Source organism: Vibrio sp. C8, assembly GCF_054051265.1.
On the sequence record NZ_JBPAOE010000033.1, the window covers coordinates 114,929 to 172,599 of the forward strand.

Here is a 57,671-nt window from a genome sequence, read left to right on the forward strand (position 1 = left end):
ACCAGCGGCTTCCCAGAGCTTCATAGTGACTTCTGCCGTCCATGGTGTTTGCTCTGACGGTTTGAACACAACGGTATTACCCGCAAGAAGAGCAGGAACAATGTGCCCATTCGGTAAGTGGCCTGGGAAGTTGTAAGGACCAAACACGGCCATAACACCCAGTGGGCGGTGACGAAGTACAATTTGGTTGCCCGAAGCTTCACGCACGGTTTCACCAGTGCGGTCATGGTACGCACGAATAGAGATAGCAATTTTACCGGCCATCGCTGCCGCTTCAGTGCGAGTTTCCCAAATAGGTTTACCCGTTTCTTTCGCGATCACTTCTGCAATTTGCTCGCTGTTCTCTTTAATTTTTTCAGCAAAAGCGACAACCACTTTTTCACGCTCTGCGTAAGGCAGTTTTTTCCAGCTAACAAATGCATTGCGAGCAGAAACAACGGCTTCTTCTACTTGCTCTTGTGTTGCACTTTGACCTTTCCAAATGACCTCATTGTTATAAGGGCTTAAAGATGAAAGTATTTCACCTTTGCCTTCTAACCATTGTCCTGCGATCCACTGAGTCATGATGTGTTCCTTAAATACTTTTACTGAGCCAAAATTCGAATAAAGTCGCCATTATCTACTTTTAGTGCATTCGCTACTTTTGGAGAGATAATTGCGCTGCCGTTTTCACGGTTGAATGCTGCTTTTGCGGCGGTCGCTCGAAAGTTTTCAAACGATGTATTACAGATTAAAAAGTCTTGCGAGCTTGAGTGTTCAGCAATAATGACTTTCACTCGAACTGAGTTGCGTACTGAATCGATATTGTTGATATCACACTCCACGCTTGGGCCCGCATCAAAGATGTCGACATAATTGCGACAGGTAAACCCTTCCTTCTCCAGTAACTTAAGAGCAGGTCGTGTCTTTTCATGCACCTGACCAATTACTTGCTGTGCTTCTTTGCTGAGCAAGTTGATATATATCGGCAGCTTAGGCATCAAATCGGCAATAAAGCCTTTCTTGCCAATGCCAGTAAGATAATCAGCCATGGTGAAATCAATTGAGAAAAAATGTTCTTGCAGCCATTGCCAAAATGGTGAGTTGCCATCTTCATCCGAGACGCCACGCATCTCAGCAAAAATGGTCTTAGAGAATCGATGTGGGTGTTCAGCCATCATCAAAAATCGGCATTTAGACATTAGTCTGCCGTTGAGACCTTGACGAAATTCAGGGCGCAAAAACAGTGTGCAGATCTCCGAACAACCAGTGTAGTTATTACCAAAAGTCAGTAACTTAACCACATTGTTTACATTCAGCTTTGGTGATGAGTGCACTATGGTGCTGATGTGATAGGAATAAAACGGAACATCCCAACCGACAGCGGCTTCAATTCCTGTTGTGCCAGCCACTTCACCCGTTTCTGAATCAAAACCGACCATCAAGTAACCTTCATCCGATGGTGAAGTAACATCTGGTTTAGTAAAGCTGTATTCAGAGTGTTTTATACGGTTGGTTAACAGTTCTTCGTTAACCGGTAATGAAGTGAAACCATGACCAGATTCAACAGCACAGGTGTGCAACGCGTCGTAATCCGACATAGCAATTGGGCGAACAACTAGCATCAATACTTCCCTCCAGATGCATTTGGGGCCTAATCATTAGGCCCCAGTAGGCTCACAAAATAGAGTGAGCCTAATAGCTTAGTTTTACATAAGTGATGCGATTGCTTTATCCAAACGCGCTAAGCCTTCTTCAATTTCTTCTTTTTCGATAATGAGTGATGGTGTCATACGTACCACGTTTGCACCTGCCATCAGAATCATCAGACCTTCTTTACCAGCGGCAACAAGAATGTCACGCGCACGTCCTTGCCACTCTTCAGTCAGAGCTGCACCAAGCAGTAAACCTTTACCACGGACTTCAGAGAACACATTGTATTTCGCATTGATCTTCTCTAAACCTTCACGGAAAAGAGCTTCACGCTCGATAACACCCGCTAGAGTTTCAGGCTGGCTAATAATGTCTACAACTGCTTCTGCTACTGCGCAAGCCAATGGGTTGCCACCGTAGGTAGAACCGTGTGTACCTGGTTTCAAGTGCTCTGCCAGTTCAGTGGTCGTTAGCATTGCGCCGATAGGAAAACCACCGCCTAGAGACTTAGCAGTGCTCAAAATATCAGGAGTAATGCCTAGTCCTTGATAAGCGAAAAAGTGACCAGTACGACCGTTGCCCGTTTGAACTTCATCGAAAATCAGTAGCGCATTGTGCTTATCACACAATTCACGAACAGTTTGAATGAACTCAGGTGTTGGAGAGACAATACCGCCTTCACCTTGGAGTGGCTCGATCATCACAGCACAAGTACGATCGGAAATGTGTGCACGCAACGCTTCAACGTTGTTGTACTCAAGGTGAGTAATATCACCCGGTTTTGGACCAAAGCCATCAGAGTAAGCCGCTTGGCCACCGACAGTAACGGTAAAGAAAGTACGACCGTGGAAACCTTGTTTAAAGGCGATGATTTCAGATTTTTCAGGGCCGAATTTATCTGCAGCATAACGACGAGCTAGTTTTAGGGCTGCTTCGTTTGCTTCTGCACCAGAGTTTGAAAAGAACACTTTTTCTGCAAAGCTGACTTGTGTCAGTTTCTTTGCCAAACGCAATGCAGGTTCATTTGTCATAACGTTACTTAGGTGCCAAAGCTTGTTGCCTTGCTCAGTCAACGCTTGAACCAACGCAGGATGACAATGACCTAAACAACTCACAGCGATACCACCAGCAAAGTCAATGTACTCTTTACCTTGTTGGTCCCATACTCGTGAGCCTTGTCCCTTAACCGGGATGAATTCCATCGGGTTGTAACAAGGTACCATTACCTCATCAAACAGACCGCGTTCTACATTAATTTCAGTTGTCATTGTTCGTCCCTTATCGATACCGCATGCTTTGTAGATCGTCGACCTAACTACAAAAGTATAAGCTTGAAATTTTGTATTGCATTTCAGTTAATGCAGCATTGTATTTACAAATTATTAACTATTTCAATAGTGATTTATCCTTTACCAGCCTTTTTCTGGCTAATAAATGACATCACCGTTGAGTATTTATGCAACAAGCCATCGCTTTTATGAAGTATTTTCTTTGTTTCGTCACAAAATAATTGCTAGGAACCTATATGAGATAAGGCATTTAACTAAATCAAGATGAAATATCACGAATAAAATTTCATCAGAAATAAATCGTAATTTTGATATTAAGAAAATGAAGAATAGTGATCGAGGTCAGGAAAAGTTTACTTATTTGCTACCAAAAATTTGTACAACAGCAGTAATTGCTCCAGATATAACTATTGCCCAGTAATTAGACCTGAGAAATACCCTCAATCTGCGACAAATAGTTTCACTTGCCAGTATCAGGTTCTAGCGACGCAGGAAATTGGCAAGTAGCTCGTGGCCCTGCTCTGTCTTGATCGATTCAGGATGAAACTGAACTGCATCAATCGGTAAGTGCTTATGCTGATAGCCCATGATTTCATCCAAACTACCGTCAGGTAGCTCAGTCCATGCGGTTAATTCTAAACATTCTGGTAAAGAATCTGTTTTCACGACCAAAGAGTGATAACGAGTAACGGTAAGAGGATTATTCAAACCGGCGAAGACACTTTTACCCGTATGTTTAATCGGGGAGGTTTTCCCATGCATCACTTGACGAGCACGAACCACTTCACCACCAAAAACCTGTGCTATCGCTTGGTGCCCAAGACAAACACCCAGTATCGGTAATTTTCCAGCAAAGTATTCAATCGCTTTTAAAGAGATGCCAGCTTCATTTGGCGTACAAGGCCCTGGAGAGATAACAAGATGGGTAGGTTTCAAAGCTTCAATTTGTTCTAAGGTAATCTCATCATTGCGTACAACTTTCACGTCAGCACCAAGCTCGCAGAAATATTGGTACAAGTTATAGGTAAAAGAGTCGTAGTTATCGATGATGAGTAGCATAAGCCCAGATATCTGTTGCAATGAAAACACCCCGCATTCTACGAATCCATTGCTAAGATTCAATCAATAAGTTTACTCCTGTTACATGAAGAATCGCTCTCTGCGCACACTTTTTGAACAATTCCACTCTCTCTCAATATTAATTAGCTAACATTAAATTAGATAAATCTAATTAAATGAAGGAGCGAGAGCATGAAAAGGACAATAGTTATCGGTGCTGGTTTAGGCGGTATGTCAATCGTGTATGAACTGAGGCAAAAGTTGCCCAAAGACCATGAAGTTATGATCATTAATGAAAGTGAAGAGTTTCACTTTATTCCATCAAACCCTTGGGTTGCGTTAGGCGAAAGAAAAAAAGAACAGGTCGTACTCGATCTCAGACCTTATGTGGATAAATTCAATATCCCATTCAATACCTCTGGGGTTGCAGAGATCTTACCGAAAGTGAAACGCTTAATCACAGGTGACGGTAATGAATACAGCTATGACTATCTGGCTATTTGTACTGGGCCTAAGTTGGCATTCGAAGCCGTAACAGGTGCCGGACCGGACAACGGATTTACTCATTCGATCTGTACTGTCGACCATGCTGTGAAATCACATCAGGCATTAGAAGAGTTGGTTAAAAATCCCGGCCCTGTACTTGTTGGTGCATTACAAGGGGCAAGCTGCTTCGGCCCTGCATACGAATACATTCTTTCATTGGAAACTCATCTGCGTAAGCTCAAAGTCAGAGATCAAATACCCATTACCTTTGTGACCAGCGAACCTTATATTGGTCATATGGGATTGGGTGGTGTCGGTGACTCAAAAGCGCTTATGGAGCATGAGTTCCGTGAACGCGGAATCAAATGGATATGTAACTCTAGGGTCAAAGAATTTGAATCGGGTATGGCACATATCGAAGAACTCAACCGCAAAGGCGAAGTGGATTTCGAGCATAACCTCCCCTTCTCCATGGCGATGTTCTTACCTCCATTTAAAGGTTCTCCAGCTATAGCGGCTGTTCCTGAACTGTGTAATCCGAAAGGTTTCGTTATTACGGATCAATTCCAGCGCAGCCCTGTTTACCCTGAGATATTTGCCGCTGGTGTTTGCGTTGCGATTCCACCATTGGAAGAAACGCCCGTGCCAGTGGGCGCGCCAAAGACCGGTTTTATGATTGAATCGATGACCACAGCCATTGTCGAAAACATTCTTAGCCTAGAACGAGGCGAAGAAATGCATACCAAACCTACGTTGAATGCTCTGTGTTTGGCAGACATGGGCGATAAAGGCGCTGCGTTCATTGCTCTTCCACAGAACCCTCCGCGTAATACCAACTGGACCTCAATGGGACAATGGGTACACATTGCGAAAATTGCTTATGAGAAATACTTCCTCTACAAAGTTAAAAAAGGCACCAGCGAGCCTATTTATGAGAAGTACATTCTCAAAGCCGCCGGAATTACTCGAACTAAAGAGTAATCCAGATACGTCAGATACAACAAAGGCCAGCAAATGCTGGCCTTCTGATATTGAAACCGATTATCGGTGCAACATGAAATTAGTATGGGCGCGCAACGAAACCAACAGCTTCGTAAACTTGCTTCAGCGTTTGTAGTGCACGAGCCGACGCCTTTTCCGCGCCATCACGCATAACACTGTTTAAGTATTCGCGATCGTTACGGATACGTGCATATTCCGACTGCACAGGTTCAAGCATAGCAACCAAAGCTTCGCCGACATCTTTCTTAAACGGACCGTACATTTCAACGCCTGCATACTCTGCTTCAATCTCAGCAAAAGTTTTACCTGTTGCTGCAGAGTACAAGCCCATAAGGTTAGAAATACCCGCTTTGTTCTGCACATCGTGTGCAATACGTGGCGGTGTTTCTGTATCGGTTTGTGCTTTGTTGATCTTCTTGATGATCGACTTAGGGTCTTCCAGCAGAGTAATTACGTTTTTACGGTTATCGTCTGATTTAGACATTTTCTTCGTCGCATCCTGCAAGCTCATCACACGTGCATTGACCGTTGGGATGTAAGGCTCTGGTACTGTGAAGATTGGCGCTTCTGGCGAATAGATGTTGTTAAAACGCGTTGCAATATCACGCGCCAACTCTAAGTGTTGTTTCTGATCACTGCCTACCGGCACTTGATGCGCACCATATAGCAGAATGTCCGCAGCCATAAGCACTGGGTAATTAAATAGACCAGCGTTCACATCGTTAGCGTAACGTGCTGATTTGTCTTTAAACTGAGTCATACGACTCAGCTCACCCATTTGAGTGTAGCAGTTCAATACCCAACCAAGTTGAGCATGCTCCGGTACGTGAGACTGAACAAAAAGCGTGCTCTTCTTCGGATCAACACCAACTGCCAAACAAATCGCCAACGCGTCCAGAGTTGCTTCATGCAGTGCTTTAGGATCTTGGCGAACCGTAATTGCATGTAAATCAACAACGCAGTATTGGCAATCATAGTCATCTTGCATTTGTTGCCATTGACGTAGAGCACCCAAGTAGTTACCGATACTTAGTTCGCCGGATGGCTGAACACCACTCAATACGATGGGTTTGCTCATGGGTATGATTTCCTTGTTACTAATAAGAATAAAGGTCTAACAATCTAATGCGCTGATTCGGTCTATGCCCGATTATTTCAGCGCGATTTAGCAGTGTACTCATTAACGAGTATTTTTCTAGTTTAGAAAATGGTTTTTATGCTGAAACTGCAACGATATCGAGTAATTGTGCAATATCATCAGCGACAAAATCTGGCTTAGCATTCGCAATCGGCTCACCGTGGTTGTAACCGTAAGTTAAACCAAATGAAGCACAGCCCGCGTTTTTCGCCGCTAGAATGTCGTTCTTAGAGTCGCCTACCATCAGCATTTGGCGAGCATCAACTTGGTGCTTTTCCAAAAGCCAGTTTAAAGCCATAGGGTCAGGCTTTTTATTTGGGAAAGTGTCACCGCCTATCACGTCAGTAAAGTACTGAGCAATGTTGTGTTGTTCCAGAACATGAGGAACAAACTTTGATGGTTTATTGGTAACCAACGCCAAAGTGAAACCTGCTTGATGCAAAGACGCCAAAGTCTCTTTTACATTGCTGTAAAGGTGACTTAGCTTGTGCCCTGTTTTTTCGTAAAAATCATCAAATAGCTCACGAGCTTTTGCATGTACATCTTTATCCAATTCAGGATCGATCACTAGGCTGCGGCTCAGAGTTCTGCCGATAAGAATATCAGCTCCGTTGCCAACGTAATCTCTCACTTCAACTTCAGTGACACCAGGGTAACCTAACGCTTGTGCAGCTTGGTCTGCTGCAACGGCTAAATCTGGAACGCTATCTAATAAAGTGCCATCTAAATCAAAAGCTATCAGCTTAATTTGGTTCACTATCTACTTCCCTAACTTTCTCTTTGTATTAATAATTATTTTTCAACACGAGCCAGTTCAGCGCGCATGTCATCAATGACTGCTTTGTAATCTGGTTGGTCAAAAATAGCTGAGCCAGCAACAAACATATCTGCGCCTGCTTCAGCGATTTCACGAATGTTATCCACTTTCACGCCACCATCCACTTCTAGGCGAATGTCACGGCCACTTTCATCAATCAACTTACGCACCGCGCGCAGTTTATCCAAAGTATGAGGAATGAATGACTGGCCGCCAAAACCAGGGTTTACTGACATGAGCAGAATCATATCCACTTTATCCATCAGGTAATCCAAGTGGCTTAACGATGTCGCAGGGTTTAGAACCACGCCCGCTTTACAGCCGTGTTCTTTAATCAGTTGCAGTGTACGGTCAACGTGCTCTGAAGCTTCCACATGAAAAGTAATCATCGATGCGCCCGCTTTAGCAAAATCAGGGATGATGCGGTCGACTGGCTTCACCATCAAATGCACGTCGATTGGCGCGGTAATGCCATAGTCACGCAGAGCTTTACAAATCGGAGCACCAAAAGTCAGGTTAGGTACATAGTGATTATCCATCACATCAAAGTGCACAACGTCAGCACCCGCTGCGAGTGCTTTTTCGACATCTTCTCCCAGACGAGCTAAATCTGCGGAAAGAATGGATGGAGCAATGAGAAAATCGTTCATACCTGACCTCTTAGGCTTATTGAATGGAAGCTGAACACAATGTGTGCGTCATTCTACCTAAGGGAGGCTGGAGATCCTAGCGTTAAGGTTTTTTCGTTTATCGAAGAAGAGATGTATCAGGAAGAGACTTAAGGAAGAATCGTCTAAGGAAATCTTCCCTTGCTTTTAACAGCGAATTACGACCGTTAAGAACCCGCTTTGAACAGAGCCAGCAGCTCGTCCACTTTGTTACGTCCAGAACCGTTGCGGCTAATGGTACGCTTCACTTTAACTACATTTAGCTGGGCACCGTGGTACAAACGGCGAGTCAAAATTGTATCGTGGTTAGAAATCAAGACTGGAATATTACGTTCTGTCGCGGTTTTCTCAGCGATATCCGCCAAAGCAGCCTGGTCATCTAACGTAAAACCGGCACCTGAATAAGAGGTGAAATTCGCCGTGTTTGATAATGGTGCATATGGTGGATCGCAATAAATCACACTGTTGCTAGCAGCTTTACGAAATGTCTCTTCGTAGCCTGCACAGATAAAGGTGGCTCTCTGCGCTTTCTGAGCAAAGAACTCCAGTTCTGATTCAGGGAAATAAGGCTTTTTATATGAACCAAATGGGACGTTGAATCCGCCTTTTTTGTTGTAACGGCAAAGACCGTTAAAACCAAAACGATTCATATATAAGAATGCCAGTGAACGATAAAGAACATCATCAGTACGATTAAACTGTGAACGAACATCGAGATAGAACTCTTTGCGATTATTCTCAGCCACAAACCAACGTTTGGCTTCTGAAATGTAGTACTGTGGATTCTCTTTCAACAGATTGTAGAGATTAACCAAGTCTGGGTTGATATCTGCCAACAGATAGTGCTTATACTCTGTGTTCAAGAATATAGAACCAGCACCAACAAATGGTTCGACCAACTCTTCAGCAGATGGTAAGTGGCGTTGTATGTCTTCGACTAGGCCATATTTACCACCAGCCCATTTCAGAAAGGCACGCTGCTTTTTCATCTACTGCTCTAATTCTTTACCACAAAAATAAGGCTGCGAAATGTAACACATTTTATCAATGAGCTCAGGTTTATTTCGCACGATCTATCTCTCTATGCACTTGGCTTAAAGATTTTGCCCAAGGACCAAGTTGTTGCAAAGGTTTCGACAAGGTTTCCACCGCATCTCTTGCCAACTGGATGGTTGGATAGTTGCTGTAAGTAATGATGTACCATTCCACATCATTTCTTAATGTCGGGTAAACATTGACTTTGCCTTGTAGCTGGTACTGATTGATAAAGCGCTGCGCATCAGGAAGTGAATTTACCGCAGCCAATTGCAAAGTATAGCTACGAGGAGACATCGCTTTGAGCTCTTCACGTGCAAACGAGAAGGTAATTTTCACTTCAGGTGGAATCTCTGCTGCGGGTGCGACTTGAGACTCAGTTGGTTTAGGCTGTTCAATATCCACTGTCTGTGATGGTGTTGCAGCCTCAGTCGCTTGAGAGACAGAAGTTTGAGGAACCGCACTTTCTTCCACCAGATTATCAATCTTAGAGGTATCGACGTTTTCTGGTTTGCCTTCTAACAGCGCATCAACAACGTCAGAAGTAATCACAACACGTTGCTGGTCACTGTCTGACATACCAACGCCTTCTTTTACTTCGACGACATCAGGCGGTAGTGCAGAAGAATCATCGGTAACACCATTGCTTACTTGAGTTAATGTGTTGGGGTCTACCACTGCGTTGCTTGTGTCCGCATTTTGACTATCTTCATTCAGCGTAGGAATAACGGTTTGTTCTTTTGACAGTGTCATTTGCTGCGCTTTGTCGTCTGGAGAAGGTTGTGACAACCACCACCAGTAGCCACCGCCAATCAATAAAATCAGTGCCAGTACCAGCAGCGCCGCTTTCATTGGCGAGCCAATGATTGAACGAATCACAATACGTTTTTCCATTTTTTGTTCTCCCAGCGCCATTATCTCTCCCGGTAAGTTTTTCACTTTTTTATAAGCAGCTCTTACACGGCGTTCATATTCATCATCAACATAACGCATCACTCGTTGTTCAAACAAGCGATCTGCTTCGTCACGGCTTAAAAGTTCAACTTCTAAATCAACAGGTTTGTGTTCCTGTCCGTAGCTTAAACGCGTTAGAACGGCATCTAAACCGGTAGACTGCGCAAACAAGACGACGTTCACTGTCCATAATGGATTGGTTTGAGATTCTAAGATCCACATCCACAATTCAGAAACTAAAGTTTCAGATAACAGGTGAGCATCATCGATCACAACCACGATATCGCATTGCGTCTGATCGAACAGGTGTGAAAAACTTTCGACAAGAGAGTCTTTTGGATTGAACAGAGATTCAGAGCTAAGCTGAGAGAGAATGGTAGTACGGCGTTGTTCGTCGTTTTGATTAGGATGGCACATGAGCAAAGACTGATTCTTGTCATTTGCCCACGCTTCAAGGTAACGCTGCGCCAACCAAGATTTACCTGCACCTTGGTTGCCACAAACATTGATTAAATTTGAGCTAAAACGAGTAAGAAGCTGCAAACGCTCCAGTAACTCGGTCTGAGAATCTAACTCCAATACATGTGCCAAATTCATCGTTCATCCTAAAGGAAACAGCATTACCCTAAAGTAAGCACCCCGCTATAAGGTGCGGCAATAATCGATCGCCTGCTCAATAATGGTTTCCGGCACGCCTTTCACTACGTCAGAACTACCAATGCTGGTTGGTAATACCAAACGTAACTCACCCGCGAGTACTTTCTTATCGCGCATCATATGTTTCATGAAGTCATCGAAAGACATACTTTCTGGGGTTTGTACCGGCAATTTTGCTCTTTTAAATATAGATAAGATTCGTTCAACTTGTTGTTCGGTAATTAAACCTTGTAGTTGGGCAGTTTTCGCCGCCATCATAGTGCCAGCAGAAACTGCCTCGCCATGTAACCAGTTGCCATAACCCAGTTCCGCTTCAATCGCGTGACCGAATGTATGACCTAAATTCAACAATGCACGAATGCCTGACTCTTTTTCATCTTGAGCAACAACTTCTGCTTTAATCTGGCAACAACGAGCAATCGCATACGTCAGAGCTTGCTCATCCAACGCATAGAGTTCATCCATATGTTGTTCTAACCAAACGAAAAAAGCTTCGTCGTAGATGATACCATACTTGATCACTTCAGCCATGCCTGCGGCGAATTCTCGCTCAGGAAGAGTGGCAAGACAGTTTGTATCAATGATGACCGCTTTCGGTTGGTAAAACGCACCGATCATGTTTTTACCCAAAGGATGGTTAACTGCGGTTTTACCACCAACAGAAGAGTCCACTTGAGAAAGCAAGGTAGTCGGTATCTGAATAAAATCGACACCACGCTGGTAACAAGACGCAGCAAAACCAACAAGGTCACCAATAACACCACCACCCAAAGCGATAATAACAACATCTCGGCTGTGATTATGCTCAAGCAGGAAGCTCAAAACCGTATTGAACGTTTCTAAGGTTTTGTATTTTTCACCGTCAGGCAGTTCTAGAACTGAACTGATACAACCTTTCTGGTCAAGTAACGCTGTGATCTTATCCGCATACAATGGCGCCACTGTATGGTTAGTGATGACAACGACTTTTTGTTTTGGGGAAAGAGAAAGAAGAGCCGGATCATTAAATAATCCGGCACCAATTGAGATTGGGTAGCTACGTTCACCTAAGCTGACCGTGATCCGTTCCATGGTCTGCACTCCAATAAAAAGAACAAATTAATGTTCTTCTAGCATTTTTACGATCTGGTTGGCTACCACTTTTGCACTTTGATCATCTGTACGCACGGTAATATCCGCGATTTCTTCATACAGTGGGTTACGATCATCAGCGAGACTTTCTAAAACATCTCGCGGGCTATCCGTTTGCAGCAAGGGACGCTTTTTGTCGCGGTTTGTGCGAGCAAGTTGCTTTTCAATGGTGGTTTCTAAATATACGACAATACCACGTGCAGATAGGCGGTTACGGTTTTCTTTGCTCAATACTGAGCCACCACCCGTCGCTAAAACGATACCTTGTTGTTCGGTGAGATCGTTAATCACAGTTTCTTCGCGCTTGCGGAAACCTTCTTCACCTTCAACATCAAATACCCATGCGATATCCGCACCAGTGCGCTCTTCGATCACTGTATCAGAGTCTAAAAACTCCATATGCAGTTGTTGAGCTAGGTGTCGACCAATTGTACTTTTGCCGGCGCCCATAGGACCGACAAGAAAAATATTGCGTTTCTCAGCCATGTTTAGCAGTAATTTACAACGTTAATTCAATGACATCGCCACAAAATTCGCCGGACATAAGTCAACGATAGGAATGCTTGTGGCACCTATTCCTCACAGATATTTCGTGATAAGACCCGAAATTATCTAGATCTGGTGGCACTAATGCAACTTTAATTTTCTTTGATAATGAATAAAGGCGATAAGTCATTGAATAACGACCTTAGGCGTAACGAATATTAATAGTTCACTTTTCCCCATTTTTTCGTAGCTTCGACGAAATAAAGCACCTAATAGCGGAAGATCACCTAATAAAGGCACTTTCTCTACCGAGTTGGTTAGACTGTGCTGAAAAATACCCCCCAATACGACTGTTTCACCATTGTTGACCAATACCTGAGTACCGATTCTTTGAGTATTTATGGCAACCGCTTCACCTGTACCTGTTTTTACGACATCTCCTACACGGTCTTGAGTCACACTGAGGTCGAGAACTAAACGGTTATCTGGTGTTATTTGTGGCGTCACCATTAAGCTCAACACTGCCTTACGAAACGAAACGGTGGTCGCACCGCTGGAAGAGGCTTCTAAGTAAGGTAATTCCGTTCCCTGTTCGATATATGCAGGCTTCTTATTAGTAGTAATCAGTCTCGGGCTGGAAATAATTTCGGCTTTAGACTCTCTCTGAAGTGCGGAAAGCTCTAAGTCCAACAGAGTGTCAGCTCCTAACTTGGCGACTTGGAAAGCAATACTCGATGCGCCAGCAGCTGTCGCGGCTAAATTCACATTCAGAAAATCGTCTAACGGAACCATACCTTTTCCGCTGTCACCACCTTCACCATCACCAGAATCATACAGATCCGAGACAAACAGGTTACTTTCAATACTGCCTCCAGCAGTATGGCTGCCATTGGTTGAGGTAAACCCCCAACGAACCCCAAGCTCTTCTAGGTCACCTTCATTAACCGTCACTATACGAGCCTCTATCTGAACCTGTTTCACCGGCACATCCAAAGACTTTACAATGTCTCGAATAACCGTAATGTTCTCTGGTAGTTCGCGAATCAACAGCGCATTGGTTCTTTCGTCAATACTGATTGAGCCTCTTTCAGAAAGCATACTTAGCGTCCCTTCGCCATTAATCATTTCTGCAATATCTGACGCTTTGGCAAAGCTGATTTTAATGATGTCGGACTGCAAATCACCCAGCGCTTCTTCCATTCGTGCCTTCTCAAGTTCTTGTTGCTCACGCAAATCAAGCTCGCTCTTTGGGGCAACCAAAATGACGTTACCGTCAATTCGTTTGTCCAAACCTCTCGCTTCAAGAATGATATTGAGCGCTTTTTTCCAAGGCACTCCATCCAACCGCAATGTCATATTGCCCGTTACCGAGTCGGAAACGACCAAATTGAAATCGTTATAGTCCGCTATAAGCTGTAATACATTGCGAACTGGGATATCTTGAAAGTTAAACGAAATTGGCTTGTTGTCTTGTTCTAACAAAAATTTCTGCTCTTGTTTCGGTTGTGGCTCAGACTTGCGGATCACCACCTCTAATACATTCTTATTTAGCTGGTAGTCGTATTGGTAGTCCCCTTTCACCTTCACTTCGAGAAGGCCATTCGACTGCTGGCGAAATACTTCAATTGTCTCTACAACCGTCGCGAAATCAGAGACATCTAGAACAAACAGTTTATCGTTTGAAACTTGTGTATTAAGCAGTTCAATGTTTAAACCTTGATCGCTCTTTGACATATCCACCACTGACGATGCAGAGGCTAACTCAATGATGATCACCGCAGCTTTATCTGCATTAATTTTGAAATCAATATTGTTGAGTTGGTTTGGAATCGCATTACCACTACTTGCCATGACAGCAGGGGCAAGACAAAGAGATAGGGTTACTAACATACGCCTGATAGCGTGACGCCTTATTTGAAGCCATTTATTCATGATCGTTTTCTCCACAATCTACTTCAGAGCCAGCTTGATGCTGCGCTGATTCCAACACCCTAAGCCATCTGGCAAAGTCTCTTTGATTAACAAGTACTGCTTGGTGACCTCAGACACTTTTCCATGGTTGATACCGATGTATTGACCCTTTGCTATGGACGCCAGCTTTCCTTCTGGAGTCTGGATCAGTGCTGACGTACTTTTGCCATTACTCATTACGCCTTTAAACTTCAATTGGCTTAAGGCATAGCTTTCTAATGGATCCTTTTGCTTACGCGGCGTTGGTTGCCAACAGTCTTTTTTCGCTTTAGGCTGATTCTGAGTCACCGCTTCTCTTGGAAGATCGAAAGGCTCTCTAGTTTTAGTATTCACGTATAAAAAGGCTTCAAAAGGTACAATGGGTTGCTGTGGAACGATCTCCTTTCGCGCTTGAAGCGTGACTTGTTCGATATAGTCTGAGAGTGAATCTTCATTGGCCTGACACCCTAACAGCCCCGCACACATCAAGATCCAACAACAGGATTCTCTCTTCACTGCTGACCTCCTGAGGCTGGTAAATCAGGCTGATACTGATAGGTAAAGGCTCGTACATTGACGCTCAAATTCTGGCTGTCCTGACTGGCTCGCTGAAAGTCGACGTTCTCGAAATAGATAATCCTTGGCAACTGAGCAATGGCTTGTGAGAACTGGCCAATATGATGATATTCACCCGTCAGCTCAAGATTCAAAGGCAGGCGATATAAAAATGCTTGTTGTTCTTTTTCACCCCAATCCATCCGATTGAAACTCAGTTGATGCTTGATGCCCAACTCATTCACCGCCGCCAACATACTGGCCAGCTCTTTCTGCTCGGGCAGTTGCTGTAACAAATAGTCATAACGTTCTGAGAGCTCATCGAGTTGAGCTTTGAGTTGCGGCAGAGTCGCAGCTTTATGAGCTTTTATGCGAATAGTGGATTTTAGCGTTTGTTCTTCTTCAATGAGCGAGCTCAAATGATCCTGCTTGGGAACAAGATAAAACCAATATCCCGCACCTTGAATCAGCACCATGACAAGCAGCAACATCACGAACTGTGGCAATCGCGGCCAATCCAATATTTCGTCAAGCTCAAGGTTTTTTAAGTCACCCATTCGTCACCTCCTTAAAAGGTGCTATATCACTTGCTTCTATATGGAACGAAAACGACACTTGAAAGCTCTGAAATTGCTTTCCAAATCGATAGCTGCCAGACACGATAGAATGCATTTCAACATCCGAGATATAAGAAGAGTTCTCCAACAGATCCAACATTGTCGCCAGCCTAGCCGTACTGTCACTGATGCCTCTAAGCTCAATGCTGTGACCATTCATGTTCATTTGGTCTACATACACCCCCTCTGGTATGAGTCGGGGGATCAGATCCATAAATTGAGTAGTTTTGTTTCGTTTTTTCTGCAGCGATTCAACCATGTCAAAACGAACCATCAGGTCCTGATACTCTTTCTCAACCTGTTCGAGGGAATTGATTTGTCTATCCAGTTCCGAGAGATGCTGATTCAAAAACTCAACACGGCCTCTCTCTTGAGCCACTTGATCATCGATATACCACCCAGCAGTCCATTGCATACCGACAGCTAAACCAACCGCCAGTACAGAGATATTAATAAAACGCTGCCTGTGAGCTTGCTTTTGAGCATCTCGCCATGGAAGGAGGTTAATGTTATGCAGCATGTTCAACCTCCAACCAATTGATCCCACGTGCCGCAAGCCCTGCTGCCGTGGCAAAAGCCGCCACCGGCAATGCTGAACGGTGACGCTTACTCACTTTGTCATGGAATACGCTAAACGGGTCCAACACGCCGCACATAAGGTCGACCTTCTCTATCAATGCGCTTTGTATCTCTTCGATATTTGCCCCACCACCGGTTAGCCAGATTCCAGTAAGACTTGTTGCACCGTTAACCGATATGAACAGTTGAATTTGCTTGGCGATCTTATCCACCAGCTCATTGACGTTGTCTTTTATGACTAAAGAATCTTCATTCTCTGATTGAGTCGATAGCTGAGAAACACCTTCTGCTATTTGCTTATAAAAAGGCGCTTTATTGGCAAAGTCTAAACACAAAGTGGTCTGGGTATGGCCAACATCCACCAGCAACCAGTCGGTGCGAGCATAGGTTTTACTGAAAAGTTGCCACAACTGGACTAAAGCGTGGGTTTGCACTTCAGCTAGAATCGGCTTGAAACCCGCTTTTTCTAAAGCCACGGCGCGGCTCTCTACAACGTCTCGCTTAGTGGCATACACTTGGTAGGCTGCTATATTATTTTTACTGATCTTTGCCTCAGGCGTTGAATGCTTCATTACTGGAATAAAATCCAGACTGACCTCTTCCATCAGGTAAGGAGATTGATGAGAAAATGCTTGGTGAATAGCGAACTCGCGTTCATTAAGTTCAAGTTCGCTATCTATTTGTAATACTTTACTAATTACAGTGTTATCGGGGATGGCAATAACAACTTTTCGACTAAATAAAGGTAAACCCTTTTTTAGTTCTTTGAGTTTCTTTACAATTTTCTGATAAACCAAGGCATGGTTATCAGCGAAAATATCGTCAGCAATTCGTATTTCCTTATAACCTAACAGCGTATACTTACTGCCTGCAGGTTTTAGGACCACTGCTTTAATACTATGGTGGCCGATATCGACACCCATAACTAATGATTGAACCATATAGCTCTACTCCAATAAGAAAGCTCCGCTCATTACGCCTATTAAATGGGGAAATAAGCGGTAACTACTTTTGAGAGCTAAATTTTTAGCTTAGAGTACTAGGGTTTGCATTAAGGCAGCCTCTACTAAACAGGGATTCTCCGGTGAAGTTCATAAAGCGTTTAATAATTTTTTCATTGATTTGCACAGCTCTTGGAGTCAGTACAATTTTTGGTTTCTATTTATATGTAAAACCAGAGTTGCCAGATGTCGCCACTTTGCGTGATGTTAAGCTGCAAACGCCAATGCAAGTCTTTAGTAAAGATGGCAAGCTGATAGCCCAGTTCGGTGAGAAGCGTCGTATTCCTCTTAGATTGGAAGAGATGCCGAAAGAGCTGATTGAGGCGATCATTGCAACCGAAGACTCTCGTTTCTATGACCATTATGGTTTTGACCCGATTGGTATTACCCGTGCCGCATTTGCAGTAGTCGCATCAGGCAGTGCTTCTCAAGGTGCAAGTACTATCACTCAGCAGTTGGCTCGTAACTTCTTCTTGTCTAACGAGAAGAAAATTATGCGTAAAATCAAAGAGATTTTTATCGCAATCCATATTGAACAGCTGTTATCAAAAGAAGAAATTCTTGAGCTATACCTGAACAAAATCTATTTAGGCTATCGTTCATACGGTGTTGGAGCTGCCGCGCAGTCTTACTTTGGTAAAGAAGTAAAAGATTTAAGCTTAGGTGAAATAGCGCTTATCGCTGGTCTGCCAAAAGCGCCATCAACGATGAACCCTATCTACTCTTTAGAGCGTGCAACCAACCGCCGCAATGTGGTTTTGACCCGTATGCTTTCTGAAAAGTACATCACTCAAGAACAGTATGAACAAGCTCGTGCCGAAGTTCTGCCAACCAACTATCACGGCGCAGAAATCGAACTTAATGCTCCTTATGTAGCAGAGATTGCACGTGCGTGGATGATTGAACGCTACGGTGAAGATGCTTATACCTCGGGTATGAACATTTACACTACGGTAGATTCTAAACGCCAACAAGCGGCTAACTTGGCCGCAATTCATAACCTGATTGCCTACGATGAACGCCACGGCTACCGTGGAGCAGAAAAAGAATTGTGGAAATCTGGCCAAGCGGTTTGGACTCAAGAGCAAATTGTTGAACATCTTAAAAACGAACCGACTTATGGTGAACTTTCTCCGGCAGTTGTTCTGAACACTGAAGCAAAATCAGCAACAGTTTGGGTTAAGAACCAAGGTGAATTCACTATTGATTGGAATAACATGAACTGGGCTCGTCGCTTTGTTACTGACGATCGCCAAGGTCCTCTTCCAACCAGTACCAAAGAGATTCTAAAAGCTGGTGAACAAATCTGGGTACGTAAAGTCTCTGAAGATGAGTCCGAGAGTCCGGTTTGGCAATTAAGCCAAGTTCCGAATGCCAACACGGCTTTTATTGCTATGGATCCAGAAAACGGTTCGATTGAAGCGCTTGTCGGTGGTTTTAACTTTGTTCACAACAAGTTCAACCGCGCGACTCAATCTGTACGCCAAGTTGGTTCAAGCATTAAACCGTTTATCTATGCCGCAGCGATAGATAAAGGATTAACACTGGCGACACTCATCAACGATGCGCCAATAAACCAATGGGACGAAAGCCAAGGCACAGCGTGGCGTCCTAAGAACTCACCACCAACATACACAGGTCCAACGCGCGTGCGTATCGGTTTAGCGCAATCTAAGAACGTAATGGCCGTTCGCGTGTTGCGTGAAGTAGGCTTGGAAGATACTCGTCAATACCTGACTCGCTTTGGTTTTGATATCGACCAACTACCAAAATCTGAAACCATTGCGCTTGGTGCAGGCAGTTTAACGCCAGTAAAAATGGCGCAAGGTTATTCTGTATTTGCCAACGGTGGTTACTACGTTGAGCCATACTACATTCAAAAAGTAGAAGGCCCGTACGGTGAATTAGAATTTGAAGCTGAACCGACGATTGTTTGTCGTCAAAACTGTCCAAAAGCTACAAATGAGTTTGATGAACAAGACGCTGAAACTCACATTGCTAAGCAAGTTATCTCCGAACAAACGGCATTCCTTGTTCGCGAAATGATGTACAGCAACATTTGGGGTGGCGGTAACTGGGCTGAGAAAACGGGTTGGAATGGTACAGGCTGGCGTGCTCAAGCACTTAAACGCAGAGATATCGGCGGTAAAACGGGTACAACAAACGACTCTAAAGATGCATGGTATAACGGTTATGCTCCGGGCATTGTGGCTATTGCTTGGGTAGGTTTTGATGAACACAGCAGAAACCTAGGTAAGACTATACCAAATCCAAACATCGAAGATGATGTGGCTGGTGCTGAAGCGGGTGCGAAAACGGCCCAACCAGCATGGATTGAGTTTATGAGCCAAGCACTTGAAGGTGTACCAGAACAAGAGAAAGCATTACCGAACAATATTGTTCGTGTGCGTATTGACCGAGATACAGGCTTACTAACGAACAAGCAGGATGAAACCTCAATGTTTGAGTATTTCTTGAAAGGCACTGAGCCAAAAGAGTACGTTCAAGAAAGCCTATCTGGTGATATTTACTCAAATAGCGGTGGCGACGAGTTGTTCTAGACAACACTGCTGCATCGAAAAGAAAAAAAGAGGCTTAACGGCCTCTTTTTTATGGCTTTTATTCTGTTAGACTTGAGCTTCTAAGGTTTCTTTCATCAACTTAGCCAGAGTTTCAAAGCGCTGACGCAACGGTGAACCTGGTCGGTACGCAACTACTAGTCGCCGTGATGGCTCAGGGTTTACCGCTTTGATATAACAAACGCCGTCTTTGACTTTTTCTTTAGGCAGCGAAAGCTTTGGCAACAAGGTAATTCCCGCTCCTGCGGCAACCATATTGCGTAATGTCTCTAAACTGGTGGCTTTAAAGCGAACATCATCTTTTGCGCCCGCCGCAAAGCAAAAACCTAACGCCTGATCTCGCAGACAGTGTCCATCGCCAAGCGCCAACACCGTCTTACCGTTTAGGTCTAACATGTCAACTTCATCGCGAACCGCCCAAGGATGGTCACATGGAACAGCGATACTCATGGGTTCGTCGTAAACATCAATCTCTTTAAACTGAGCTGTTTCATCTACCGCAGCCAGAACTAAACAGTCCAACTTACCATCTTCCAACTGCTGCACAAGCTGGTGAGTTTGAGCTTCGTGCAGAAAAAGCTCCAGTTCAGGGAAATGCTCTTTCAGAGATGGCACAATCCTAGGCAACAAATAAGGTCCAAGAGTCGGAATAAAGCCAATATGCATCGGCCCCGTCATTGCGCCAGTCTGCTTACTCGCCATGTCCTTGAAAGTTTTTACTTCACTTAAGATGCGTTTTGCCTGATCAACCAACTGCAGACCAGACTCAGTAAAAAGTACCCGTCGACTGCTTCGTTCCAGTAAAACCGTGCCCAGTTCATCTTCCAATTTACGAATCTGACCACTTAATGTTGGCTGACTGACAAAACACGCTTCCGCTGCTTTACGAAAATGCTTGTGCTCAGCCAACGAAACCAAATATTCAAAGTCCCGAATATTCATTATTCACCCCGATAGAATTGAACTATCAAAACCATAACATCAACTGATTGGGACTATCAAAGATTTTGTGACTAATTTAATCTATATAACGATAATGAGGTTAAACTCGATACGATAATTTCTTTAGGGTGAAAGAGATGGCTTGCAGTAACTGCCAACAAAATTGGTTTTGGAAGAAGATAGGTAAATGCCAGCGCTGCATGGATCAGCTCACCGTTTTGTCTGTGCTTTGCTGGGTGGTATGGTTTTTCTTCTTTAAGCAAGATCCACGCAGTATTGAATCTATCGCGCTGATAATCGCAGGCTTTGCTTTCAACGCTCTGCTTTTTCTACACCTATGGATGAAATTCGTCATTCTTCCTTGGCGAAAGCGGCAAGGGAAAGAAGATTAAACACTTTTGCAGAAACATCCGCTAGTCAGGGCATGGTGACGGAGGGAAAAATGATTCCTCCAGAAAAAGAAAAAGCCCTAAAATCAATAATTGTTTTAGGGCTCTCTTAGATTCTTCTAAGAAAAAGCAGTGGTATTAAAGTAGACCGTGCTTTTTCTGATTGGTTCCAGAAAATTTTGATCTTTTTTCGATCTTATTTTCCAGACTTAATATTCAATAGCTTATGCAACTTTCATCTTAGTAATTAGCTGTTCTGAAACATTCACTTCAAGCGCAACTTCATCACAAGCATGTTGACGAGGACACTTCTCGCAATCTTTCAGTACTTTCTCAGGCAACAACGTTTTTGACGTTGGAATAAAGTCTAGCTTCATAAAGAACTCAGGGGTACGAGTCAGTACGAACACTTTCTTGATCGCCATTTGTCGAGCTTTACTTACTAGGTATTGAACAATCGCCGAACCCTGCCCTTGACCTTGCCAACCCGCTTCCACACCGAGTGAGCGAATCTCAGCTAAGCCAGAGTCATAAACATAGAGGGAAGCACAACCTGTAATTTCTCCGTTATGTTCCGCCACAGCAAATGAGCCAATATCACGCACAATTTCATTACGAGAACGCGGCAGATTTTCACCCATATTCGCCCAGTAAGTTACCATGCCTTCTAAAGCTTCGATGTCTGTTAGACGAGCAGGACGCACCTTAACAGATGTAGCATCTCGTTTAGATAGACGCAACTCAGCTTGTTCTACTGCGTAAGCGACTTGATGCGGTGCGACACCACCCAGAGCGCTACGTTTTTCTAAACAGGATTCAATGGTCAGAATCGCATACACGTCGTCTTCAATCACTGGTGAGAAGGCTTTCAGCTCTTCTAGAGTCAGTTCTTCCAACGCGCATCCTTTCGCTATGGCAGCTACCACAGTGACACCCACAATATGGTGTGCTTCACGGAATGGAATGCCTTTCGCAACTAAGTAGTCCGCCAGTTCTGTTGAGTTAGCATAGCCTTGTTTCGCCGCTTCTAGTGTACGTTCACCGTTCACTTTGATGCCTTCAAAACATAAAGCCGCCATTTCCATACAATCATTCCAAGTATCCAAAGCGTCGAACAGACCTTCTTTGTCTTCTTGCATATCTTTGTTGTACGCCAGCGGTAGCGCTTTAACTGTCATCATCATGCCCGCCAACGAACCGTAAACACGGCCGGTTTTACCACGGATAAGTTCAAGCGCATCTGGGTTTTTCTTCTGTGGCATCAAAGATGAACCTGAAGTCACAGTATCCGCCAACTCGATAAAACCAGACTCACCTGAATTGTAGAAAATCATATCTTCAGCCAGACGAGAAAGGTGCAGCATAGAGATAGAGGCGACTGACATCAGTTCCATCACGTGATCGCGGTCTGATACTGAATCAAGAGAGTTACGCGTTGCACGACGGAAGCCAAGGTTATGTGCCAGCTTTTCACGATCCATTGGATACGCTGTACCAGCAAGAGCACCAGAGCCTAGAGGACAAGTATCAAGACGCTTAATTGCATCACTCACACGTGAATAATCACGCTCAAACATCTCAACATAAGCTAGACACCAGTGAGCAAAAGTCACAGGCTGGGCACGTTGCAAGTGCGTGTAACCCGGCAGCACAGTGCCTTGATGTTCTCTTGCTACTGCAACCATTTTACTTTGTAGACGATCAAGTGCGATAAGCAGCTGCTGACCTTGCTGACGACACCAAAGTTTCAAGTCAGTCGCAACCTGGTCGTTACGTGAACGGCCAGTATGAAGTTTTTTGCCTAAGTCACCGACTTTACCGATCAGTTGCTGCTCTACCCATGAGTGGATATCTTCAGCATCTGAACGCAAAATCTGCTCTGGGTCTTCCATGACTTCAAGCTTGAGTTCATTCAATGCCAACTCAAGTTTTTGCTGTTCGTCTTCACTCAATACGTTTACAGAAAGCAATGCTTTAGACCATGCAATAGAACCCACAATGTCTTGCTCAGCCAATCGGTAGTCAAAGCGCAATGAATCATTAAACTCTTTGAATCTCGTATCTGCTGCCTGGGTAAATCTTCCGCCCCATAATGCCATTGTGCTTCTCCTGCATCTAATTCCTTGGTTTATTGACCAAAGAATACTTCATTTCTGCCAGTGTTTAAGTGTTTTTTATAATTAAGGATCGCGCTTGAGCGATCCTTTTTTTTGTTTCTATTTTTGCTCCCTTTGACGGGAGCTTAGGGATTACTTCTTAGCTTCGTTCAATGCTTTGATACGGCTAGCCAAAGAGTAAAGACGGATGAAGCCGCCTGCATGGCTTTGGTCGTAAACCTCATCAGCACCGAAGGTTGCAAACTCTTCTGAGTACAAGCTGTTTTCAGAACGTTTTTGTGTTGCAGTTGCTTGGCCTTTGTAAAGCTTGATCACCACTTCACCGTTAACGTCTTCTGCTAGTGCATCTGCCGCAGCAAACACTGATTTACGTAGTGGAGTGAACCAACGACCGTCATAAACGAGGTGAGAAGCTTTGATACCGATTTCTTCGCGGAATTCAAATGAAGCTTTATCCAGTACAAGTTGTTCAACTGCACGTAGCGCTTCCATCATGATCGTGCCTCCCGGAGTTTCGTAACAACCACGAGACTTCATACCTACCAGACGGTTTTCAACGATATCGATACGACCAATACCATGTTTCACGCCTTTGTCATTCAGAGCAATAAGCGCTTGGTATGGAGAAAGTTCTTTACCATCTACAGCTACCACTTCGCCTTTTTGCACTTTCAGAGTGACGTATTCCGCTTCATTTGGCGCTTGCTCTGGGTCAACAGTCCACGCCCAGCAATCTGCGTTTGGTTCATTCCAAGTGCTTTCCAGCACACCACCTTCTGTTGAGATGTGCCATGCGTTTGCATCACGAGAGTAGATTTTAGTCAGTGATGCTGCACATGGGATATTGCGTTCTGCTAGGTAGTCAAGACACTCTTCACGGCTAACAAGATCCCATTCACGCCAAGGAGCAATAACATGTAGATCTGGTGCTAGTGCTGCAAATGCACCTTCGAAACGAACTTGGTCGTTACCTTTACCAGTACAGCCGTGAGCAAGTGCGTCTGCACCTACTTTACGTGCTACTTCTACTTGCGCTTTTGCAATCACAGGACGAGCCATAGAAGTACCTAGTAGGTATTTACCTTCGTAGTATGCACCTGTTTTTAGCGTTGGGTAAATATAGTCTTTTACTAACTCTTCTTTCAGGTCAACGACGTAACACTCTGATGCACCAGAAGCGATAGCTTTTTCTTCGATACCAACTAATTCTTCTGCGCCTTGACCAACATCAGCAACGAATGCCACTACTTCACAGCCATAGTTTTCTTTCAACCATGGAATGATTACAGATGTATCTAGACCGCCAGAGTAGGCTACGACAACTTTTTTGACTTGAACTTTGCTCATTTTATATCTCCAAATTTCTGGCTCTGCACTTGGCGGTCAGGGCTCAGGATTCCTTTAAATTCTTTTGTTTAAACATTCTTTTGTTTAAACAACAACGTTAACTAACCGTTTTAAATCCGTTGTTGTTTAATAGCTATATCTAATTGATTACTGAGGTAAAAATTGAGTACCGATACTTTCACCTGCGAATAACTTGGCAAGCTTTTCTGGGTAACGCCATGTCGCCACTTCAATCGGACGACCAAGCTCTTTCGCGGCATCCAATGCAGCATTTACTTTTACGATCATGCCGTCGGTAATCACTTTACCTTCAATTAAGCTTTTTGCTTTTGACTCATCAAGGGATGCAATCAGATGACCTTTGCCATCCAGTACACCACTCACGTCAGATAAAAGGACTAACTCTGCATCCAGTGCGCTGGCAACAGAGACTGCCGCTTGGTCAGCATTTACGTTCATCATTTGACCGTCTTTTGTCAGACCAATCGAGCTGATAATAGGAACGACACCGGCTTCAAGCAGAAGCTTAGTAACAGTGCCATCACCTGCCGTTGATTTACCGACAGCACCCAATTCAGGATCCAGCTCTTCTACAACACATAAACCACCATCGGCCAAACATAAACCCACAGCGTTTAAGCCATCTTTAATTGCCTGACCTTGCAGCATCTTGTTCGCTGTGCCTGCTAGAGCACCAGCAATCACGCCAATTTGGTCGTAAGGCGTTACACGTAGACCGTCTTTTTTAACGGTTGGTAACTGCAACTTAGCCATTAGTTCATCCACAAGGTAACCGCCACCGTGAACGATAACAATTCGTCGCTGAGCTTGGGCTTGATACTGTGCGATTGCGCTAAAAAGCTTACTTAGCGTCTCTGAACAAGACAGAGCTGCGCCGCCTAACTTAATCACCAATGGATCTAGTTTTGTATCCGTCATATATAACCCTTACACCAGAGCTGTAAGCTCATCGAAACCGTAGTGAATGTTTAAACACTGCATCGCTTGACTCGATGCACCTTTTAATAAATTGTCGATTGCTGAAACGACAATGATATGTTCGCCCTGCACTTTCCAACCGATATCGCAGAACGGAGTAAATTCAACGTCTTGGATACGTGGTAAAGAATCCAAGCGCAGACGTACAGCAGGTTTACCTTGGTAAGTTTGAGTGAATGCTTGATTCACTTGCTCAGCGGTTACACCTTGTGCCAGCTTCATCGTGATAGTGGCTAAAATACCGCGTTTAAAATTACCCAAATGCGGTGTAAATATCACGTCACGACCAAGGTGAGTGGCTATTTCTGGTTGATGACGATGGTTAAACACGCCATAAGGTTGCAAGCTCACTTCACAAAAACTGTTGGTCAGTGTCGCTTTACGACCCGCACCCGAAACACCACTGGTAGCATTGATAACAGGCCACTGTTGTACATCTAGTAAACCACTTTCAATCAGAGGTTTAATCGCTAGTTGAGAAGCTGTTGGGTAACAACCAGCTACAGCAACCAGTTGACTCTGTTTGATGTTTTCTAGGTTCCACTCGGCCAAGCCATAAGCTGCTTTTTTTAGCCAATCAGCATGCTGATGTTCAAAACCATAGTATTGAGTATAGAAACTTTCACCATCTACACGGTAAGCACCAGAAAGATCGAAAACTTGGCAGTTATTGGCCAGAAAAACAGGAGCAAGATCGTGACTGACTTCATGTGCAGTCGCGAGAAAGACTACGTCACTCTCTTGTGCCACTTTCTCAACATCCACTAAAGGTTGTACTGGCAAATCGAGCAAACCTGTTAGCTTGCCGTGTAACTGACCAATAGACTTTCCTGCATCAGCGCTGTTGGCTGAAACGTATAAACCTGATAGCGTGAGCTCAGGGTGCTTGTGCACCATAAGAGCCAGTTCTGCTCCGGTATAGCCGCTTGCGCCGATGATGGTGGTTTTTAACATCTCAAAACATCCTAAATCGAGTAAAAATTCGACAATTAAAAATGACTATAAATCTTTAAAATTGGCACTTTTATCGGTTTTTTATTCACTAAAAGTGATTTAATATGTGTTTTACAGTTTCAACGTAATTCTGTCAATAGTAGGAGCAAATAATATATGCAATTGCCAAGTTTCCTTGAGGTTTATGAAGGTCTTATTTCAACCTCATCCATTAGCTCCACCGATAGTCGTTGGGATGAAGGCAACGAACAAGTCATCTCTAAATTGGCAGACTGGTGCAGCGCTTTAGGGTTTCAAGTGGATGTGATTCAAGTTGCTCCGGGAAAACAAAATCTGATTGCTAAAAAAGGCGAAGGTGAAGGTGGCTTATTACTATCAGGTCACAGTGATACCGTACCTTTCGACGAAGGTCGCTGGAACTTCAATCCGCATGCGTTAACTGAAGCCAATAACCGCTTCTATGGTTTAGGTACTGCAGATATGAAAGGCTTTTTTGCTTTTATTTTAGAAGCAGTAAAGAAAGTGGACTGGAGCAAACAAAAAAAGCCTCTTTATATATTGGCTACTTGTGATGAAGAAACAACCATGCTCGGTGCTCGTCATTTTACGCAAAATACGCCATTCAAACCGGATTACTGCATTATTGGTGAGCCAACCAGCTTAGTGCCCGTTCGTGGTCATAAAGGACATGTGGCAAATGCCATTCGAGTGACGGGGAAATCGGGTCACTCTTCAAACCCTGCACTCGGCGTGAATGCAATTGAGATTATGCATGAAGTGCTTTATGCACTGATGCAACTGCGCGACAAATTGGTCAAAGAGTATCACCACCCCGGTTTTGATATTCCAAGCCCAACTTTAAACCTAGGACATATCCACGGAGGCGATAGCCCGAACCGTATCTGTGGTTGCTGTGAACTGCATTATGATGTTCGTCCGCTACCCGGCATTAGCCTTGATGGCTTGGATAACATGCTGCGCAGCGCGCTGACTCAAGTACAAGAGAAATGGCCGGGACGAATTGAAATCGAACCACTACATGAAGCAATCCCTGGCTATGAATGTGAGCATGACCATCCTTTCATTGCAGGAGTCAGCGAAATCACTGGCGTTGAAGCTCAAACGGTCAACTACTGTACTGAAGCTCCTTTCCTACAAGAAATTTGTCCTACCCTAGTGATGGGACCGGGTTCTATCGACCAAGCTCACCAGCCAGACGAATTTTTGGCCTTCGAGTTTATCGACCCGACAATTAACATCCTTTCTAAGGCGATGTACAAATACTGCTTCTAGATCACGACTTACAACCGATAAACAACAAGACATAACACATTAATAACAATGTGATTAATGTCTTGTTGTTTTGTAAGAAAATTCCAACAAACCACTCAAATTGAGCAAACTTACATTACACACAAACAGGTAAAAACTGGCAAAGATATCACCAGCATCATTTGACTAGACTGGGCAAACTTAGATAAATTGTCTTTCTAACAAGGAACACAGGATGTAATTTTTTTACAAGGCAGGATGACAATGAACGAACAATACTCTGCACTCAAAAGTAACGTGAGCATGCTGGGACATCTATTGGGCAAAACCATTCAAGATGCAGACGGCGACGTTATTTTAGAGAAAGTGGAAACCATTCGTAAGCTTTCAAAATCTGCGATGGCAGGTAATCAAGCGGATCGAAATCTACTGATTGAAGAGATAAAAAGCCTTCCCAACGAGCAATTGACTCCAGTTGCTCGTGCTTTTAACCAATTTTTGAATTTGACCAATATCGCTGAACAGTACCACACCATTTCTCGCCATTGCGAAGAGAACGTGTGTGAACCAGATGCAATCCATGCTCTGTTTTCAAAACTCAGCCAGAATTCTATTAGCAAACTCGATACCGCACAGGCACTACGCGAACTCAACATTGAGCTGGTATTGACCGCTCACCCAACAGAGATCACTCGTCGCACGATGATCAACAAGTTGGTAAAAATAAATGAGTGTCTGTCTCGACTCGAGTTAACTGAACTATCTTCTAAAGAACGTCATAAAACTGAACGCCGTCTAGAACAATTAATTGCTCAAAGCTGGCATTCAGATGTTATTCGTCAACAACGTCCAACACCGTTAGACGAAGCAAAATGGGGCTTCGCTGTTGTAGAAAACTCTCTATGGCAAGCTGTGCCTGAGTTCCTACGCGATCTCAATGAACGTGCAAAAGAGTACTTAGGTGAAGGCCTACCTCTAGACGCTCGTCCAGTTCATTTCTCATCTTGGATGGGTGGTGACCGAGACGGTAACCCATTTGTGACTCACACCATTACTCGCGAAGTGTTGCTACTTTCTCGTTGGAAAGCAGCTGACCTTTACCTAGGCGACATCAATGAGCTGGTTAGCGAACTATCGATGACCAAATGCAGTGATGAGCTACGCCAGCTGGCGGGTGAAAATGAGCATGAACCGTATCGTGCCATTCTAAAAGGCTTACGCTCACTGCTCCAAGAAACGCTCGAGGTTCTGGATGCAAAAGTGCACGGTGAGAAGCTTCCTAAGAAAGCTCCACTTCAGGACATCAGCCAGCTTTGGGACCCGCTTTACGCGTGTTATAAGTCACTGCATGAGTGCGGTATGGGTGTCATCGCTGACGGTTCACTGCTAGACACTTTACGCCGTATCAAAGCGTTTGGCGTTCACTTAGTGCGTCTTGATATCCGTCAGGAAAGTACTCGTCACGCGGATGTTCTGTCTGAGCTGACCCGTTACCTGGGTATCGGTGATTACAATCACTGGAGCGAACAAGACAAGATTTCATTCTTAACCAATGAATTGAGCTCTAAGCGCCCTCTTCTTCCTCGTGATTGGCAGCCTTCTGAGCAAGTTCAAGAAGTTCTTGATACTTGTAAAATCATTGCTGCACAACCACGCGCAGCGTTTGGTGCATACGTGATCTCTATGGCTCGCACTGCTTCAGATGTGCTTGCCGTGCACCTATTGCTTCAAGAAGCAGGCTGTCCTTACCGTATGGACGTGTGTCCGCTGTTCGAAACTTTGGATGACTTGAACAACGCTGAAGACGTGATCAAGCAATTAATGAGCATCGACCTTTACCGTGGCTTCATCCAAAATCACCAAATGGTGATGATCGGTTATTCAGATTCAGCGAAAGATGCAGGCGTAATGTCTGCCGGCTGGGCACAATACCGTGCAATGGATTCACTGGTGAAAGTGTGTGACCAAGAAGGTATCGAGCTGACTCTGTTCCATGGCCGAGGCGGTACAATCGGTCGTGGTGGTGCACCTGCACACGCGGCACTGCTTTCTCAGCCACCAAAGAGCCTTAAAGGTGGTCTGCGTGTAACCGAGCAAGGTGAGATGATTCGCTTTAAACTTGGTCTGCCAGAAATTGCCGTGAACAGCTTCAGCATGTACGCAAGTGCAATCCTTGAAGCAAACCTATTGCCACCACCAGAGCCAAAACAAGATTGGCGTGACTTGATGGATGCACTTTCAGAAGTTTCTTGTGAAGCATATCGCCACGTGGTTCGCGGGGAACCTGATTTTGTTCCTTACTTCCGTCAAGCGACACCTGAGCTTGAGCTAGGCAAATTGCCTCTGGGTTCTCGCCCTGCCAAACGTAACCCGAATGGTGGCGTTGAAAGCTTACGTGCGATTCCTTGGATTTTCTCTTGGAGCCAAAACCGTTTGATGCTTCCTGCATGGTTGGGGGCTGGTGAGGCAATTCAATACTCGATTGATAAAGGTCACCAAGCTCTGCTTGAAGAGATGTGTCGCGAATGGCCATTCTTCTCAACTCGCCTTGGTATGCTTGAAATGGTGTACACCAAATGTAGTGTTGATTTGGCTCGTTACTACGATGAGCGTCTGGTTGATGAGAAGCTTCGCCCGCTAGGTCAGCGTCTGCGTGAGCAGTTACAAAAAGACATAAAAGCGGTGCTTAATGTAGAAAACAATGAGAACCTGATGCAAAGCGATCCTTGGGGTCAGGAATCCATTCGTTTACGTAGTATCTATGTTGAACCTTTGAACATGTTACAGGCAGAACTGCTCTACCGTACTCGTCAAACGGAAACTCCAACGACAGAATTGGAAGAAGCACTGATGGTAACCATTGCCGGTATCGCCGCAGGTATGCGTAATACAGGCTAATTGGTAGCATTATATTTCACAAAAACACTAAAAGGTCGCAACTTGGCGACCTTTTATTTTGTCTGAAGATTTTATTGAGAATAATATCAGTTTTTTAAATCAAAACGCCCTTGTATTCTACTTTATGCTTATTATTTAGATATACTACTGCACCTCTGCGATACCGAGACTAATAAAAATATATCGTAGCGAGGTATGCATACGCATAACTACCTCTAGGTGATAAACGGCTTTAAAGGTGACATGAACAGCACACTTGTGCTGAATTTGCTTAAGTTTTCTAACTATTAAGTTTTTAACTATTTAAGTTAAAAAAGCGTGCCAACAGAAGCACAAACGATAGTTAAGCAATTTTAAAACTTACTTAACCACTTTGGATAAAAAGACATGTCATTACCACACGTAATTCTCACTGTCCTAAGCACACGTGATGCGACGGGATACGACATCACAAAAGAGTTTTCAGCAAGTATTGGTTACTTCTGGAAAGCCAGTCATCAACAAGTTTACCGCGAGCTAAACAAAATGGGCCAACAAGGTTTGGTTACTTGTGTTTTAGAGCCGCAAGAAGGTAAACCAGATAGAAAAGTCTATTCAATTACAGATTCTGGACGTAGCGCATTGGGCGATTGGTTTGAGCAACCAACAGCTCACCCTACGGTACGAGATGAATTTAGCGCAAAGCTTATTGCTTGTTCAGTTCAACCGTCTGCACCTTTTAGATCTCAACTAGGTGAACTGGTTGAAGAGTCTCGCAAACTAGTTGCACACTATCAGGAAATCGAAGCTGCCTACTACGCAACACCTGCGGTACTAGATAAACAGCAACGTTTAGAGCGTTTGACGCTGCGTCGTAATCTACTTCTCCGTCAAACTTGGATTGAGTGGGCTGAAGAAGTTATGGCTGAGCTTGACGCTATTGGCTAATAAGCCAACGTCATACTCATTCTGCTTTACGAGATAAAGAAAAGGGATAATGCCGAGCACTATCCCTTTTTTGTTCTTCTGTTTTGTGCGGAGGGTTATATACCATCCCCACCTGTAAATGTCTGTACTCGACCATTAAATTGCTGGTCCATATCGAAAGACGGTTTTTCAGACTTAGGTCGACCAACGATTCGTGCTGGAACACCAGCCACTGTCGTGTGCGGAGGAACAGCTTGCAGTACCACAGAGCACGAGCCAATTTTTGCCCCTTCGCCAACTTCGATGTTGCCCAAAATCTTGGCTCCTGCACCAATCATCACACCTTCACGAATTTTCGGATGGCGGTCTCCACACTCTTTACCTGTACCACCAAGGGTCACATCTTGAAGAATAGAAACATCGTTTTCAACGACCGCCGTTTCACCAATAACAATCCCTGTAGCGTGGTCAAGCATGATGCCTCGACCAATACGTGCCGCTGGGTGAATATCCACTTGGCAAGCAACAGAAATCTGGTTTTGCAGGTAAGTAGCCAGCGCTACACGGCCTTGTTTCCAAAGCCAGTTGGCAACGCGGTATCCCTGCAAAGCATGATAACCCTTGAGGTAAAGAAGTGGCATTGAGTACATCGACACCGCTGGGTCACGGTTAACTGTCGCACAAATATCACACGCAGCTGACTCCGTAATGCTAGGATCCGCAGCAAAGGCTTCTTCAACCACTTCACGCACAGCCATTGCTGGCATTGAAGCAGTATTTAATTTATTCGCAAGAATGTAGCTCAATGCAGAAGCCAAACTATCATGCTTAATGATGGTTGCATGATAGAAACTGGCGAGCATTGGCTCCTGTTCAGACTGTTCGCGAGCTTCCTTAACGATGGTCTGCCAAACTTTCTCTTTTTCGCACAATTTCATTGGTTTATGTGTCCCGGACGTTCATTCAAAGTCTGGTCTGTATTTATTGTAATATCGAGTGAGAACCTGACTTATGATACAAGGTTAACGTTCCGCTTTTTTGTCTCGCGCAAGCAAATCTTGAGCGGCTAAGCGTGCATCCTTTCCTTGATACAATACTTGATAAATTTGTTCAACTATAGGCATTTCAATACCAATACGCTGAGCAAGCGCCCACACTTCTTGGGTATTTCTATAACCTTCAACCACTTGGCCGATTTCCACCTGTGCAGTATCGACATCTTTGCCTTGGCCTAGCGCTAAACCAAAGCGACGATTTCGTGACTGGTTATCAGTGCAAGTCAACACTAAGTCACCTAAACCAGCCATACCCATAAAGGTTTCAGCTTCAGCGCCTAACGCAATACCTAGGCGAGTCATTTCAGCAAGACCACGAGTAATCAGTGCTGTGCGCGCATTGGCACCAAAGCCAATACCATCAGACATCCCCGCACCGATCGCAATAACGTTCTTAACTGCACCGCCAAGCTGCATACCAATGAAGTCGCTGTTTGCATAGACTCGGAACGATTTACTACAGTGAATTTTCTCTTGCAGATCTTTCACGAACTGCGCATCTGGGGACGCGACTGAAATTGCTGTCGGCATTCCCATTGCCAATTCTTTGGCAAACGTTGGCCCAGATAACACAGCTAATGAGTGGCTATCACCAATCACATCATGAGCAACATCTTGTAGCAGTCTGCCTGTTTTTGGTTCCAAGCCTTTCGTCGCCCAACAAAGTCGTGTATCAGGACGCAAATACGGTTTCAAACTTTTCAGTACGATACCAAACACATGGCTCGGAACAACCACCAGCAGATCACGACACGCTTCCACCGCTTTTTTCAAATCAGACTCAACAATCAAAGAGTCAGGGAAATCAATACCCGGTAAAAACGCTTGGTTAGCGCGATCAGCCTGTAATTTAGCCATGTGCTCTTCTTCGTGTCCCCAAAGAACAATGTTAGCGCCATTACGTGCTAATGAAATTGCCAGTGAGGTTCCGTAAGAGCCGGCTCCAATAACTGTCATGGATACCGTTTTACCGTAAGCATTATTTACTTGTGCGTCTGTCATTGTTCCGCCCGATGAATAATCGTTTGTTAACACTAATTTTATACCCAAAGTTCAATATGCCAATCCTTCTTAAGGACAAGTTAATGATTTGGCTGAGTTTGGGTCAAAATAAAAATGCACATCGTACTCATCAAGTACGCTGTGCATTCATTGCCACAAATGGCTACATATTTAAACCGCTATCGCCTTAAGCTTCAGCGCTTTCTGTACCTTGACCAGCAGCTTGCTGTTGTAGGTAGTTCATGAACAATGCATCAAAGTTAACTGGCGCTAAGTTCAATTGTGGGAACGTACCTTTAACCACTAGGCTAGAGATAGTTTCACGCGCATATGGGAATAGAATGTTCGGGCAGAATGCTCCTAGACAATGAGCTAGCTGACCTGCGTCCATATTCTCAACAGTAAAAATACCGCCCTGTTGAACTTCACATAAGAAAGCTGTTTCTTCAGCATTCTTAACGGTTGTTGTTAAACGTAGAACAACTTCGTAAACGCCTTCACCTAGTTCACGGCTTTGAGTGTCTAGGTCCAGTTTTACATCTGGGTTCCATTCTTTTTGGAACATTACTGGAGAGTTTGGCGCTTCGAAAGAAACATCTTTTAGGAAAATACGTTGAATTGCGAAGTTTTGTTGTGCATCTTGTGTTGCTGCTTCAGCCATTTTTAAATCCTTAATACTGATAAATTCCGGTCAAGGTTGATACCTTGAGACTAACCGAGAGCGTTCTGAATCACGAGGCTGAGACACTAATTATATGTGCTCCAGTAAAATACGTGGAAAACATCACTTCTCTTTCAATCAAATGCTGCCTTTTTAAACAGCACTTCAAATCGGGGATGGGCGTTATTTCTTACCACGAACAAGCGGAAGTTTTGCATCAACCCAGCCTGTAATACCGTTTTTAAGAACACTGACGTTCTCAAAACCAGCTTTAGTAAGTAAATCTGCACTCTCACGAGCCGTTTGCCCCATCTTACATACAACAATGATTGGGTCAGATTTATGACTTTCAAGCGCCGCTAAGTTATTGGCTTTGATATCAGTAGGTAAAATGTGAACTGAGTCAGTAATGTGACCACGTTTGAATTCGTCTTTCGCGCGAATATCGACAACAACACCATTCTCACGGTTTAAAAGCTGAGTCACTTGTGGTGCTGTAATCTCTTTATATGTAGCTGTTGCAGATTTATAAATATGTAAAATCAACGCAACTAAAATACCGACCCAAGCTAGTGATAGGATCATATTTTGTTGGAAAAACTGAATGTATTCTTGCATATCCTGCGCTCTTACCGTTGTATATCAAAAAATGGTGGATCAAAATCAGACAAGGAGTATAACGAGGTTAAACGCCTGAGGCGAGTAGTTACCACGTATAATCCTTGGCATGTGTCATGGTTTCAGCTTCTTTCCCCACATTTAAGGCAATGTGAAGCAAACTACGCTCGTGGGAATGGAAATGCTGTCACTTTATCAATATGGTCTTCACCCAACGCCAACATAATCAGACGATCAATGCCTAGAGCAACCCCCGCACATTCTGGCAGACCCGCTTCAAGAGCAGCTATCAGGTGATAATCGATAGGTTGTTCTTCTAACCCCATCTGCAAACGCTTATGGTTATCTTGCTTAAAACGCGCTAACTGTTCATTCGCATTGTCTAGCTCATGGAACCCGTTCGCCAGTTCAATCCCTTTGAAATAAACTTCAAAGCGATCAGCAACTCTAGGATCTTGCAGATTAATTTTCGCTAATGCCGCTTGAGATGCTGGAAAATCGTAAACAAACACCGGTACTTGTTGTCCGACGTTTGGTTCAACACCAATACTGAACAGAAGCTGCAACAAGGTGTCTCTGTCTTCTTCAGGTTCAGCGATATCACTTAACCCTAATAGCTCAGCCACTTTCTTTAACTCTGTCATAGAGCCTTCAAGCGGACAAACCTTCAACACAGACAAAAACGCATTTTGGTATGTCATACGCTCTGCGGCGCCCACTTTGAGTACCAGTTGCAGCAAGTCGTCCATTTCATCCATCAAATCATGATGGTCAAAACCAACACGGTACCACTCCAGCATAGTGAACTCTGGGTTGTGATAGCGCCCATTCTCTTCATTACGAAACGCTTTATTAATTTGATAAATGGAGCGGCTACCTGCTGCCAGTAGCCGCTTCATATGAAACTCAGGACTCGTCATCAGATGCAGGCGACTACCTTTTGCATACTCAGGGCCAACAAATTCTGTTTGAAAAGTATGTAAGTGGATATCGGTCACCGTTGCGTGACTCATCGCTGGTGTGTCAACTTCCAGAACATCTCTTTGTGTAAAGAAGTAACGAATTGACGCTAAGAGTTGTGCACGTTGTTGAAGTTGTTCTATTGATGCGGTTGGCATCCAATCGGACTTGTTCATTTAGTCATTCACATAATCGGGGTTGAATAGATTTTACCTTTTCGGATCAAAATACAAAACCCAAACGTGACTCTAATCACACAAGATAAAATTTTTATGCTTATGCTTGCACTACCTAAGCAAAAACCCAACAGAATCAATTTTTTCGTCCCTGACCTCTCCTAAACTGGGTCTACCACTTTATAAGTGGACTCGGTTTGATTCGGAGACACTACAAACCATAGCGTTCACCGAACACGCCCCCCAATATAACGAGGAATGAGCACCATAGCTCATCATCAACATACAATACACTGGAGGATAACTGTGCAGACAATTACCACAGATATCGCAGTCATCGGCGCAGGTGGTGCGGGTCTTCGTACTGCAATTGCAGCAGCTGAAGCGAACCCAAACCTAGAAGTTGCCCTGATATCTAAAGTTTATCCGATGCGTTCTCACACGGTTGCCGCTGAAGGCGGTTCCGCAGCAGTTATCAAGGAAGAAGACAGTTTAGACAACCACTTCAACGACACCGTTGGCGGTGGTGACTGGCTATGTGAACAGGATGTTGTGGAATATTTTGTGAAAAATTCCACTCGCGAAATGATTCAAATGGAGCAATGGGGTTGCCCATGGAGCCGTAAAGAAAACGGCGAAGTTAACGTTCGTCGCTTTGGCGGTATGAAAGTCGAGCGCACTTGGTTTGCGGCCGACAAAACTGGCTTCCACATGCTACATACCCTCTTCCAAACATCCATTAAGTATCCTCAAATCAAACGATTTGATGAGTATTTTGTTGTCGACCTATTGGTTGTTGATGGTGAAGTTCAAGGACTTGTTGCCATTCATATGTCTGAAGGTGAATTAGTTCTCATCAAAGCGAAATCGGTTGTATTAGCAACAGGTGGCGCAGGTCGTGTTTATCACTGTAACACTAACGGTGGCATTGTAACTGGCGACGGTATGGCAATGGCGTATCGCCACGGTGTTCCTCTTCGTGACATGGAATTCGTTCAATACCACCCAACAGGTCTACCAGGTACTGGTATTCTGATGACCGAAGGTTGTCGTGGTGAAGGCGGTATTATCGTCAATAAGAACGGTTACCGTTACCTACAAGATTACGGCATGGGTCCAGAAACACCTGTGGGTCAGCCGAAGAACAAATACATGGAACTGGGTCCTCGCGACAAAGTTTCACAAGCATTCTGGCACGAACAGCAAAAAGGTAACACCATCAAGCACCCACTCGGTGATGTTGTGCATCTCGACCTACGCCATTTAGGCGAAGAGTATCTGCAAGAGCGTTTACCGTTTATTTGTGAACTGGCAAAAGCCTATGTAAACGTAGACCCAGCAAAAGAGCCAATTCCAATTCGTCCTACTGTTCACTACACCATGGGTGGTATTGAAACCAACGGTCAATGTGAAACTCGTATCAACGGTCTGTTTGCCGTGGGTGAGTGTGCATCTGTAGGTCTTCACGGTGCAAACCGTCTTGGTTCTAACTCACTGGCAGAATTCGTGGTATTTGGTCGCGTTGCCGGTGAACATGCGGTGAAACGCGCACAAGAATTCAAAGGCTGGAACGACAAAGCTATTGATGAACAAGTGAAAGCTGTTGAAGCTCGTATTCAAGCACTGCTAAACCAAGAAGGCGATGAAAACTGGGCGGATATCCGCACTGAAATGGGTCATTCCATGGAAGCGGGTTGTGGTATCTACCGTCAAGAAGACTTGATGCAAGAAACTATCGACAAACTTACCGAGCTTAAAGAGCGCTACAAGAAAATCAGCATCAAAGATAAAGGTAAAGTATTCAACACTGACCTACTTTATGCGATTGAAGTTGGCTACGGTCTAGAAGTAGCAGAAGCAATGGTTCACTCTGCTCTACTACGTAAAGAATCTCGCGGTGCCCACCAGCGTTTAGATAACGGTTGTACCGAGCGTGATGATGAGAACTACCTAAAACACTCACTAGCGTTCTATCAAAATGGCGATGCGCCGAAGATTGATTACAGCCCTGTCACCATCACTAAATCGCAACCTAAAGCACGACTCTACGGTGAAGCTGCAGAACAAGCCGCAGCAGCAGAAGCGGCGCAACAAGCAGGTGCAAGTGCGGAGGATCAACAATAATGGCAAATCGTATTCAAAAAGTAGAGATCTTGCGCTATGACCCGGCGAAAGATACAGAACCTTATCTACAAAAATTTGAAGTGCCTTTTGACGAAACCATGTCAGTACTAGATGCTATCGGTTATGTGAAAGATAACTTAGATAAAGAGCTTTCATACCGCTGGTCTTGTCGTATGGCGATTTGTGGTTCATGCGGCATTATGGTCAACGGTGTGCCAAAACTGGCGTGTAAGAGCTTCCTTCGTGACTACCCGAATGGCTTAAAAATCGAGCCGCTAGCGAACTTCCCGATTGAAAAAGATTTGATTGTCGATATGACTCCGTTTATCGAACGTCTAGAAGCGATCAAACCTTACATCATCGGTAATGACCGTACACCTGAAGATGGTCCAAACAACCAAACACCTGAGCAAATGGCAAAATACAAACAGTTCGCTGGCTGTATTAACTGTGGTCTGTGTTATGCAGCGTGCCCTCAGTTTGGTCTTAACCCTGAGTTTATCGGTCCTGCGGCACTGACATTGGCTCATCGTTATAACCTAGATTCTCGTGACAATGGTAAAGCAGAACGTATGAAGCTTATCAATGGAGAGAATGGCGCATGGGGTTGTACTTTTGTCGGTTACTGCTCTGAAGTATGTCCTAAACATGTCGACCCTGCGGCGGCGGTAAACCAAGGTAAAGTGGAATCGTCAATGGACTTCGTGATTGCAATGTTGAAACCAGACGGTTCAACAAACAAAGTGGAGGGCTAAGGATGAGTAACCGTAAACCTTATGTTCGTCAGATGAAACGAACTTGGTGGAAAGATCATCCTTTCTATCGTTTTTACATGGTACGTGAAGCAACGGTTCTGCCGCTGATTCTTTTTACCCTGTTCCTGACTGTAGGTTTGGGGGCATTGGTTAAAGGCCCTGAAGCTTGGAATACTTGGCTTGCATTTATGGCACATCCGGTCGTTATCGCAATCAATATTGTTGCGCTAGCAGGTAGCCTATTTCATGCGCAAACCTTCTTCAGCATGATGCCTCAAGTGATGCCAATCCGCATCAAAGGCAAATTGTTGGATAAGAAAATCATCGTATTGAGTCAGTGGGCCGCAGTTGCCTTCATCTCTCTCATTGTTCTGATTGTGGTGTAAGGAGCTTATTGTGATTAATACCAATCCAAAACGTTCAGATGAACCTGTATGGTGGGGACTGTTTGGTGCTGGCGGTACTTGGTTTGCCATGATTACCCCAATCACTGTGTTCGTATTAGGTATCTTGGTCCCGCTAGGCATTATTGATGCTGAAGCATTGAGCTATGAACGTGTCACAGGCTTTGCGACCAGTATTATTGGCGCACTGTTCATCATTGGTACTCTAGCTCTACCAATGTGGCATGCGATGCACCGTGTTCACCACGGTATGCACGACCTAAAATTCCACACAGGTATCATCGGAAAAATCGCCTGTTATGCATTTGCCGGATTTATCACACTGCTTGCAGTCGTATTTATTGGAATGCTAATGCTCTAATGGAAATACAGCAGGCTTATTGAAACCAATAGCCTGTTATACAGATACAAAAAGACCAGCTATCTCAGCTGGTCTTTTTTTGTATTCAATAAGTTGTACGAGAAATTTCAGTACAAACTAAAGCAATACTTATTTTACGCGGCTTACGTATTCGCCACTACGAGTATCCACTTTCACTACTTCACCGATTTGGATGAATAGAGGTACACGTACAACAGCACCAGTTGCTAGCGTTGCTGGTTTACCGCCAGTGCCTTGAGTATCGCCTTTCAGACCTGGGTCTGTTTCAGTCACTTCTAACTCAACGAAGTTTGGTGGAGTAACAGAAATTGGGTTACCGTTCCAAAGTGTTAGAGTACAAGTATTGTTTTCTACCAACCACTTAGCGTTTTCGCCAACTGCTGCAACGTCTGCTGCAATTTGTTCGAACGTTGTGTTGTTCATAAAGTGGTAGAATTCACCATCTGAATATAGATAATCTAGGTCGATATCTACTACGTCCGCAGTTTCTACAGAGTCACCAGACTTAAAAGTTTTCTCTAGAACTTTGCCAGAAAGCAGTTTACGGATTTTTACACGGTTGAAAGCCTGACCTTTGCCCGGTTTTACATACTCGTTTTCGAGAATGACACAAGGCTCATTATCAAGCATAATTTTAAGACCGCCTTTAAATTCATTCGTGCTAACAGTAGCCATATTTCCTCTTACATTCTTCGAGTTAAAATTAATGCCGGACATCATAACCCGAAAAGTCGATTCTGTTGAGCAAAACTGGATCAAACAACTAGCAAATGCTATCTCAGATCCCACTCAATTGCTCAACGAGCTGGGTATTGATCCTACACCTTGGCAAGACGGGTTTGCTGCACGCAAGTTATTTGCTCAGCGTGTACCGCAAAGTTTCGTCAGCAGAATGGAAAAAGGCAACCCGCACGATCCATTGTTGCGCCAAGTTTTGCCATTGAGCGAAGAGTTTGAAGTACACCAAGGTTATTCAAACGACCCTCTTTCTGAGCAGAATAATGACATCCCCGGGTTACTGCATAAATATCGTAACCGAGCGCTCATGATCGTGAAAGGCGGCTGTGCTATTAACTGTCGTTACTGTTTCCGTCGTCATTTTCCTTACGAAGACAATAAAGGCACCAAATCGGTTTGGCAGCAGAGCTTGGATTACATTGCCAAGCATCCTGAACTGAATGAAGTAATTCTCTCTGGCGGAGACCCTTTGATGGCGAAAGATCACGAGCTGGCTTGGCTGATCGACAAGATCACTGCGATCTCTCACATCAAGCGTCTGCGCATCCACTCTCGCCTGCCTGTAGTTATCCCTGCGCGTATTACCGATGAGCTGGTAGACACACTGGCACAGACCCGCTTACAAGTGGTACTTGTCACTCACATCAATCATGCGAATGAAATCAACCTTGAGTTAAAGCAGCAAATGTCTCGACTGCGTGCGATTAACGTAACTCTGCTCAATCAGGGAGTAATGTTAAAAGGCGTAAACGACTCGGTGGAAGCTCAGGTAAATCTGAGTGAAAGCCTATTTGATGCAGGTATCTTGCCTTATTACATCCATGTATTAGACAAAGTGCAGGGCGCGGCTCACTTCTTTATTGATGACCACACGGCAAAAACCATCATGGCCGGTGTCATTGAACGTGTATCTGGTTATTTGGTGCCAAAACTCACCCGTGAAATTGGTGGAAGAAGCAGTAAAACGCCACTCGATTTGCATCTTGAGTAGTTCTATAGATATTGATTATCTAGCCCATAAAAGCTTTTGTTAGATCGTAAGTAAGATTCGCTGCATACTGCGCTTCTTCACGCCTATATGCATTGAGGCTGCCATGCTAACTTTGGATTCTATTTTAGACCTTGGGCCATTCCAATGGTCCGCTTTGCTTTGCTGTATGATCAACGGCTTACTTATCGGTATTGAACGTCAAACCCGAGGAAAACCAGTGGGTATCCGCACCTCAATACTGATTATTTCCGGCACTTACTTTTTTATGGCGATGGCGGTGTCTTTGTCCCCAAATACTCTTGACCAAGCTCGTGTGCTTGGGCAAATCATCACGGGTGTCGGCTTTTTAGGCGCAGGAGTGATGATGACGCTGGATGGAAAAATTCACGGCGTTACCTCTGCGGCAGTTATCTGGGTATTGGCTGCGTTAGGGTTAATGATCGGTTTGGGCTATTTGACACAGTCTGTCGTGATTACTTTTCTTGCACTTAGTGTGCTATACGGCGTTGATAAGGCAGAAAACACCTTCCATAGTCTGCGTCGAGGCGTACACCAGAAACTAAGACGTCGCCACTAACCATTGAAAAGCGTTGCTCAGGCAACGCTTTTATTCTGGGCGTTATGGCTGATTCGAGTATATGTTGACTCGGTATCCCTCACCTTGTAGGGCAACAAAATCCACAAAGTGATGGATTGCGTCGAGCGAGTCTTCTTCATGATGAGTCACATATAGCAATTGGCTGATATTTGCAGAAGCTATCCGATTTAGAGCTCTGAACACTAACTTGCGGTTGAGGAAATCCAACCCTTGATAAGGTTCATCCAAAATCAGCAACGCTGGCTGTTTGATTAAGGCTCGGCCAATTAACAGCAGTCGCTGCTGTCCGTAATCCAGATTTCGAAAACCTACTTTTTCAAACTGACTCATTTCCAATAGCTGCAACCACTCGCGCGCATACAGAATCTCTTTTTTGCTCGGCTGCTGATAGAGACCAATTGAGTCGTAAAATCCGGAAATCAACACTTCGAGTGCAGTACAATTGACTCGATATTGAAGATGCAAAGCCGAAGAAACTACACCGATATGACGTTTCACATCCCAGATAGTTTCACCGCTGCCGCGTTTCATGCCCAATACCGTCACATCATTACTGTAACACTGGGGATGATCGCCAAGAATGAGTCCGAGCAATGTACTTTTACCACAACCATTAGGGCCTCGCACTTGCCAATGTTGCCCCTGCTCAATCTGCCAATTCACACCTGAAAAGATTTTGGCATCCACATATCCCACCGTGACGTCATTCATAATGACCAACGGATTTGGGTACTGATGCTGTGACTGATGAGCTTGCAGAAGCTCGAACATCGCATCACTCTTTTGCTCAGATAACGCCAGCATCTGCGCCATCACAGGGTGGTTCAGCCACTCTTCACGACTTAATGTTTGGGCAAGCTTTTGCTCGTCGAACAAGGCAACATGCGTGATAAATGATGGTAACTCGTCTTCCCTAGAAGTAATGATGATCAGTTGAATATGGTTCGCACACTGTTGTAAGAGCTCGGAGAGGTGCCGACGGTGCGCAATGTCTAAGCCGGAGTATGGCTCATCCAAGATCATCATTTGTGGTTTTAACGCAAGCGCACGAGCGAGCATCACTCGGCGTGTTTCACCTGTGGAAAGCTGACGAAACCCACGAGTTCTAATGGCTAATAAATCCGTTGTCGCTAATAGCGACTCGAGTTCATCACCAGTACACCCCGTTTCTGCCACCAGCTCTTCAACCGTTGAACCGTAGTCAATGCGATCCATAAAATCGGTGTCATCTTTCTCCAACTCTAAATCCAGCAAGCGCTGCTGTTCATGCAAAGAGACACAGGCAATTTTTTCAGGAAGATCAGAGACCTCACCTTGTTGAGGTTGCAACTCACCACTCAATACTCGCACCAGTAGCGACGCCGCATGGCTATGAGTTGAAAACATGCCCCAATGTTCTCCGGCTTGTAACTGCCAGTTATCTATAACCAAAGATACCGATTCTGTTTGATGTTTAAGCTGCTGAATTTGCATTAGTAACCTTCCATGGAAAACCAATCTTCATAGTGCATAACTTAGCGGCTAATTTCTAGCTATCCGATAGTCTGAGTTAATTGAAACTGCAAAACCGAAGCGACTGTTGAATAAACTTAATCCAATGAAAAAGGCAGAACATGTAAAACACGTTCTGCCTTTAAGAGGTTTATGCTCGACCTAACTATGAGGTCTCGTCAGCATAAGGGGGAATTACATCATTCCGCCCATACCGCCCATGCCGCCCATATCTGGCATAGCTGGAGCGTCTGACTTAGGTTTATCAGTTACCATAGCTTCTGTTGTGATCATTAGACCAGCAACTGATGCTGCAAACTGAAGAGCGCTACGAGTTACTTTCGTTGGGTCTAGGATACCCATTTCGATCATATCGCCGTACACGCCAGTTGCCGCGTTGTAACCGTAGTTGCCTTCGCCGCCTTTAACGTTGTTCGCAACCACAGACTCTTCATCACCTGCGTTCTTCACGATTTGACGAATTGGCGCTTCCATGGCGCGAAGTGCTACGCGGATACCCACGTTTTGTTCTTCGTTGTCACCAGTAAGCTCAGTTAGCATTGAAGCTGCGCGGATAAGTGCAACACCACCACCAGCTACAACACCTTCTTCAACCGCTGCGCGAGTTGCATGTAGAGCGTCTTCTACGCGGTCTTTCTTCTCTTTCATTTCAACTTCAGTTGCTGCACCAACTTTGATTACTGCAACACCGCCTGCTAGCTTAGCAACGCGTTCTTGTAGTTTCTCTTTGTCGTAGTCTGAAGTTGCTTCTTCGATTTGTTGACGAATTTGTGATACACGACCTTTAATCGCATCTTCTTCGCCAGCACCGTCGATGATAGTTGTGTTTTCTTTAGTGATAGCCACACGCTTAGCTTGACCTAGATCTTCTAGAGTCGCTTTCTCTAGCTCAAGACCGATTTCTTCAGAAATCACTGTACCGCCAGTTAGGATAGCGATGTCTTGTAGCATAGCTTTACGACGGTCACCGAAACCAGGCGCTTTAACCGCAGCTACTTTTACGATGCCACGCATGTTGTTCACAACTAGCGTTGCTAGTGCTTCACCTTCAACGTCTTCTGCTACGATCAGCAGTGGACGAGAAGCTTTTGCTACACCCTCAAGAACAGGAAGCAGTTCACGGATGTTAGATACTTTTTTGTCAACCAATAGGATGAATGGGTTGTCTAGGTCAACACTGCCCGCTTCTTGGTTGTTGATGAAGTATGGAGATAGGTAACCACGGTCGAATTGCATGCCTTCAACAACGTCTAGTTCGTCTTGAAGAGCTTGACCTTCTTCAACAGTGATAACACCGTCGCGGCCTACTTTTTCCATTGCTTCAGCAATGATGTTACCCACACTTGAATCAGAGTTCGCTGAAATAGTACCAACTTGAGCAATCGCTTTAGTATCTGCACATGGTACAGATAACGCTTTAAGTTGTTCAACGGCTGCTATTACTGCTTTATCGATACCACGCTTAAGATCCATCGGGTTCATACCCGCAGCAACCGCTTTAAGACCTTCGTTTACGATAGATTGAGCTAGTACAGTCGCTGTTGTTGTACCGTCACCCGCTGCATCGTTTGCTTGAGATGCAACTTCTTTAACCATTTGTGCGCCCATGTTTTGGAATTTATCTTCCAATTCAATTTCACGAGCAACAGATACACCATCTTTAGTGATAGTTGGTGCACCGAAAGATTTGTCTAGAACTACGTTACGACCTTTAGGGCCAAGAGTTACTTTTACAGCGTCAGCTAGAACGTTTACACCTTCCAGCATTTTTACACGTGCGTCATTGCCAAACTTTACGTCTTTAGCAGCCATGTTGTATTTCCTCTTAAGAATTCGTTTATTGATAAATGATAGAGCGAACTTTTAGTTCTTTTCAGAACATAAGAGCTCAGAGCAATTACTCAACGATTGCTAGAATGTCGCTTTCAGACAAGATAAGAACTTCTTTGCCGTCGATTTTTTCTGATTTAGTGCCGTAGCTTTCAGCAAAAATCACAGAATCGCCAACTTTTACGTCCAGTGGAAGAACTGTACCGTTTTCTAGAATGCGGCCTTTACCGACAGCAAGTACTTTACCGCGTGTGGATTTTTCCGCAGCAGAACCAGTAAGAACAATGCCACCAGCAGACTTAGATTCAACTTCTTGGCGTTCAACGATAACTCGATCATGTAATGGACGAATATTCATCGGTCGTCTCTCCTGATTAGATTTCCATTTGGTTAATAAACACTGATTAATAAATGGGTCACCAGACCCAAACAGCTTGTGAATGATATGTGGGGGATACTCAATGATAACCCAAGGGGCAAACGCGAAAAAAATGTGACGAAATTAACGATTCAATGGAGAAGTACTCTAATTCACATGAATGCCAGCGCTCAATCAAAAAAAGCCCCCATAAAAGATGGTTGTGAAAATGGACAGAGATCCAATACCAACCCAATGAGCAGAATTCAAGGCATAGTAAATAATTTGCTTTATTAAGAACTGAATTCATAATAAGCAGTGTCTAGAGAGGGAAATAATGAAAACTGTCGATAGGATTTTGCACACCATCAAACGCGAAGGCGCTGTTACGGCCAAACAACTAGCAGATGATCTTTCCATTACCACAATGGGCGCTCGTCAACATCTGCAAAGTTTGGAAGAAGACGGAGTATTGTCGTTTCATGATGTAAAAGTCAAAGTTGGCCGCCCCACTCGCCACTGGTCCTTAACCAAACAAGGCCACGATCAATTTGCCGACAGGCACAGTGAACTCACTATTCAGGTGATGGATGCTGTAGAACATATCTTTGGCAAAGAAGGGCTAGCCAAAGTGGCAGCAGAGCGAGAAGCACAAACCTTATCGACATATAAAAAAGCACTGGCTGATCTCACGGATATCGAAGAAAAACTGAACGCTCTAGTCGCCTTACGCGAGCGAGAAGGTTACATGGCAGAACTAGAAGCAACAGAGCAAGGTTTTATACTGATTGAAAATCATTGCCCTATTTGCAAAGCGGCAACTCGCTGCCCGAACCTGTGCCAATCTGAGTTCCATGTCTTCCAACACTTGTTAGGACATGACTATCAAGTCGATCGCCAAGAGCACATTATCCAAGGTCAACGTCGCTGTACTTATCTCATCACCAAAGCATCGTGACTGCTCACGCGGCAAATCTGTCTTAAATTCGAGAATTGGGATTTTCCCCGCACCACGCTAAAAATCCTCGCTTAAGCTTATAGTGTTGATTATTTCATCACTAATTTGTTCTCCCTGTCCTCATCAGCGATTCAATGAGGTGGGAATCGAAGAGGAGCCTTTTATGCCCCAACCTCAGTCGCAACCATATCAACAAGAACTTCCTCCATTTGACGAACTCGTTGCGTTGGCAAAGCAAAATCCGGAGGCTTTCTCTCAATTCAAACGCCAAATGTGTGAAGAGATGATTTCGTCAGCTTCACAAAACATGCAACAGAGATTACGAGCACAACAAAGTCACATTGATTTAGTTGTTAGTCAGTGTAAAAACCCTAATCACATTAACGTCATTCTGATGCGGGAAATGTCCATTCAAATGGTGAAATTCCGTGACGCTTTAGAAGGCGAAGTTTCTCAACAACAAGCCGTTGTTATTCCTTTCAGACGCAATAGTGATGAAGAATGGCGCTAAAAAACAAACGCTAAGAACATAGCTAAGAACATAAAAGGGAGCATACGCTCCCTTTTATGTTTTATAACATCTGTAATTAAACTGGCTCTTTACCAAACCGGTTATCACCATGAGTGCCTTTCATAAAACCACACTCAATCAGAATCCAACTGCCACACATCAATGCAGCGACAGAAATAATAGTTTCGAACAACATAGGTTCATTGGCGGTCAGTGCGTTAGCGCCAACAGGCACACTCATACGGCCAATAACCAAAGGAATATTTAGCAGCAACCACCAACTATTTTTGTCTCTGTCATGCCAACGCTTCGCCGTGATAGCCAAATCAGGAATCAATATCAGCAGTAGAAAAACCGGTAAAATCAGCGAAGCCAATCCCGGAAAAAGCCGATTCACACCGACAACAAAGCCAAGAATCATGGCATAGTAGCAACAGTTCCAAATCCAATAAGTTTGGCGTCCTATTCGGCCTTGGAAGGAAAAGAGTAAAGTGGTTATTGGCATCAGTGTTACCCGTTAATGACTTTCATAAAGTAGTCTTTATCCATATCACGCATATCTACCGTCAAACTGTAGATATGACTCGCTTGAGATACCAGCACATCCATGAGTTGTTGTGATAATTCTCGTTTTTGCGCAGGGGTTCTGCCCTCAAGCAACTCAAACTGAACATGGATAAAATCTTCGCTATCCGCAACATCACCCACTAACCAATGGTGACATCGTAAAGTGCGAGATTTTACTGAGCTTGTCTCAAAAAGTCCGCTGTTTAATGCTACTTGATGTAAATCTTCAAGCAATCCCTGAACATTTATTCGCTCCTCAGCAGAGTTGGAGTACTCCAGCACTAAATTGGGCATAGTCACTTCCTTTGTTTATCTTCCACTATAATTGACACTTAGTAATAACAAGGTAACGGGTAAAAACCGAGTATAGACCGTTGATTATGTCAGAGGGATCACGATGAATGAGGTCTAAGCAGTTATCAAGATCCAAGAAAGTCATGACCCTAGTCATGATTTGCTAAATTTTATCTGCTATATTCTGTCGCAATCACATTTCGTTTATATTTTTATAGACTTTCATTTTTTAGATATTGGAGATCTTTCTATGCGTCGTCCTGTCGTAATGGGTAACTGGAAACTAAATGGCAGCAAAGCAATGGTAACTGAGCTGCTAAATGGCCTTAATGCTGAACTTGAAGGTGTAACGGGTGTTGACGTAGCTATCGCTCCACCAGCGCTTTACATCGATCTAGCTGAGCGTCTAATCGCTGAAGGTGGCAACAAAATCATCCTAGGTGCACAAAACACTGACCTTAACAACAGCGGTGCTTTCACTGGTGATATGTCTCCAGCGATGCTGAAAGATTTCGGTGCTACACACATCATCATCGGTCACTCAGAGCGTCGTGAATACCACAACGAATCTGACGAGTTTGTTGCTAAGAAATTCGCTTTCCTAAAAGAGAACGGCCTAAAACCTGTTTTCTGTATCGGTGAGTCTGAAGCTCAAAACGAAGCTGGCGAAACTGAAGCTGTATGTGCTCGTCAAATCAATGCTGTTATCGATGCATACGGTGTTGAAGCGCTAAACGGTGCAATCATCGCTTACGAACCAATCTGGGCTATCGGTACTGGTAAAGCAGCAACTGCGGAAGATGCACAACGCATCCACGCTTCTATCCGCGCTCTAATCGCAGCGAAAGATGCAGCAGTAGCTGAACAAGTAATCATCCAGTACGGCGGTTCTGTTAAGCCAGAAAACGCTGAAGCTTACTTCTCTCAACCTGACATCGACGGTGCTCTAGTTGGTGGTGCATCTCTAGATGCTAAGAGCTTCGTAGCAATTGCTAAAGCAGCAGCGGCAGCAAAAGCTTAATTAAAGCTTCCAAAAATATCTAAGGCCAGCATTGCTGGCCTTTTTCATACCCTCGAAACACGCAACCAGACTGGGTAGTCCATAACGCAAAGATAGAGTATTCTAGCTACTTTATCGCCAACCTGTTGTCTCTATGCACGATAAACACGGCCTGCTTTCTGCGCCCATTCCCACTGTATTGCGTCAAATGACGGTACCGATGATATTCGGCTTAGTTGCGATTTTGATGTTCAACCTAGTCGATACTTTTTTTATCTCGTTATTAGGTACAGAAGCGCTCGCTGCAATCAGCTATACCTTCCCGGTCACCTTTGTCGTCAACTGTATTACGATGGGCATCGGCATCGGTTTATCAACCAATATCGGACGATTACTCGGCCAAGGCTCTGAAAACAATGCCGCCCGCTTCTCCAGTCACGGTATTCTGCTTGCCGTTGTTTTGGTTATCATCGCCTCTTTCATTGGTTTTATCACCATAGAACCTCTGTTCTTATTGCTCGGGGCAAAGCAAGAGCTTATCCCACTTATCGAACAATACATGCAGGTATGGTATCTCACGATTCCTCTCTTGGTTGTTCCAATGACAGGCAACAGCGTTATTCGAGCAACAGGTGATACCAAAACACCAGCGAAGATCATGATGTTGGCGGGCATCATCAATGGCGTATTAGACCCTATGCTTATTTTTGGCTATGGACCGTTTCCTGAGTTAGGAATCCAAGGTGCAGCCATTTCAAGTGCGTTTTCTTGGCTGGGCGCTCTGATTTGCTCTTTCTACGTACTGATTAAGCGAGTGAAATTACTCGCCGTTCCGCACTTCCCAAGTTTGCACAAGGATTGGAATCAAATCTTAAAGATAGGGACGCCTGCTGCGCTCTCAACAGCGATGAATCCAATCTCTGGGGCATTACTCATGATGATGCTTTCTAGCCATGGCACAGCGGCTGTGGCGGCTTACGGTGCAGCACAACGCATTGAATCGATTCTGATTCTGGTGTTGATGTCTCTGACTTCCTCTCTGACGCCTTTTATGGCGCAGAATCTGGGTGCGAATAACCCCACTCGAAGTTTTGCAGGGCTATTCATCAGTCTGCGGTTTTCTCTGCTTTTCCAGTTGATGATATTCGTCATGATGGTGCCGCTAAGTATTCCGCTTTCAAAACTGTTTTCGCAAGAAGCGGCGGTTCAGGATTTACTTTGGCACTATCTGCTCGTTGTGCCTTTCAGTTATGGCTTTCAAGGGGTGGTCATGATGCTCATCTCTGCCCTCAATGCTCTCCACCTACCCATTAAAGCATTTCAGTGGAGTTTCATGCGTCTGTTTGTCTTCACACTTCCAGTGGCTTGGATAGGTTCTGAGATTTATGGCATTGAAGGGCTATTTATCGGGATTGCGGCAGGGAACATAGCGGGTGGATTACTGGGCTATCTCTACGCACTATGGCTAAGAAAAACGCATTGTGTCGAAGCTTTGCCAAGTGAAAATTCAGCGTCTTAAAACCTTTTATCGCCGTTTGGCTCAACAGTAAAACAACAAAGCCGATGCGCATGGACATCGGCTCTGATCTTTTTATCGTTGAAGATTACAAAATATCATCTTCTTCAATCACGTCTTCTTCAGTTTCAAGATCGACGTTTAGTGGCTCTTGAGACAGGATTACGCCAGTATTGTCGGCATACAGGTAGTCTTCAGGCAGGAAAGTGACACCGCCGAAGTTCACCGGCACATCCACCTCACCAACACCTTGGCTGTTTGCGCCAACTGGAATTGCAGCCATCGCTTGAATACCGATACTCATGTCTTCCAGTTCGTCCACTTCTCGTACACAACCGTAAACAACAATACCTTCCCACTCATTTTCTTCCGCAAGCGCAGCTAGCTCAGCATCAATCAAAGCACGACGCAGTGAACCGCCACCGTCAATTAACAGCACGCGTCCTACACCATCTTGCTCTAGTGTTTCACGAATCAGCCCATTGTCTTCAAAACACTTCACTGTTGTGATTTGGCCTGCAAACGATGCGCGACCACCAAAGTTACTAAACATAGGTTCTACCACATCAACTTGATCGATGTAGATATCACATAGTGCAGAGGTGTTGTATTCCATAGCCTTGCTCTCTTTACGAAAAGTCTTCCAACGAGTATATCCGGTGATGAAGCCAATGCAATGATACAGCGCAAATTAACTTGTCAGAGTTTGAGCAATAACCACACCAACAAACAATAAGTTAGTAATCAAAGAACACTTAACAATTACAGGTAGCATAGGTGCAATCTGCGCAGGCTTTTCAGTTTGCCACACATCTCGACCATGTTTCGCTACAAATATCAGGCTGAGTAGGAAAGGCAGGCTAATCCACAGCGGCTTGCCTTGCATAATGAGATAAGCGCCGAAAGCGATCACGACACCAGACAACAGCAGGAAGTGATATTTCTTCGCTCTCATCTGCCCTAAACGAACAGGAACCGTGCGTTTGCCACACTCAGCATCATTTTCGATGTCTCGCATGTTGTTAACGTTAAGTACGGCAACTGCCATCAAACCACAACCCAATGACGGTAAGCACAGGCTCCAGTCTATATTGCCTGTGTGAAGAAAATATGTCCCTGAAACCCCTAGTAAACCAAAGAATAGGAAGACGGATAAATCGCCTAGTCCCAAATAACCATAAGGTTTGTTGCCTACGGTATAAGCAATCGCCGCCAACATAGCCAGCACACCTAAACCAATAAACGCAAGAATGCTTTGCAGGCTATCCAGAGCATAAAAAACCAGCATTAACCCAGCCACAACCGTCATCAATACGTTGATAGCAATGGCTTTCTTCATGTCACTCAAACTCACAGCGCCAGACTGTATTGCGCGCATAGGGCCGATACGTTTTTCGTTATCAGTCCCTTTTATAGCATCACCATAATCGTTGGCTAAGTTCGATAAAATCTGCAATAGAGTCGCGGTCAGCAGCGCAAGAAGAGCGATCGGCAAAGAGAAGTGTCCAGAAGAAAAAGCTAAAGCACTTCCAGTAAAAATCGATACTAAGGCGAGAGGGAGTGTTTTCGGTCGCGCAGCATCAAACCATATTTGCAGAGAGTTGTTCATGATTATGCTAAGTAGTTCAAACAATGTTGCCAGTATATACCCAAAGCGCGTACGGTGTCAGCGGGCTCAGTCTCCTTGGTTCATAACGAGACACGCCTAATTGTAAAAAAGCCCGCTTCGATTTCAGCGGGCTTTTTAGATTTACAGAATGAAGCGACTTAAATCTTCGTCGGCGACTAACTCACCGAGCTTACCCTTGACGTATGTGGAATCAATGGTGAGCGATGAACCCGACTTATCCGTTGCATCGAATGAAATTTCGTCCATCAGACGCTCCATCACCGTATGCAAACGACGAGCACCAATGTTCTCAGTGGTTTCATTCACCTGCCACGCAGCTTCAGCGATTTGCGTAATACCGTCTTCTGTAAACTCAACATTTACGTCTTCAGTTTTCATCAGAGCAATGTATTGTTCAGTCAACGACGCTTTTGGTTCTGTCAAAATACGTTTGAAGTCATTACTAGAAAGTGCTTCAAGTTCCACACGAATCGGTAGACGACCTTGCAGTTCAGGAATCAAATCCGATGGTTTCGCCACTTGGAATGCACCTGAAGCAATGAACAGGATGTGGTCAGTACGAACCATGCCGTGTTTGGTTGAAACCGTACTACCTTCGATGAGAGGCAGTAAGTCACGCTGAACACCTTCACGAGAAACATCTGGACCTGACACTTCACCGCGTTTACAGATCTTATCGATTTCATCGATAAACACGATACCGTTATTTTCAACACTGTAGATCGCTTGCTCTTTCAACTCGTCTTGGTTAACAAGCTTCGACGCCTCTTCTTCCGTTAAGGCTTTAAAAGCATCTTTAATTTTCAGTTTACGTTTCTTCTTAGTGTCACCCGCTAAGTTCTGGAACATACCCTGTAGTTGGTTAGTCATCTCTTCCATACCCGGAGGCGCCATAATTTCCACGCCCATTTGCGGTACAGCAACGTCTAACTCAATCTCTTTGTCGTCTAACTTACCTTCGCGTAATTTCTTACGGAAGACTTGACGAGTATTTGAACTATCTTCACTTTGCTCTGCTTTGCCCCAAGCATCACGAGCCGGAGGAAGAAGAGCATCAAGAATACGTTCTTCAGCCAACTCTTCAGCACGGAATTTTACTTTTTCAGTCGCTTGCTGATGAGTCAGTTTTACCGCAACATCCGTCAGGTCACGGATGATAGTTTCAACTTCTTTACCAACATAACCCACTTCGGTAAATTTAGTGGCTTCTACTTTAATGAATGGAGCATTCGCCAGTTTAGCCAAACGACGAGCGATCTCTGTTTTACCTACACCAGTAGGGCCAATCATTAAAATATTTTTTGGTGTTACTTCTACGCGCAAGCTTTCTTCAAGCTGCATACGACGCCAGCGATTACGAAGAGCGATCGCTACAGCGCGCTTAGCTTTATCTTGACCGATGATGTGGCGGTTAAGTTCATGAACAATTTCACGAGGAGTCATTTCAGACATAATGAATTCCTTTAATTCTAATCACACTGTTTTATGCTTGGTCTTTAGCGATGAGCTCTTGTGGAATTTCCAGCTCTTCGATGGTGTGGTGATGGTTGGTGAAGACACAAATATCCCCAGCAATATTTAACGCTTTTTCCGCTATTGAACGTGCGTCCAAATCCGTATTTTCAATCAATGCAATCGCGGCGGCTTGTGCAAAATTGCCACCGGAGCCAATCGCAATCAAATCATGCTCAGGCTGAACCACATCACCGTTACCTGTAATGATCAAAGATGCCGTTTCATCGGCGACAGCCAAAATAGCTTCTAAACGGCGTAATGCACGATCGCTACGCCAGTCTTTTGCCAACTCAACTGCTGCTTTGGTTAAATGACCTTGATGCATTTGCAGTTTACTTTCAAAGCGTTCAAATAATGTAAATGCATCCGCTGTACCGCCTGCAAAACCCGCTAATACTTTGTTGTTGTACAAACGACGAACTTTCTTCGCGTTGCCTTTCATTACTGTATTGCCGAGCGATACTTGCCCGTCACCTGCGATGACAACTTTATTGTTACGACGTACAGATACGATGGTAGTCACGAGAGGGCCTCTTAATTATTTTCACGATGGAGATGCAAGTTATATGAGGATAAGAAGAAAAAAAATCAAGGGAGAGAGAAAGCAAAACGCCCAGATCATTGTTAACTTTTGTCGCTAACTGACTGGGCGTCTTCTAAATTTTTACAAGTCAAATTTCAGTGAAAGAGTTTATTGCTGCTCTTTCCAGATTGCGCAAGGCTCGATTTTCGCGCGCTGCAACTTGTGTTTATCGCGTTCAGCATCACGCTTAAATTTATAAGGACCTAATACGACTCGGAACCAACTGCTGTCTTCTTTCTTACGAATTTTACTGTTGATGCCCTGGAACGCGATATCCAATTTCCTTGATTCTGCCTGCTGCATACTCTTATATGCTCCGCATTGCATAATATATGGAATATCTGAGACTTCTTGCTCTTTCGGTATCACTTCAATTTCGCGTTTTGGCAGAGTATCCACATAATCCCACTTCTCACTTGGAGGTGGTGGAATGGTCTCTGTTTTCTTTGGCTTCGCCGGTTTTGGTTCTGGCTTAACCGCGACAGGTTTCGGTGGCTCAGGGTCATTACTTAACGTATATAATCCGTAACCGAGAAGTCCAACTAACACAATTGCAATAAACCCACTACGCCAAGGTTTACGACGAGAGGTTGTTTTCTTTGGGGCCGGCTTTTTCTGACTACGACCGCGTCTTACATAATCTTTATTAGCCACTGGAAATGTTCAATAGTTATAAAATCTGCCCACATGTTAAAGCAGTTTAAAGTGAGATAACAGAGTATTCACGGCAGCACTGTCTTTCGAACTGCCGTCAACTTGTCAATTTCAGTGAGAACGAGGCGGTGCAGCACTCTCACGCACAATCAAATGCGTTTCCAATAAACGAGAGCCTGCTTGCACGTCATGACCACGCAACAACTCCAACATCATTAGCATAGCCTGACGACCAATCTCATAACGAGGCTGTGAAATTGTTGTCAATGGTGGATCGCAATATTGTGAGAACTGGATATCATCAAACCCAACAACAGAAAGATCACGTGGAATACGTAAACCTAAACGCTTTGCTTCCTGAATAGCACCTATCGCCATAGTGTCATTGTGACAGAAGATAGCCGTTGGAGCGTCCGGTAACGAAAGTAACTGACGTACAGCCTTTACTCCCGACTCAAAAGTGAAATCACCATAAGTTGTATAATTCGGATTCATCGTGATACCGGCTCTACGCAGAGCTTGTTGGTAACCTTGATGGCGGAACTGGCAAAGTGTGGCACTTTCTGGACCAGAGATTTGAGCAATTCGCTTATGCCCAAGCTGAGTCAGATAATTTACGGCTTCGAATGCAGAGGTTAGGTTATCGATGTGAACCGTTGGCAACTCCAGTTCCGGAGCAAATTCACAAGCCATCACCATTGGTGGCAGATTTTTCTGCTCAGGCTTACTCACATCAAACGGTAAATCTGTACCTAGTAACAGCATACCGTCCGCTTGTTTGGTGAAAACTAAATTAACAAATGAACTTTCTCGTTTCTTTTGCTGACCACTGTCGCCAAGTAAAACGAGATATCCATGCTCCATTGCCGCATCTTCAATACCACGAATAATTTCTGTGAAATAAGGATCACAAATATCGGGGACAATCGCTACGATTGTTTTCGACTCATTTCGACGCAGATTTCTCGCTAAAGAATTCGGTGAATAGCCAGCTTCTAAAACCGCTTCTTCTACGCGTTTGCGAGTCGAAGACGATACTTTCTCAGGATTCATCAGAGCTCGCGACACCGTCGCGGTCGATACGCCAGCAAGCTGGGCAACATCCTTCATTGTCGCCATGTTAAATAGCCCTCTTTTCTATTCCTTTGTTGTGTTTAAGCAAACTGCACTTAAACACCTTTGTAATTATGTTAATGGCGTATCAGTTATGGGATACACACCTAGCCTTCTAGTGAGAAAAATACATTTCACAAAACGAAAACGATTCACTGAGAAAATTGTACCGTTAGTCTATTCATTTCTAAGTAGAAAGTTACGGTCAAATTAACAAAAATTGCACTACAACCGTGATTTTCATCACATTAGGGAATCTTTATATAGTACAGCATATTCAGCGTTCAAATTTAAGCCACATTAAACCAGAAAAATTAACTTAAATCTTGTGGTTCAATGTCCAGAGTCCAGCGAACTTTACTCGCCAACGGTAACATTGAAATCGCAGGTTTAGCGCTCATTAACAATTTTTGCATGACTGATCGAACTTCCGTTTGCAAAAGAAGTTGCCAGCGGTATTTTCCAGCACGTTTGGCCAAAGGCGCAGGTGTTGGCCCTAACACCATACAATGTTGATCAAACAATGGATGAGCCTCCAACGTCTGTCGCACCTGACGCAAGAAATCTTCCACCATTTGCGATTGATTGGCTTCTGCTCGGAACAAGGTTAAATACGTGTATGGCGGTAGCATTGCCAATTTACGTTCAGCCAAAGCAGTCAAAGCGAAATGGTGATAGTCACGTTGCAGAAGATCTTGCAAAAGACTGTGTTCAGGATGGTGCGTTTGCAATATAACTTCACCGGGTTTGCTTGCTCGTCCCGCACGCCCTGCCACCTGAATAAATAACTGAGCGAGTCTCTCAGACGCTCGAAAATCACTGCTGTAAAGAGAACCGTCCACATCCAGCAACGCAACCAAAGTAACATCCGGAAAGTGATGACCTTTCGCCAGCATTTGAGTGCCGATTAAAATTTTATACTCACCTTTACGTATCGACTGTAATGCCGACTCTAAACTGCCCTTGCGACGAGTACTATCTCGGTCAATGCGAATGGTTTTGTAATCAGGAAATAGCTCAGCCAGTTGCTTCTCTAACTGCTCAGTACCGACCCCGACGGTTACTAACTGGGTTGAACCACAACTCTGACACTGATGCACAACAGGTCGCTGTGAACCGCAATGGTGACAACGCATTTCATTGCTGTACTGATGGAAGGTGTAATAAGCGTCACAACGCTGACAATCTGCAATCCAGCCGCATTCGTGACACATCAAAGCTGGGGAGAAACCGCGACGATTGAGAAAAAGCAGAACTTGGTTACCCGATGACAAATGACGGCGCATATCAGCAATCAAAGGGGCAGATAAACCACTTTCAAGATATAAACCTTTTACATCCAGCACACGGTTACGAGTAGGTACAGCCACACCCGCACGTTCAGTCAATTGCAAATGATGATATTTACCCGTTAACGCATTGTGTAACGTTTCTAACGCTGGCGTTGCAGAGCCTAATACTATCGGAATTTGTTCTTGGTTGGCTCGCATCACTGCGACATCGCGAGCGTGGTAACGGAGACTATCCTGTTGCTTATACGAACTGTCATGCTCTTCATCGACAATGATAATGCCAAGTGAAGCAAACGGCGTTAACAGCGCTGAGCGTGTACCAATCACAATGCCTGCGACCTTATCCCGCGCCGACAACCACGCATTCAAGCGTTCAGTATCATTGAGGCCAGAATGAATAACTTCCACAGGCACA

Annotated in this window: 55 protein-coding genes (2 of these 55 running past the window's edge); 16 read left to right on the forward strand and 39 right to left on the reverse strand. The window is 44.4% G+C overall.

All coding sequences use genetic code 11. The features are described from left to right. The 4 genes from astD to ACRQQK_RS14825 all read right to left on the reverse strand — a co-directional run. Window positions 1-564: the beginning of a succinylglutamate-semialdehyde dehydrogenase gene (gene astD / locus ACRQQK_RS14810; RefSeq protein ID WP_457512650.1), read on the reverse strand. The gene continues 894 nt to the left of window position 1, outside the view; the window shows 564 of its 1,458 coding nt (coding positions 1-564); it begins with the start codon at window positions 562-564; the stop codon falls past the left edge of the window. Between the two features lie 20 nt (window positions 565-584). Further along, entirely contained in the window at window positions 585-1,604 is a 1,020-nt protein-coding gene (astA, locus tag ACRQQK_RS14815) for an arginine N-succinyltransferase (protein ID WP_457512652.1), read from the reverse strand. Between the two features lie 84 nt (window positions 1,605-1,688). Continuing rightward, window positions 1,689-2,900 (reverse strand): aspartate aminotransferase family protein, encoded by a 1,212-nt coding sequence (locus ACRQQK_RS14820; RefSeq protein WP_457512653.1) that lies wholly within the window; start codon window positions 2,898-2,900, stop codon window positions 1,689-1,691. Between the two features lie 501 nt (window positions 2,901-3,401). Continuing rightward, on the reverse strand, window positions 3,402-3,980 hold the full coding sequence (locus tag ACRQQK_RS14825) for an aminodeoxychorismate/anthranilate synthase component II (protein WP_457512836.1): 579 nt from the start codon (window positions 3,978-3,980) through the stop codon (window positions 3,402-3,404). Window positions 3,981-4,172: 192 nt separating this feature from the next. On the opposite strand from ACRQQK_RS14825, the gene ACRQQK_RS14830 reads away from it, so the two are divergent. Beyond that, window positions 4,173-5,447, forward strand: coding sequence for an NAD(P)/FAD-dependent oxidoreductase (locus tag ACRQQK_RS14830; RefSeq protein WP_457512655.1), 1,275 nt, complete (start codon window positions 4,173-4,175; stop codon window positions 5,445-5,447). Window positions 5,448-5,526: 79 nt separating this feature from the next. Here ACRQQK_RS14830 and trpS read toward each other — a convergent pair whose 3' ends face one another. The 12 genes from trpS to pilM form a co-directional block, all read right to left on the reverse strand. Further along, the gene (gene trpS, locus ACRQQK_RS14835) at window positions 5,527-6,546 is read right to left on the reverse strand and encodes a tryptophan--tRNA ligase (RefSeq protein ID WP_457512657.1); all 1,020 of its coding nucleotides are present in this window, start codon (window positions 6,544-6,546) and stop codon (window positions 5,527-5,529) included. 136 nt (window positions 6,547-6,682) lie between these two features. Beyond that, window positions 6,683-7,363, reverse strand: coding sequence for a phosphoglycolate phosphatase (locus tag ACRQQK_RS14840; RefSeq protein WP_457512659.1), 681 nt, complete (start codon window positions 7,361-7,363; stop codon window positions 6,683-6,685). A gap of 35 nt (window positions 7,364-7,398) precedes the next feature. Beyond that, entirely contained in the window at window positions 7,399-8,073 is a 675-nt protein-coding gene (rpe, locus tag ACRQQK_RS14845; protein WP_457512661.1) for a ribulose-phosphate 3-epimerase, read from the reverse strand. Between the two features lie 185 nt (window positions 8,074-8,258). Then, window positions 8,259-9,080 (reverse strand): Dam family site-specific DNA-(adenine-N6)-methyltransferase, encoded by an 822-nt coding sequence (locus ACRQQK_RS14850; protein WP_457512663.1) that lies wholly within the window; start codon window positions 9,078-9,080, stop codon window positions 8,259-8,261. A 70-nt stretch (window positions 9,081-9,150) separates the two neighbouring features. Then, on the reverse strand, window positions 9,151-10,677 hold the full coding sequence (locus tag ACRQQK_RS14855; RefSeq protein WP_457512665.1) for an AAA family ATPase: 1,527 nt from the start codon (window positions 10,675-10,677) through the stop codon (window positions 9,151-9,153). A gap of 45 nt (window positions 10,678-10,722) precedes the next feature. After that, entirely contained in the window at window positions 10,723-11,808 is a 1,086-nt protein-coding gene (gene aroB / locus ACRQQK_RS14860) for a 3-dehydroquinate synthase (RefSeq protein ID WP_102962857.1), read from the reverse strand. A 27-nt stretch (window positions 11,809-11,835) separates the two neighbouring features. Beyond that, window positions 11,836-12,354, reverse strand: coding sequence for a shikimate kinase AroK (aroK, locus tag ACRQQK_RS14865; protein ID WP_102962856.1), 519 nt, complete (start codon window positions 12,352-12,354; stop codon window positions 11,836-11,838). Between the two features lie 186 nt (window positions 12,355-12,540). After that, complete coding sequence (locus tag ACRQQK_RS14870) at window positions 12,541-14,286, reverse strand: type IV pilus secretin PilQ (protein WP_457512667.1); 1,746 nt, start codon at window positions 14,284-14,286, stop codon at window positions 12,541-12,543. 18 nt (window positions 14,287-14,304) lie between these two features. After that, window positions 14,305-14,790: a pilus assembly protein PilP gene (locus tag ACRQQK_RS14875; protein WP_457512838.1), complete on the reverse strand. Its 486-nt coding sequence runs from the start codon at window positions 14,788-14,790 to the stop codon at window positions 14,305-14,307. Window positions 14,791-14,816: 26 nt separating this feature from the next. Continuing rightward, window positions 14,817-15,416, reverse strand: a complete 600-nt coding sequence (locus tag ACRQQK_RS14880; protein ID WP_457512669.1) for a type 4a pilus biogenesis protein PilO — start codon at window positions 15,414-15,416, stop codon at window positions 14,817-14,819. After that, complete coding sequence (locus ACRQQK_RS14885) at window positions 15,409-15,996, reverse strand: PilN domain-containing protein (RefSeq protein ID WP_457512671.1); 588 nt, start codon at window positions 15,994-15,996, stop codon at window positions 15,409-15,411. Before ACRQQK_RS14885 ends, ACRQQK_RS14880 begins: the two co-directional genes overlap by 8 nt. Beyond that, window positions 15,986-16,996 (reverse strand): type IV pilus assembly protein PilM, encoded by a 1,011-nt coding sequence (gene pilM, locus ACRQQK_RS14890; protein ID WP_457512673.1) that lies wholly within the window; start codon window positions 16,994-16,996, stop codon window positions 15,986-15,988. Before pilM ends, ACRQQK_RS14885 begins: the two co-directional genes overlap by 11 nt. 143 nt (window positions 16,997-17,139) lie before the next feature. On the opposite strand from pilM, the gene ACRQQK_RS14895 reads away from it, so the two are divergent. Next, on the forward strand, window positions 17,140-19,617 hold the full coding sequence (locus ACRQQK_RS14895; protein ID WP_457512675.1) for a penicillin-binding protein 1A: 2,478 nt from the start codon (window positions 17,140-17,142) through the stop codon (window positions 19,615-19,617). A 66-nt stretch (window positions 19,618-19,683) separates the two neighbouring features. Here ACRQQK_RS14895 and oxyR read toward each other — a convergent pair whose 3' ends face one another. Then, the gene (gene oxyR / locus ACRQQK_RS14900; RefSeq protein ID WP_457512677.1) at window positions 19,684-20,577 is read right to left on the reverse strand and encodes a DNA-binding transcriptional regulator OxyR; all 894 of its coding nucleotides are present in this window, start codon (window positions 20,575-20,577) and stop codon (window positions 19,684-19,686) included. Window positions 20,578-20,714: 137 nt separating this feature from the next. On the opposite strand from oxyR, the gene ACRQQK_RS14905 reads away from it, so the two are divergent. Further along, entirely contained in the window at window positions 20,715-20,969 is a 255-nt protein-coding gene (locus ACRQQK_RS14905) for a DUF3624 domain-containing protein (RefSeq protein ID WP_457512679.1), read from the forward strand. Window positions 20,970-21,190: 221 nt separating this feature from the next. Here the strand turns inward: ACRQQK_RS14905 and argH are convergent, their stop codons facing one another. From argH to argC, 4 genes are all read right to left on the reverse strand, one after another. After that, complete coding sequence (gene argH, locus ACRQQK_RS14910; protein WP_457512681.1) at window positions 21,191-23,065, reverse strand: argininosuccinate lyase; 1,875 nt, start codon at window positions 23,063-23,065, stop codon at window positions 21,191-21,193. 150 nt (window positions 23,066-23,215) lie between these two features. After that, window positions 23,216-24,430: an argininosuccinate synthase gene (locus tag ACRQQK_RS14915; RefSeq protein WP_457512683.1), complete on the reverse strand. Its 1,215-nt coding sequence runs from the start codon at window positions 24,428-24,430 to the stop codon at window positions 23,216-23,218. A gap of 147 nt (window positions 24,431-24,577) precedes the next feature. Next, a complete protein-coding gene (gene argB, locus ACRQQK_RS14920) occupies window positions 24,578-25,369 on the reverse strand; it encodes an acetylglutamate kinase (protein WP_102941201.1) in 792 nt (263 codons plus the stop codon). A 9-nt stretch (window positions 25,370-25,378) separates the two neighbouring features. Then, window positions 25,379-26,383: an N-acetyl-gamma-glutamyl-phosphate reductase gene (argC, locus tag ACRQQK_RS14925; RefSeq protein ID WP_457512685.1), complete on the reverse strand. Its 1,005-nt coding sequence runs from the start codon at window positions 26,381-26,383 to the stop codon at window positions 25,379-25,381. A 156-nt stretch (window positions 26,384-26,539) separates the two neighbouring features. Between argC and argE the strand changes: the two genes are divergently transcribed. The 3 genes from argE (at window position 26,540) to ACRQQK_RS14940 (ending at window position 31,480) form a co-directional block, all read left to right on the forward strand. Beyond that, window positions 26,540-27,676, forward strand: a complete 1,137-nt coding sequence (argE, locus tag ACRQQK_RS14930) for an acetylornithine deacetylase (RefSeq protein WP_457512687.1) — start codon at window positions 26,540-26,542, stop codon at window positions 27,674-27,676. A gap of 243 nt (window positions 27,677-27,919) precedes the next feature. Beyond that, window positions 27,920-30,553: a phosphoenolpyruvate carboxylase gene (gene ppc, locus ACRQQK_RS14935; protein ID WP_457512689.1), complete on the forward strand. Its 2,634-nt coding sequence runs from the start codon at window positions 27,920-27,922 to the stop codon at window positions 30,551-30,553. 387 nt (window positions 30,554-30,940) lie between these two features. Next, window positions 30,941-31,480: a PadR family transcriptional regulator gene (locus ACRQQK_RS14940; RefSeq protein ID WP_042485053.1), complete on the forward strand. Its 540-nt coding sequence runs from the start codon at window positions 30,941-30,943 to the stop codon at window positions 31,478-31,480. A gap of 95 nt (window positions 31,481-31,575) precedes the next feature. Here ACRQQK_RS14940 and cysE read toward each other — a convergent pair whose 3' ends face one another. The 5 genes from cysE to epmA form a co-directional block, all read right to left on the reverse strand. Further along, a complete protein-coding gene (gene cysE, locus ACRQQK_RS14945) occupies window positions 31,576-32,397 on the reverse strand; it encodes a serine O-acetyltransferase (RefSeq protein ID WP_188234481.1) in 822 nt (273 codons plus the stop codon). An 84-nt stretch (window positions 32,398-32,481) separates the two neighbouring features. Then, a complete protein-coding gene (gene gpsA / locus ACRQQK_RS14950) occupies window positions 32,482-33,516 on the reverse strand; it encodes an NAD(P)H-dependent glycerol-3-phosphate dehydrogenase (RefSeq protein WP_102967774.1) in 1,035 nt (344 codons plus the stop codon). 187 nt (window positions 33,517-33,703) lie between these two features. Next, window positions 33,704-34,177, reverse strand: coding sequence for a protein-export chaperone SecB (gene secB, locus ACRQQK_RS14955; RefSeq protein WP_102967775.1), 474 nt, complete (start codon window positions 34,175-34,177; stop codon window positions 33,704-33,706). A gap of 183 nt (window positions 34,178-34,360) precedes the next feature. Then, window positions 34,361-34,795: a rhodanese-like domain-containing protein gene (locus tag ACRQQK_RS14960; protein WP_102967776.1), complete on the reverse strand. Its 435-nt coding sequence runs from the start codon at window positions 34,793-34,795 to the stop codon at window positions 34,361-34,363. Between the two features lie 161 nt (window positions 34,796-34,956). After that, window positions 34,957-35,931, reverse strand: a complete 975-nt coding sequence (gene epmA, locus ACRQQK_RS14965) for an elongation factor P--(R)-beta-lysine ligase (RefSeq protein ID WP_457512693.1) — start codon at window positions 35,929-35,931, stop codon at window positions 34,957-34,959. A 306-nt stretch (window positions 35,932-36,237) separates the two neighbouring features. Here epmA and frdA point away from each other — a divergent pair, with 306 nt between their 5' ends. The 4 genes from frdA to frdD are packed head-to-tail and all read left to right on the forward strand — an operon-like array spanning window position 36,238 to window position 39,575. Continuing rightward, window positions 36,238-38,055 carry a fumarate reductase (quinol) flavoprotein subunit gene (frdA, locus tag ACRQQK_RS14970; protein ID WP_457512695.1) on the forward strand — a complete coding sequence of 606 codons (1,818 nt, stop codon included), beginning with the start codon at window positions 36,238-36,240 and terminating at the stop codon, window positions 38,053-38,055. Then, window positions 38,052-38,810: a succinate dehydrogenase/fumarate reductase iron-sulfur subunit gene (locus ACRQQK_RS14975; RefSeq protein WP_102967779.1), complete on the forward strand. Its 759-nt coding sequence runs from the start codon at window positions 38,052-38,054 to the stop codon at window positions 38,808-38,810. The genes frdA and ACRQQK_RS14975 overlap by 4 nt, the downstream gene beginning before the upstream one ends. Window positions 38,811-38,812: 2 nt before the next feature. After that, on the forward strand, window positions 38,813-39,196 hold the full coding sequence (gene frdC / locus ACRQQK_RS14980) for a fumarate reductase subunit FrdC (protein ID WP_102962844.1): 384 nt from the start codon (window positions 38,813-38,815) through the stop codon (window positions 39,194-39,196). 10 nt (window positions 39,197-39,206) lie between these two features. Then, window positions 39,207-39,575 carry a fumarate reductase subunit FrdD gene (frdD, locus tag ACRQQK_RS14985; protein WP_171138331.1) on the forward strand — a complete coding sequence of 123 codons (369 nt, stop codon included), beginning with the start codon at window positions 39,207-39,209 and terminating at the stop codon, window positions 39,573-39,575. Between the two features lie 129 nt (window positions 39,576-39,704). Here the strand turns inward: frdD and efp are convergent, their stop codons facing one another. Then, entirely contained in the window at window positions 39,705-40,271 is a 567-nt protein-coding gene (gene efp, locus ACRQQK_RS14990) for an elongation factor P (RefSeq protein ID WP_042485020.1), read from the reverse strand. 31 nt (window positions 40,272-40,302) lie between these two features. On the opposite strand from efp, the gene epmB reads away from it, so the two are divergent. Together epmB and ACRQQK_RS15000 are read left to right on the forward strand one after the other, a co-directional pair. Next, a complete protein-coding gene (gene epmB / locus ACRQQK_RS14995) occupies window positions 40,303-41,325 on the forward strand; it encodes an EF-P beta-lysylation protein EpmB (RefSeq protein WP_457512698.1) in 1,023 nt (340 codons plus the stop codon). A gap of 103 nt (window positions 41,326-41,428) precedes the next feature. Further along, a complete protein-coding gene (locus tag ACRQQK_RS15000; RefSeq protein ID WP_102962840.1) occupies window positions 41,429-41,902 on the forward strand; it encodes an MgtC/SapB family protein in 474 nt (157 codons plus the stop codon). Between the two features lie 42 nt (window positions 41,903-41,944). On the opposite strand, the gene modF is transcribed toward ACRQQK_RS15000, so the two are convergent. The 3 genes from modF to ACRQQK_RS15015 form a co-directional block, all read right to left on the reverse strand. Then, window positions 41,945-43,396 carry a molybdate ABC transporter ATP-binding protein ModF gene (modF, locus tag ACRQQK_RS15005; protein ID WP_457512700.1) on the reverse strand — a complete coding sequence of 484 codons (1,452 nt, stop codon included), beginning with the start codon at window positions 43,394-43,396 and terminating at the stop codon, window positions 41,945-41,947. Window positions 43,397-43,609: 213 nt separating this feature from the next. Next, window positions 43,610-45,247: a chaperonin GroEL gene (gene groL / locus ACRQQK_RS15010; RefSeq protein WP_457512702.1), complete on the reverse strand. Its 1,638-nt coding sequence runs from the start codon at window positions 45,245-45,247 to the stop codon at window positions 43,610-43,612. Window positions 45,248-45,332: 85 nt separating this feature from the next. Continuing rightward, entirely contained in the window at window positions 45,333-45,623 is a 291-nt protein-coding gene (locus ACRQQK_RS15015) for a co-chaperone GroES (RefSeq protein WP_042485006.1), read from the reverse strand. A 337-nt stretch (window positions 45,624-45,960) separates the two neighbouring features. Here ACRQQK_RS15015 and ACRQQK_RS15020 point away from each other — a divergent pair, with 337 nt between their 5' ends. Further along, complete coding sequence (locus ACRQQK_RS15020) at window positions 45,961-46,581, forward strand: helix-turn-helix transcriptional regulator (protein ID WP_457512704.1); 621 nt, start codon at window positions 45,961-45,963, stop codon at window positions 46,579-46,581. Between the two features lie 163 nt (window positions 46,582-46,744). Further along, on the forward strand, window positions 46,745-47,092 hold the full coding sequence (locus ACRQQK_RS15025; RefSeq protein WP_457512706.1) for a DUF3135 domain-containing protein: 348 nt from the start codon (window positions 46,745-46,747) through the stop codon (window positions 47,090-47,092). 76 nt (window positions 47,093-47,168) lie between these two features. Here ACRQQK_RS15025 and ACRQQK_RS15030 read toward each other — a convergent pair whose 3' ends face one another. Together ACRQQK_RS15030 and ACRQQK_RS15035 are read right to left on the reverse strand one after the other, a co-directional pair. Further along, the gene (locus ACRQQK_RS15030) at window positions 47,169-47,597 is read right to left on the reverse strand and encodes a DUF805 domain-containing protein (protein ID WP_457512708.1); all 429 of its coding nucleotides are present in this window, start codon (window positions 47,595-47,597) and stop codon (window positions 47,169-47,171) included. 5 nt (window positions 47,598-47,602) lie between these two features. After that, window positions 47,603-47,953, reverse strand: coding sequence for a 5-carboxymethyl-2-hydroxymuconate Delta-isomerase (locus tag ACRQQK_RS15035; protein WP_042484995.1), 351 nt, complete (start codon window positions 47,951-47,953; stop codon window positions 47,603-47,605). 250 nt (window positions 47,954-48,203) lie between these two features. On the opposite strand from ACRQQK_RS15035, the gene tpiA reads away from it, so the two are divergent. Both tpiA and ACRQQK_RS15045 read left to right on the forward strand, forming a co-directional pair. Next, on the forward strand, window positions 48,204-48,974 hold the full coding sequence (gene tpiA, locus ACRQQK_RS15040) for a triose-phosphate isomerase (protein ID WP_457512710.1): 771 nt from the start codon (window positions 48,204-48,206) through the stop codon (window positions 48,972-48,974). A gap of 133 nt (window positions 48,975-49,107) precedes the next feature. Next, entirely contained in the window at window positions 49,108-50,472 is a 1,365-nt protein-coding gene (locus tag ACRQQK_RS15045; protein WP_457512712.1) for an MATE family efflux transporter, read from the forward strand. A gap of 85 nt (window positions 50,473-50,557) precedes the next feature. On the opposite strand, the gene rraA is transcribed toward ACRQQK_RS15045, so the two are convergent. From rraA to priA, 7 genes are all read right to left on the reverse strand, one after another. Then, on the reverse strand, window positions 50,558-51,085 hold the full coding sequence (gene rraA, locus ACRQQK_RS15050; protein WP_457512714.1) for a ribonuclease E activity regulator RraA: 528 nt from the start codon (window positions 51,083-51,085) through the stop codon (window positions 50,558-50,560). Between the two features lie 75 nt (window positions 51,086-51,160). Then, entirely contained in the window at window positions 51,161-52,078 is a 918-nt protein-coding gene (locus ACRQQK_RS15055) for a 1,4-dihydroxy-2-naphthoate polyprenyltransferase (RefSeq protein ID WP_457512716.1), read from the reverse strand. Between the two features lie 141 nt (window positions 52,079-52,219). Then, complete coding sequence (gene hslU / locus ACRQQK_RS15060; protein WP_457512718.1) at window positions 52,220-53,551, reverse strand: HslU--HslV peptidase ATPase subunit; 1,332 nt, start codon at window positions 53,549-53,551, stop codon at window positions 52,220-52,222. A 31-nt stretch (window positions 53,552-53,582) separates the two neighbouring features. Next, window positions 53,583-54,137, reverse strand: a complete 555-nt coding sequence (gene hslV / locus ACRQQK_RS15065; RefSeq protein WP_102941223.1) for an ATP-dependent protease subunit HslV — start codon at window positions 54,135-54,137, stop codon at window positions 53,583-53,585. 168 nt (window positions 54,138-54,305) lie between these two features. Beyond that, window positions 54,306-54,851, reverse strand: coding sequence for a cell division protein FtsN (gene ftsN / locus ACRQQK_RS15070; RefSeq protein ID WP_457512721.1), 546 nt, complete (start codon window positions 54,849-54,851; stop codon window positions 54,306-54,308). A gap of 111 nt (window positions 54,852-54,962) precedes the next feature. Further along, window positions 54,963-55,970, reverse strand: a complete 1,008-nt coding sequence (cytR, locus tag ACRQQK_RS15075) for a DNA-binding transcriptional regulator CytR (RefSeq protein WP_457512723.1) — start codon at window positions 55,968-55,970, stop codon at window positions 54,963-54,965. 308 nt (window positions 55,971-56,278) lie between these two features. Beyond that, window positions 56,279-57,671: the 3' portion of a primosomal protein N' gene (gene priA / locus ACRQQK_RS15080; protein ID WP_457512725.1), read on the reverse strand. It continues 809 nt past the right edge of the window; the window shows 1,393 of its 2,202 coding nt (coding positions 810-2,202); the start codon falls outside the window, past its right edge; the stop codon is at window positions 56,279-56,281.

Coding starts and splice junctions, on each gene's coding strand:
- astA (WP_457512652.1), bottom strand. CDS start 1,604: ATGCTAGTTGTTCGCCCAATTGCTATGTCGGATTACGACGCGTTGCAC.
- ACRQQK_RS14820 (WP_457512653.1), bottom strand. CDS start 2,900: ATGACAACTGAAATTAATGTAGAACGCGGTCTGTTTGATGAGGTAATG.
- ACRQQK_RS14825 (WP_457512836.1), bottom strand. CDS start 3,980: ATGCTACTCATCATCGATAACTACGACTCTTTTACCTATAACTTGTAC.
- ACRQQK_RS14830 (WP_457512655.1), top strand. CDS start 4,173: ATGAAAAGGACAATAGTTATCGGTGCTGGTTTAGGCGGTATGTCAATC.
- trpS (WP_457512657.1), bottom strand. CDS start 6,546: ATGAGCAAACCCATCGTATTGAGTGGTGTTCAGCCATCCGGCGAACTA.
- rpe (WP_457512661.1), bottom strand. CDS start 8,073: ATGAACGATTTTCTCATTGCTCCATCCATTCTTTCCGCAGATTTAGCT.
- ACRQQK_RS14850 (WP_457512663.1), bottom strand. CDS start 9,080: ATGAAAAAGCAGCGTGCCTTTCTGAAATGGGCTGGTGGTAAATATGGC.
- ACRQQK_RS14855 (WP_457512665.1), bottom strand. CDS start 10,677: ATGAATTTGGCACATGTATTGGAGTTAGATTCTCAGACCGAGTTACTG.
- aroB (WP_102962857.1), bottom strand. CDS start 11,808: ATGGAACGGATCACGGTCAGCTTAGGTGAACGTAGCTACCCAATCTCA.
- aroK (WP_102962856.1), bottom strand. CDS start 12,354: ATGGCTGAGAAACGCAATATTTTTCTTGTCGGTCCTATGGGCGCCGGC.
- ACRQQK_RS14870 (WP_457512667.1), bottom strand. CDS start 14,286: ATGAATAAATGGCTTCAAATAAGGCGTCACGCTATCAGGCGTATGTTA.
- ACRQQK_RS14875 (WP_457512838.1), bottom strand. CDS start 14,790: ATGTGTGCGGGGCTGTTAGGGTGTCAGGCCAATGAAGATTCACTCTCA.
- ACRQQK_RS14880 (WP_457512669.1), bottom strand. CDS start 15,416: ATGGGTGACTTAAAAAACCTTGAGCTTGACGAAATATTGGATTGGCCG.
- ACRQQK_RS14885 (WP_457512671.1), bottom strand. CDS start 15,996: ATGCTGCATAACATTAACCTCCTTCCATGGCGAGATGCTCAAAAGCAA.
- pilM (WP_457512673.1), bottom strand. CDS start 16,996: ATGGTTCAATCATTAGTTATGGGTGTCGATATCGGCCACCATAGTATT.
- oxyR (WP_457512677.1), bottom strand. CDS start 20,577: ATGAATATTCGGGACTTTGAATATTTGGTTTCGTTGGCTGAGCACAAG.
- ACRQQK_RS14905 (WP_457512679.1), top strand. CDS start 20,715: ATGGCTTGCAGTAACTGCCAACAAAATTGGTTTTGGAAGAAGATAGGT.
- argH (WP_457512681.1), bottom strand. CDS start 23,065: ATGGCATTATGGGGCGGAAGATTTACCCAGGCAGCAGATACGAGATTC.
- ACRQQK_RS14915 (WP_457512683.1), bottom strand. CDS start 24,430: ATGAGCAAAGTTCAAGTCAAAAAAGTTGTCGTAGCCTACTCTGGCGGT.
- argB (WP_102941201.1), bottom strand. CDS start 25,369: ATGACGGATACAAAACTAGATCCATTGGTGATTAAGTTAGGCGGCGCA.
- argC (WP_457512685.1), bottom strand. CDS start 26,383: ATGTTAAAAACCACCATCATCGGCGCAAGCGGCTATACCGGAGCAGAA.
- argE (WP_457512687.1), top strand. CDS start 26,540: ATGCAATTGCCAAGTTTCCTTGAGGTTTATGAAGGTCTTATTTCAACC.
- ppc (WP_457512689.1), top strand. CDS start 27,920: ATGAACGAACAATACTCTGCACTCAAAAGTAACGTGAGCATGCTGGGA.
- ACRQQK_RS14940 (WP_042485053.1), top strand. CDS start 30,941: ATGTCATTACCACACGTAATTCTCACTGTCCTAAGCACACGTGATGCG.
- cysE (WP_188234481.1), bottom strand. CDS start 32,397: ATGAAATTGTGCGAAAAAGAGAAAGTTTGGCAGACCATCGTTAAGGAA.
- gpsA (WP_102967774.1), bottom strand. CDS start 33,516: ATGACAGACGCACAAGTAAATAATGCTTACGGTAAAACGGTATCCATG.
- secB (WP_102967775.1), bottom strand. CDS start 34,177: ATGGCTGAAGCAGCAACACAAGATGCACAACAAAACTTCGCAATTCAA.
- ACRQQK_RS14960 (WP_102967776.1), bottom strand. CDS start 34,795: ATGCAAGAATACATTCAGTTTTTCCAACAAAATATGATCCTATCACTA.
- epmA (WP_457512693.1), bottom strand. CDS start 35,931: ATGAACAAGTCCGATTGGATGCCAACCGCATCAATAGAACAACTTCAA.
- frdC (WP_102962844.1), top strand. CDS start 38,813: ATGAGTAACCGTAAACCTTATGTTCGTCAGATGAAACGAACTTGGTGG.
- efp (WP_042485020.1), bottom strand. CDS start 40,271: ATGGCTACTGTTAGCACGAATGAATTTAAAGGCGGTCTTAAAATTATG.
- epmB (WP_457512698.1), top strand. CDS start 40,303: ATGCCGGACATCATAACCCGAAAAGTCGATTCTGTTGAGCAAAACTGG.
- ACRQQK_RS15000 (WP_102962840.1), top strand. CDS start 41,429: ATGCTAACTTTGGATTCTATTTTAGACCTTGGGCCATTCCAATGGTCC.
- modF (WP_457512700.1), bottom strand. CDS start 43,396: ATGCAAATTCAGCAGCTTAAACATCAAACAGAATCGGTATCTTTGGTT.
- groL (WP_457512702.1), bottom strand. CDS start 45,247: ATGGCTGCTAAAGACGTAAAGTTTGGCAATGACGCACGTGTAAAAATG.
- ACRQQK_RS15015 (WP_042485006.1), bottom strand. CDS start 45,623: ATGAATATTCGTCCATTACATGATCGAGTTATCGTTGAACGCCAAGAA.
- ACRQQK_RS15020 (WP_457512704.1), top strand. CDS start 45,961: ATGAAAACTGTCGATAGGATTTTGCACACCATCAAACGCGAAGGCGCT.
- ACRQQK_RS15025 (WP_457512706.1), top strand. CDS start 46,745: ATGCCCCAACCTCAGTCGCAACCATATCAACAAGAACTTCCTCCATTT.
- ACRQQK_RS15030 (WP_457512708.1), bottom strand. CDS start 47,597: ATGCCAATAACCACTTTACTCTTTTCCTTCCAAGGCCGAATAGGACGC.
- ACRQQK_RS15035 (WP_042484995.1), bottom strand. CDS start 47,953: ATGCCCAATTTAGTGCTGGAGTACTCCAACTCTGCTGAGGAGCGAATA.
- tpiA (WP_457512710.1), top strand. CDS start 48,204: ATGCGTCGTCCTGTCGTAATGGGTAACTGGAAACTAAATGGCAGCAAA.
- ACRQQK_RS15045 (WP_457512712.1), top strand. CDS start 49,108: ATGCACGATAAACACGGCCTGCTTTCTGCGCCCATTCCCACTGTATTG.
- rraA (WP_457512714.1), bottom strand. CDS start 51,085: ATGGAATACAACACCTCTGCACTATGTGATATCTACATCGATCAAGTT.
- ACRQQK_RS15055 (WP_457512716.1), bottom strand. CDS start 52,078: ATGAACAACTCTCTGCAAATATGGTTTGATGCTGCGCGACCGAAAACA.
- hslU (WP_457512718.1), bottom strand. CDS start 53,551: ATGTCTGAAATGACTCCTCGTGAAATTGTTCATGAACTTAACCGCCAC.
- cytR (WP_457512723.1), bottom strand. CDS start 55,970: ATGGCGACAATGAAGGATGTTGCCCAGCTTGCTGGCGTATCGACCGCG.